At 67.9% G+C, this 57,186-nt stretch carries 56 protein-coding genes and 1 pseudogene (1 of these 57 only partly in view); 34 read left to right on the plus strand and 23 right to left on the minus strand.

What is annotated here, in order from left to right; genetic code table 11:
• From LOZ83_RS40615 to LOZ83_RS34370, 3 genes and pseudogenes are all read left to right on the plus strand, one after another.
• Nucleotides 1-133, plus strand: a pseudogene (locus LOZ83_RS40615) (alcohol dehydrogenase); the annotation flags it as partial.
• A gap of 41 nt (nt 134-174) precedes the next feature.
• The gene (locus LOZ83_RS34365) at nt 175-654 is read left to right on the plus strand and encodes a cupin domain-containing protein (RefSeq protein ID WP_236796026.1); all 480 of its coding nucleotides are present in this window, start codon (nt 175-177) and stop codon (nt 652-654) included.
• Nucleotides 655-666: 12 nt separating this feature from the next.
• Nucleotides 667-1,518 carry a fumarylacetoacetate hydrolase family protein gene (locus LOZ83_RS34370; RefSeq protein ID WP_236796027.1) on the plus strand — a complete coding sequence of 284 codons (852 nt, stop codon included), beginning with the start codon at nt 667-669 and terminating at the stop codon, nt 1,516-1,518.
• A 9-nt stretch (nt 1,519-1,527) separates the two neighbouring features.
• Here LOZ83_RS34370 and LOZ83_RS34375 read toward each other — a convergent pair whose 3' ends face one another.
• From LOZ83_RS34375 to LOZ83_RS34410, 8 genes are all read right to left on the minus strand, one after another.
• Nucleotides 1,528-3,075 (minus strand): AMP-binding protein, encoded by a 1,548-nt coding sequence (locus tag LOZ83_RS34375; protein WP_236796028.1) that lies wholly within the window; start codon nt 3,073-3,075, stop codon nt 1,528-1,530.
• Between the two features lie 22 nt (nt 3,076-3,097).
• Complete coding sequence (locus tag LOZ83_RS34380; protein ID WP_236796029.1) at nt 3,098-4,333, minus strand: CaiB/BaiF CoA-transferase family protein; 1,236 nt, start codon at nt 4,331-4,333, stop codon at nt 3,098-3,100.
• A complete protein-coding gene (locus LOZ83_RS34385) occupies nt 4,330-4,773 on the minus strand; it encodes a Zn-ribbon domain-containing OB-fold protein (RefSeq protein WP_236796030.1) in 444 nt (147 codons plus the stop codon). Before LOZ83_RS34385 ends, LOZ83_RS34380 begins: the two co-directional genes overlap by 4 nt.
• A 2-nt stretch (nt 4,774-4,775) precedes the next feature.
• Nucleotides 4,776-5,975, minus strand: a complete 1,200-nt coding sequence (locus LOZ83_RS34390; protein ID WP_374202754.1) for a lipid-transfer protein — start codon at nt 5,973-5,975, stop codon at nt 4,776-4,778.
• Between the two features lie 6 nt (nt 5,976-5,981).
• Complete coding sequence (locus tag LOZ83_RS34395) at nt 5,982-7,004, minus strand: MaoC family dehydratase N-terminal domain-containing protein (RefSeq protein ID WP_236796032.1); 1,023 nt, start codon at nt 7,002-7,004, stop codon at nt 5,982-5,984.
• Nucleotides 7,001-7,402, minus strand: coding sequence for a nuclear transport factor 2 family protein (locus tag LOZ83_RS34400; RefSeq protein WP_236796033.1), 402 nt, complete (start codon nt 7,400-7,402; stop codon nt 7,001-7,003). The genes LOZ83_RS34395 and LOZ83_RS34400 overlap by 4 nt, the downstream gene beginning before the upstream one ends.
• A complete protein-coding gene (locus tag LOZ83_RS34405; RefSeq protein ID WP_236796034.1) occupies nt 7,399-8,406 on the minus strand; it encodes an LLM class flavin-dependent oxidoreductase in 1,008 nt (335 codons plus the stop codon). The genes LOZ83_RS34400 and LOZ83_RS34405 overlap by 4 nt, the downstream gene beginning before the upstream one ends.
• Nucleotides 8,407-8,521: 115 nt before the next feature.
• A complete protein-coding gene (locus LOZ83_RS34410; RefSeq protein WP_236796035.1) occupies nt 8,522-10,285 on the minus strand; it encodes an NAD(P)/FAD-dependent oxidoreductase in 1,764 nt (587 codons plus the stop codon).
• A 166-nt stretch (nt 10,286-10,451) separates the two neighbouring features.
• Between LOZ83_RS34410 and LOZ83_RS34415 the strand changes: the two genes are divergently transcribed.
• Both LOZ83_RS34415 and LOZ83_RS34420 read left to right on the plus strand, forming a co-directional pair.
• Nucleotides 10,452-11,357: an alpha/beta fold hydrolase gene (locus LOZ83_RS34415; protein WP_236796036.1), complete on the plus strand. Its 906-nt coding sequence runs from the start codon at nt 10,452-10,454 to the stop codon at nt 11,355-11,357.
• Between the two features lie 24 nt (nt 11,358-11,381).
• Nucleotides 11,382-12,215, plus strand: a complete 834-nt coding sequence (locus LOZ83_RS34420; protein WP_236796037.1) for a mycofactocin-coupled SDR family oxidoreductase — start codon at nt 11,382-11,384, stop codon at nt 12,213-12,215.
• Nucleotides 12,216-12,278: 63 nt separating this feature from the next.
• Here the strand turns inward: LOZ83_RS34420 and LOZ83_RS34425 are convergent, their stop codons facing one another.
• From LOZ83_RS34425 to LOZ83_RS34440, 4 genes are all read right to left on the minus strand, one after another.
• Nucleotides 12,279-13,391 carry a hypothetical protein gene (locus tag LOZ83_RS34425; RefSeq protein WP_236796038.1) on the minus strand — a complete coding sequence of 371 codons (1,113 nt, stop codon included), beginning with the start codon at nt 13,389-13,391 and terminating at the stop codon, nt 12,279-12,281.
• A gap of 75 nt (nt 13,392-13,466) precedes the next feature.
• The gene (locus LOZ83_RS34430; RefSeq protein ID WP_236796039.1) at nt 13,467-14,507 is read right to left on the minus strand and encodes an ABC transporter permease; all 1,041 of its coding nucleotides are present in this window, start codon (nt 14,505-14,507) and stop codon (nt 13,467-13,469) included.
• Complete coding sequence (locus LOZ83_RS34435; RefSeq protein ID WP_236796040.1) at nt 14,497-16,056, minus strand: sugar ABC transporter ATP-binding protein; 1,560 nt, start codon at nt 16,054-16,056, stop codon at nt 14,497-14,499. The genes LOZ83_RS34430 and LOZ83_RS34435 overlap by 11 nt, the downstream gene beginning before the upstream one ends.
• 193 nt (nt 16,057-16,249) lie before the next feature.
• Nucleotides 16,250-18,199 carry an NAD(P)/FAD-dependent oxidoreductase gene (locus tag LOZ83_RS34440; RefSeq protein WP_236796041.1) on the minus strand — a complete coding sequence of 650 codons (1,950 nt, stop codon included), beginning with the start codon at nt 18,197-18,199 and terminating at the stop codon, nt 16,250-16,252.
• A 373-nt stretch (nt 18,200-18,572) separates the two neighbouring features.
• Between LOZ83_RS34440 and LOZ83_RS34445 the strand changes: the two genes are divergently transcribed.
• Both LOZ83_RS34445 and LOZ83_RS34450 read left to right on the plus strand, forming a co-directional pair.
• Nucleotides 18,573-21,137 carry a CaiB/BaiF CoA-transferase family protein gene (locus LOZ83_RS34445; RefSeq protein WP_236796042.1) on the plus strand — a complete coding sequence of 855 codons (2,565 nt, stop codon included), beginning with the start codon at nt 18,573-18,575 and terminating at the stop codon, nt 21,135-21,137.
• A 143-nt stretch (nt 21,138-21,280) separates the two neighbouring features.
• Complete coding sequence (locus LOZ83_RS34450; protein WP_236796043.1) at nt 21,281-21,976, plus strand: TetR/AcrR family transcriptional regulator; 696 nt, start codon at nt 21,281-21,283, stop codon at nt 21,974-21,976.
• Here LOZ83_RS34450 and LOZ83_RS34455 read toward each other — a convergent pair.
• The 4 genes from LOZ83_RS34455 to LOZ83_RS34470 all read right to left on the minus strand — a co-directional run bounded on the left by LOZ83_RS34455 (nt 21,968) and on the right by LOZ83_RS34470 (nt 26,510).
• Entirely contained in the window at nt 21,968-22,753 is a 786-nt protein-coding gene (locus tag LOZ83_RS34455) for an enoyl-CoA hydratase-related protein (protein WP_236796044.1), read from the minus strand. The genes LOZ83_RS34450 and LOZ83_RS34455 overlap by 9 nt on opposite strands.
• Nucleotides 22,750-23,517 carry an alpha/beta hydrolase gene (locus tag LOZ83_RS34460; protein WP_236796045.1) on the minus strand — a complete coding sequence of 256 codons (768 nt, stop codon included), beginning with the start codon at nt 23,515-23,517 and terminating at the stop codon, nt 22,750-22,752. The genes LOZ83_RS34455 and LOZ83_RS34460 overlap by 4 nt, the downstream gene beginning before the upstream one ends.
• Nucleotides 23,518-23,663: 146 nt before the next feature.
• A complete protein-coding gene (locus LOZ83_RS34465; RefSeq protein WP_236796046.1) occupies nt 23,664-25,217 on the minus strand; it encodes an acyl-CoA synthetase in 1,554 nt (517 codons plus the stop codon).
• A gap of 147 nt (nt 25,218-25,364) precedes the next feature.
• The gene (locus LOZ83_RS34470; protein WP_236796047.1) at nt 25,365-26,510 is read right to left on the minus strand and encodes an acyl-CoA dehydrogenase family protein; all 1,146 of its coding nucleotides are present in this window, start codon (nt 26,508-26,510) and stop codon (nt 25,365-25,367) included.
• A gap of 119 nt (nt 26,511-26,629) precedes the next feature.
• On the opposite strand from LOZ83_RS34470, the gene LOZ83_RS34475 reads away from it, so the two are divergent.
• The 9 genes from LOZ83_RS34475 (at nt 26,630) to LOZ83_RS34515 (ending at nt 33,548) form a co-directional block, all read left to right on the plus strand.
• Nucleotides 26,630-27,100, plus strand: a complete 471-nt coding sequence (locus LOZ83_RS34475; protein WP_236796048.1) for a VOC family protein — start codon at nt 26,630-26,632, stop codon at nt 27,098-27,100.
• 272 nt (nt 27,101-27,372) lie between these two features.
• Nucleotides 27,373-27,714, plus strand: coding sequence for a helix-turn-helix transcriptional regulator (locus LOZ83_RS34480; RefSeq protein ID WP_236796049.1), 342 nt, complete (start codon nt 27,373-27,375; stop codon nt 27,712-27,714).
• Nucleotides 27,715-27,730: 16 nt separating this feature from the next.
• Nucleotides 27,731-29,143, plus strand: coding sequence for a substrate-binding protein (locus tag LOZ83_RS34485; protein WP_236796050.1), 1,413 nt, complete (start codon nt 27,731-27,733; stop codon nt 29,141-29,143).
• Between the two features lie 116 nt (nt 29,144-29,259).
• A complete protein-coding gene (locus tag LOZ83_RS34490; RefSeq protein ID WP_374202755.1) occupies nt 29,260-29,472 on the plus strand; it encodes a CbtB-domain containing protein in 213 nt (70 codons plus the stop codon).
• A 17-nt stretch (nt 29,473-29,489) separates the two neighbouring features.
• Entirely contained in the window at nt 29,490-30,311 is an 822-nt protein-coding gene (locus LOZ83_RS34495) for a CbtA family protein (protein ID WP_236796051.1), read from the plus strand.
• Nucleotides 30,289-31,842 carry an amidase gene (locus LOZ83_RS34500; protein ID WP_236796052.1) on the plus strand — a complete coding sequence of 518 codons (1,554 nt, stop codon included), beginning with the start codon at nt 30,289-30,291 and terminating at the stop codon, nt 31,840-31,842. The genes LOZ83_RS34495 and LOZ83_RS34500 overlap by 23 nt, the downstream gene beginning before the upstream one ends.
• Nucleotides 31,839-32,537: a nitrile hydratase subunit beta gene (nthB, locus tag LOZ83_RS34505; RefSeq protein ID WP_236796053.1), complete on the plus strand. Its 699-nt coding sequence runs from the start codon at nt 31,839-31,841 to the stop codon at nt 32,535-32,537. Before LOZ83_RS34500 ends, nthB begins: the two co-directional genes overlap by 4 nt.
• A 1-nt stretch (nt 32,538) precedes the next feature.
• Nucleotides 32,539-33,141, plus strand: coding sequence for a nitrile hydratase subunit alpha (nthA, locus tag LOZ83_RS34510; protein ID WP_236796054.1), 603 nt, complete (start codon nt 32,539-32,541; stop codon nt 33,139-33,141).
• A complete protein-coding gene (locus LOZ83_RS34515) occupies nt 33,138-33,548 on the plus strand; it encodes a nitrile hydratase accessory protein (RefSeq protein WP_236796055.1) in 411 nt (136 codons plus the stop codon). Before nthA ends, LOZ83_RS34515 begins: the two co-directional genes overlap by 4 nt.
• On the opposite strand, the gene LOZ83_RS34520 is transcribed toward LOZ83_RS34515, so the two are convergent.
• Nucleotides 33,549-35,147: a tannase/feruloyl esterase family alpha/beta hydrolase gene (locus LOZ83_RS34520; RefSeq protein ID WP_255826664.1), complete on the minus strand. Its 1,599-nt coding sequence runs from the start codon at nt 35,145-35,147 to the stop codon at nt 33,549-33,551. It abuts the gene before it with no gap.
• 43 nt (nt 35,148-35,190) lie between these two features.
• Entirely contained in the window at nt 35,191-36,579 is a 1,389-nt protein-coding gene (locus LOZ83_RS34525; protein WP_236796057.1) for an MFS transporter, read from the minus strand.
• A gap of 145 nt (nt 36,580-36,724) precedes the next feature.
• Between LOZ83_RS34525 and LOZ83_RS34530 the strand changes: the two genes are divergently transcribed.
• A complete protein-coding gene (locus LOZ83_RS34530; protein ID WP_236796058.1) occupies nt 36,725-38,488 on the plus strand; it encodes a helix-turn-helix domain-containing protein in 1,764 nt (587 codons plus the stop codon).
• Here the strand turns inward: LOZ83_RS34530 and LOZ83_RS34535 are convergent.
• Nucleotides 38,463-39,674 carry a cytochrome P450 gene (locus LOZ83_RS34535; protein WP_236796059.1) on the minus strand — a complete coding sequence of 404 codons (1,212 nt, stop codon included), beginning with the start codon at nt 39,672-39,674 and terminating at the stop codon, nt 38,463-38,465. The genes LOZ83_RS34530 and LOZ83_RS34535 overlap by 26 nt on opposite strands.
• Nucleotides 39,675-39,865: 191 nt before the next feature.
• Between LOZ83_RS34535 and LOZ83_RS34540 the strand changes: the two genes are divergently transcribed.
• The 16 genes from LOZ83_RS34540 to LOZ83_RS34615 all read left to right on the plus strand — a co-directional run bounded on the left by LOZ83_RS34540 (nt 39,866) and on the right by LOZ83_RS34615 (nt 53,161).
• Nucleotides 39,866-40,927 (plus strand): sugar ABC transporter substrate-binding protein, encoded by a 1,062-nt coding sequence (locus tag LOZ83_RS34540; RefSeq protein ID WP_236796060.1) that lies wholly within the window; start codon nt 39,866-39,868, stop codon nt 40,925-40,927.
• The gene (locus LOZ83_RS34545) at nt 40,924-42,468 is read left to right on the plus strand and encodes a sugar ABC transporter ATP-binding protein (protein WP_236796061.1); all 1,545 of its coding nucleotides are present in this window, start codon (nt 40,924-40,926) and stop codon (nt 42,466-42,468) included. The genes LOZ83_RS34540 and LOZ83_RS34545 overlap by 4 nt, the downstream gene beginning before the upstream one ends.
• Nucleotides 42,465-43,505, plus strand: a complete 1,041-nt coding sequence (locus tag LOZ83_RS34550; protein WP_236796062.1) for an ABC transporter permease — start codon at nt 42,465-42,467, stop codon at nt 43,503-43,505. Before LOZ83_RS34545 ends, LOZ83_RS34550 begins: the two co-directional genes overlap by 4 nt.
• Entirely contained in the window at nt 43,502-44,260 is a 759-nt protein-coding gene (locus tag LOZ83_RS34555; protein ID WP_236796063.1) for an SDR family NAD(P)-dependent oxidoreductase, read from the plus strand. Before LOZ83_RS34550 ends, LOZ83_RS34555 begins: the two co-directional genes overlap by 4 nt.
• A gap of 37 nt (nt 44,261-44,297) precedes the next feature.
• The gene (locus tag LOZ83_RS34560) at nt 44,298-45,116 is read left to right on the plus strand and encodes a GntR family transcriptional regulator (RefSeq protein WP_236796064.1); all 819 of its coding nucleotides are present in this window, start codon (nt 44,298-44,300) and stop codon (nt 45,114-45,116) included.
• 130 nt (nt 45,117-45,246) lie between these two features.
• On the plus strand, nt 45,247-46,155 hold the full coding sequence (locus LOZ83_RS34565; protein ID WP_236796065.1) for a VOC family protein: 909 nt from the start codon (nt 45,247-45,249) through the stop codon (nt 46,153-46,155).
• A 13-nt stretch (nt 46,156-46,168) separates the two neighbouring features.
• Entirely contained in the window at nt 46,169-47,071 is a 903-nt protein-coding gene (locus LOZ83_RS34570; protein WP_236796066.1) for a fumarylacetoacetate hydrolase family protein, read from the plus strand.
• Between the two features lie 5 nt (nt 47,072-47,076).
• Complete coding sequence (locus LOZ83_RS34575) at nt 47,077-48,213, plus strand: NADH:flavin oxidoreductase (RefSeq protein WP_236796067.1); 1,137 nt, start codon at nt 47,077-47,079, stop codon at nt 48,211-48,213.
• 13 nt (nt 48,214-48,226) lie between these two features.
• On the plus strand, nt 48,227-49,117 hold the full coding sequence (locus tag LOZ83_RS34580) for a VOC family protein (RefSeq protein WP_236796068.1): 891 nt from the start codon (nt 48,227-48,229) through the stop codon (nt 49,115-49,117).
• Between the two features lie 9 nt (nt 49,118-49,126).
• Complete coding sequence (locus LOZ83_RS34585) at nt 49,127-49,591, plus strand: SRPBCC family protein (protein WP_236796069.1); 465 nt, start codon at nt 49,127-49,129, stop codon at nt 49,589-49,591.
• A 23-nt stretch (nt 49,592-49,614) separates the two neighbouring features.
• Nucleotides 49,615-50,010, plus strand: a complete 396-nt coding sequence (locus LOZ83_RS34590) for a nuclear transport factor 2 family protein (RefSeq protein ID WP_236796070.1) — start codon at nt 49,615-49,617, stop codon at nt 50,008-50,010.
• Nucleotides 50,007-50,738 (plus strand): SDR family NAD(P)-dependent oxidoreductase, encoded by a 732-nt coding sequence (locus LOZ83_RS34595; RefSeq protein WP_236796071.1) that lies wholly within the window; start codon nt 50,007-50,009, stop codon nt 50,736-50,738. The genes LOZ83_RS34590 and LOZ83_RS34595 overlap by 4 nt, the downstream gene beginning before the upstream one ends.
• Nucleotides 50,735-51,382, plus strand: coding sequence for a class II aldolase/adducin family protein (locus LOZ83_RS34600; RefSeq protein ID WP_236796072.1), 648 nt, complete (start codon nt 50,735-50,737; stop codon nt 51,380-51,382). Before LOZ83_RS34595 ends, LOZ83_RS34600 begins: the two co-directional genes overlap by 4 nt.
• A complete protein-coding gene (locus tag LOZ83_RS34605; protein WP_236796073.1) occupies nt 51,379-52,197 on the plus strand; it encodes an alpha/beta fold hydrolase in 819 nt (272 codons plus the stop codon). Before LOZ83_RS34600 ends, LOZ83_RS34605 begins: the two co-directional genes overlap by 4 nt.
• On the plus strand, nt 52,194-52,970 hold the full coding sequence (locus tag LOZ83_RS34610) for a 2-keto-4-pentenoate hydratase (protein ID WP_374202756.1): 777 nt from the start codon (nt 52,194-52,196) through the stop codon (nt 52,968-52,970). The genes LOZ83_RS34605 and LOZ83_RS34610 overlap by 4 nt, the downstream gene beginning before the upstream one ends.
• The gene (locus LOZ83_RS34615; RefSeq protein WP_236796074.1) at nt 52,967-53,161 is read left to right on the plus strand and encodes a tautomerase family protein; all 195 of its coding nucleotides are present in this window, start codon (nt 52,967-52,969) and stop codon (nt 53,159-53,161) included. The genes LOZ83_RS34610 and LOZ83_RS34615 overlap by 4 nt, the downstream gene beginning before the upstream one ends.
• Nucleotides 53,162-53,175: 14 nt before the next feature.
• On the opposite strand, the gene LOZ83_RS34620 is transcribed toward LOZ83_RS34615, so the two are convergent.
• The 4 genes from LOZ83_RS34620 to LOZ83_RS34635 form a co-directional block, all read right to left on the minus strand.
• A complete protein-coding gene (locus LOZ83_RS34620) occupies nt 53,176-54,042 on the minus strand; it encodes a nuclear transport factor 2 family protein (protein ID WP_236796075.1) in 867 nt (288 codons plus the stop codon).
• Complete coding sequence (locus LOZ83_RS34625; protein WP_236796076.1) at nt 54,039-54,494, minus strand: cupin domain-containing protein; 456 nt, start codon at nt 54,492-54,494, stop codon at nt 54,039-54,041. Before LOZ83_RS34625 ends, LOZ83_RS34620 begins: the two co-directional genes overlap by 4 nt.
• A 12-nt stretch (nt 54,495-54,506) precedes the next feature.
• Nucleotides 54,507-56,036, minus strand: coding sequence for an NAD(P)/FAD-dependent oxidoreductase (locus tag LOZ83_RS34630; protein ID WP_236796077.1), 1,530 nt, complete (start codon nt 56,034-56,036; stop codon nt 54,507-54,509).
• A gap of 82 nt (nt 56,037-56,118) precedes the next feature.
• Nucleotides 56,119-56,916, minus strand: a complete 798-nt coding sequence (locus LOZ83_RS34635; protein WP_236796078.1) for an IclR family transcriptional regulator — start codon at nt 56,914-56,916, stop codon at nt 56,119-56,121.
• 41 nt (nt 56,917-56,957) lie between these two features.
• Between LOZ83_RS34635 and LOZ83_RS34640 the strand changes: the two genes are divergently transcribed.
• Nucleotides 56,958-57,186, plus strand: the 5' end (the start) of a protein-coding gene (locus tag LOZ83_RS34640) for an SDR family oxidoreductase (protein ID WP_236796079.1). It continues 563 nt past the right edge of the window; 229 of the gene's 792 nt are visible here — the first part of the coding sequence; the start codon lies at nt 56,958-56,960; its stop codon lies beyond the right edge, outside the window.

The raw sequence follows: 57,186 nt of genomic DNA on the forward strand, positions 1-57,186 counted from the left end.
CGTCACGCTGGCGGAGGCCGGCAAGGTCACCATGCGCACCAAGCGGTACCCGTTGCCGGCCGCGGCGGAAGCGCTGGACGATCTCGCGCTGAACCGGGTGCGGGGCCGGGCGGTCCTGGTACCCGAAGCATGAACTCCACTCTTGGGAAACGAAAAAACAGAAAGGTGGCCGAAATGTGCGGCACTACCGCATCGTGGATTCCCCTCGCCGAGGCAGGGAAATGGGAGCGAGTTGTCACGGCCGTTCGTGTGAAGGACGCGGACCGCATCAAGCAGAACATCGACGCTTATCAGGGCGTCAACGAAAACACCGTTGCCACGCGGCACATCTGCATGCTCGTGACGGTCTGCGGGCCCGGTGTCGAGGGCGCCACCACCACCCACTATCACCTCGACCACGAGTCGGCTCTCTACTGCACCGAGGGCAACGCCGTGATGTTCTGGGGCGACGAACTCGAAGTCATGCTCGAGGTCGAGGCCGGCGATTTCGTGTACATTCCGCCGTTCACCCCGCACAAGACGTTCAGCCGCAGCCACACCGAGAGCGCGACCTTCGTCGTCTCGCGGACCGACCCTTTGGAGCAGGAGCGTGTCGCCCTCACCCCGGAACTCGACGACGGCCGGTGCGAGTCCCGCATCGACTGGATCGACTGAAACCGCGGAACAATGCGTTTGATCAATCTCAGCGGTCGCGCCCACCTGCTTTCCCGGAACGGCGCGGTCGACATCGCCAAGGTCAGCGCGGGCCGGTTCGGTCCGGACCCGATGGACCTCTTTCCACAATGGACGGAGTTCCGGTCCTGGGCCGCCACCGCCCCCTGGGACGGCGCGGTGCCGTATCGGACCGCTGATCTGCACGCGCCGGTTCCCCGGCCGCGCCAGGTTTTCGCGATCGGGCTGAACTACGGGGAGCACGCCAGTGAAACCGGCTTGTCCGCGGCGGCGCACACCCCTTCGGTGTTCACGAAGTTCGCCAGCTCACTGACCGGCCCCGCCGGCCGGATCGCGCTGAGCGGGCCGTCGGTCGACTGGGAGGTCGAACTGGTCGTCGTGATGGCCAAGACCACCAGCCGGATCGCCGCCGCCGATGCGGGCGAGCACATCGCGGGCTTCACCGCCGGGCAGGATTTCAGCGATCGCGACGTCCAGATGCGCGGGCAACCGCCGCAGTTCTCACTGGGCAAGAGCTTCCCGGGCTTCGGCCCGACCGGTCCGGCCCTGGTCACCCCCGACGAACTCGATCCCGATTCGCCGTTGCGCCTACGGTGCTGGCTCAACGACGAGCTCGTCCAAGATGGACACACCGGTCAGATGATTCTCCCTGTCCCCGTACTCATCGAGCGGATCTCGGCCGTGTGCACACTCCACCCGGGCGACCTGATCTTCACCGGCACACCGGCCGGGGTGGGCATGGGACGCGTTCCCGCCCGCTACCTCGCCGACGGTGACGTGGTCCGCACCCAGATCGAGGGAATCGGCGAGATGGAACACGTCTTCTTCGCGCCTGCGGCACCGTAGCCCGTGGGATCATCGAGTGCCGTTCCGCAGGTCAGCCGCCCGCCGCCGGAGCAGGTTCTTCTGGATCTTCCCGGTGGACGTGCGTGGCAGCACGTCACGCACCACCTGCCGGGGCGCCTTGAACCGGGCCAGCCGTTGTCTGACGTATTCGGTGAGTTCGTCGTCGGTCACGGAGAACTCGGGCCGCACCGTAACGAACGCCACCGGGACCTCGCCCCACTTGTCGTCCGGCGCGCCGACCACGGCCGATTCCAGCACCGCCGGATGCGCGTCCAGGACTCGCTCGATCTCGACCGAGGCGATGTTCTCCCCGCCCGAGATGATGACGTCCTTCCTGCGGTCACGGAGTTCCACATAGCCGTCGGGATGCATGACCGCGAGGTCGCCGGTCAAAAAACAACCGCTGCGCGTGGCCTCGGCAGTCGCGGCGTCGTCGCGGTAGTAGCCGAGCATGGTGTTGTTGCCGGCGACGGCGATCTCGCCCAAGGTCGTCCCGTTCGCGGGCACGTCCTTGCCCTCCGCGTCGAGCACGCGCAGCGGGCGCGAGATCAGGTTTCCCACGCCCTGCCTGGCCCGGATCGACGCGATGGTTTCGGCGGTCTCGTCGTTCCACTCGGGCTGCCATTCGTTGATCGCCAGCGGTCCGAACGTCTCGGTCAGCCCGTACAGGTGCGTCACGTCGAAGCCCAGCGGTTCCAGTCGTCGCAACAACGCCGGGGAGGGTGGGGCGCCACCCGTGTCGACGTGGACGCGCGCGGGCAGGGGACCGGCTGCGGGGTCCTCGGAGATCATCGTGAGCACCGTGGGCGCGGCACTCAGGTGCGTGATCGACTCCTGCCGCAGCGACCGCCAGATCTCGGGCGTGGCCACCGCGCGGAGACACACATGGGTGGCTCCCGCGCCGGTCGCCGCCCAGGTGAAACACCAGCCGTTGCAGTGGAACATCGGCAGCGTCCAGAGGTACCGCGCGCCCGGCCGCAGCTGGGAATGCGACGCCATCGCGACCGCTTGCAGATAGGCGCCCCGGTGGTGGTACATCACGCCCTTGGGCCGGCCCGTCGTGCCGGACGTGTAGTTGATCGCGAGCAGGTCGGTCTCGTCGATCCGCGCACGATCAGCTGGGTCCGGCGCCACACTCGCCAGCCACGACCCGTAATCCCGGACAAGTGGGATACCGGCGTTACGCGCGAGTTCGGCGGCGACCTCCTCGAATTCGTGGGTGGCCACGAGTATTTCCGCGCCCGAATGTTCGAGAATATAGGCTATTTCGCCCGGCGAGAGGCGGACATTGAGCGGGACGAGGACCGCTCCGCGTGCCGGCACGCCGTGGTGCAGTTCGAGCATGACGTGACTGTTCGAACACAGCGCGGCGACCCGGTCACCACGGCCGATACCACTCCCGGCCAGCGCGGAAGAGACCCTGGCACACCGGTCGGCGAACTCGGCGTAGCTGAGCCGGAGCGGGCCGTCGACGACCGCGAGCCGATCCGCGAACGCCGCCGCCGCGCGATCCAGCAGGGCGACCGGCGTCAGCGGTGCGAAAGTGAACTCTGCCATGAGACCCGTCCAGCCCGGTCCTTCATTTGACCACTTTGTTCGATCGCAATCGGGCGACCTCATCCGGACTCCGGCCGAGTTCCGCGAGGATTTCGTCGGTGTGCTCACCGAGTCGCGGAGCGGGGTCGAACCTCCCCGCCCCGTACTCACTGAAGTGGACCGGGAAGCCGGGTACGCGAAGCGATCCGAGGTCCCGGTGCTCCATGTCGACGATGTAGCCGTTGGCCAGCGCCTGCTCGTCGTCCAGGACATCGATCGTGTGCTTGACCGGCGTGAACAGCAGGCCGTGCGCTTCGAAAATGCGCAGCCATTCGTCGCGAGGTCGCCGCAGCAACTCGGCGTCCACGATTTCGAACAGTGCCGTGTTGTTCTTGATCCTCAGCTCACGAGTCGCGAACCTGGGCATTTCGAGCAGGTCGCGCCGGTCGATGGCTTCGCAGAACTGAGTCCAGAATTTGACCTCGGGATGGTTCGTGCCCATGATCCATTCGCCGTCGCCACATTGGTACGTCGTCCGCAGTGGCGGCTGTGTGGTGCGCACCCAGTTGTTGTCCAGCTCGACCCCCGAGATGCTCGCCGACAGCAGATTCATGTGGGTCAACCAGATCGCCGAGCCGTACAGCGAAACGTGCACCTCCTGGCCGATTCCGTCACGTTCGCGGCAGTGCAGGGCAGTGACGGCGGCGAAGGCGGCCGAGATCGCCGTGAGCTGATCCAGGATGATCCGCTGGGGAAGGCGTGGCTCCTGGTCCTTGCCCGAGAGATACAGCATGCCGGACAGTGCCTGTCCCAGCGGATCGAAACCGCCTGCCTCCGCCATCGGCCCGGCCGGACCGAACCCCGAGACATTCAGGTAGATGATTTGCTCGTTGAGGGATCTGATCGAGGCGTAGTCGATGGCCAGCTTGTTCTTGCTCGGCTCCCGCAGGTTGCTGAGGAACACGTCGGCGCCGGCGACGAGCTCGGCGAGGATCTCCTGCCCCTCCGGGGTGGCGATGTCCAGGCACATGCCCCGCTTGTTCCGGTTCGACAGCTCGTACAGCGGCGTCCAGTCGTCGATATCCGGGGTGAAGTTGTCGAAGTTGCCGAAATTGCCCTGGTACCGCTCCGGTTCGCCGGCGAGGGCCTCCACCTTGACCACCTCGGCGCCCAGATCGGCCAGGATCGCGCCGGCGCCGGGGCCCGCATGCCACACGCCCACTTCGACGACCTGGACCCCGTCCAGTGGCCGGCGGCCGATTCGCTGTTCCGTGCTCATGACGTCGCTCCCGCCGGCGCGATCACCGTGAATTGAGGGACGCTCCACCCTTCCTCCTGATCGAGGAAGAAGACCTTCACCCGGTCGCCAATGTGCAGACTCCCGGGGTCGCTACCGACGATGTTGGACACCATCCGTACCCCCTCGTCGAGCTCGACCAGGCCGACGACGGCGGGGCCGTCGAAGCCCTGGACGGGCGGGTAGTGGTGCACGGCGAAGCTGTAGAGCGTGCCACGTCCCGTGGCCTCGACGTGGTCGGATTCGAGGCTGTGACAGACAGGGCAGGCCGGGCCAGGCGGGTGGCGTAGCACGCCACAATCGGCACATCGCTGGATGAGCAGCCGATGATCGTCGCAACCGGACCAGAAGAACGCTGTGTCCGGGCTCTGCCCGGGCCGCAGCCGATCACGGGTCGGGGCGTAGCTCCAGTCGGTCGTCATGGTCAGGACACCTCCTCGCTGGTGAGCAGCAGGCCACTGGTGGGAACGTGCGAGCCGGACGTCACCACGGCGACATGCGTGTCCGCCACCTGGTTGACCGCGGATCCCCGCAGCTGCCGGACGGCCTCGGCGATTCCGTTGAATCCGTGGATGTAGGCCTCGCCCACCTGCCCGCCGTTGGTGTTGACCGGCAACGATCCGCTCGCCGCCGTCTGTCCACTTGCGACGAAAGCCGCGGCTTCGCCCGGCTTGCAGAACCCCAGTGCCTCCAGCTGCATGAGCACCGCGAAGCTGAAGTGGTCGTAGATCACGCCCATGTCGACGTCACTGGGCTTCAGGCCGGACTGTGCCCAGAGCTGGTCGCCGACGATCGCCGTCTCCGGCGCGGTGGTGAGGTCTTCGCGGAAGGCGCTCGCCATGCCCACTTGGTCCGGACCACAGCCTTGCGCCGCGGCCGCGATGACGGCCGGGGATTGACGCAGATCTCGCGCCCGCTCCAGCGAGGTCACGACCAGGGCCACGGCACCGTCGCTCTCCTGACAGCAATCGAGGAGCCGCAAGGGATCGGTCACCAGGCGGGACGCCTGATGATCCTCCAGAGTGACCGGCCGCTGGTGGAACCACGCGGCGGGATTCGTTGCCGCGTAAGCCCTCGACTGGACCGTGACCCGGCCGAAGTCCTCCGATGTGAGCCCGTACTCGGACATGTAGCGACGGGCCACCAGCGCCATCCACCCCGCGGCCGTGGCGAGCCCGAAGGGCAGCACCCACGACTGGTCGAGCTCGTGGCTGGTCGCCGGACCACCGCTCCAGCTGGCGCGCTTCGGTTGCCCGAACCTTTGCTGGGAGCGCTCGTTCATCGCCCGGTAGCACACCACCACCTCGGCCAGTCCCGTCGCGACCGCCGCGGCGGCCATGGCGACCGTCGCGCAGCCTCCGCCGCCCCCGGCCGGGGTGAGCGGCAGGAAACTCAGGCGCGGGATTCCCAGGCTGCGGGCGACCGCCGTCTGCGAGTTGTTGTCCATCGCGAAGGCGGCGAGCCCGTCGACCTCGTGCGGCGCCAGACCGGCGTCATCGAGGGCGGCTTTCACCGCCTCGACGGCCAGCCGGAGCTCGCTGCGGCCCGAGTTCTTCGAGAACTCGGTGGCGCCGATGCCGACGATCGCGGCCTCGTTGCTGATCGATCTCACCGTTCGGGGCATCCTCTCTCAGCTCTGTGACTGGAACTGCAACAGATTCATGGTCGACCGGCCCACGGGCTCGTCCCGCTGGTTGACGAACGTGTCCCGGACCGTGAGGAAATGCCCTGGCCCCAGCTTGGTGCGTTTCGTCTCGGTGCAGTTGACGAGTTCGTTCACCGAGGTCACCCGGTCACCGGGGCGCAGCGGCGGCCCGAATTCGAGCAGGACCTCTTGGACGACGACGTCGGTCATCCCGGGCAGCAGCCGCAGCGCGGCCCGCTTGTGTGCGGGATACGGCCACGGCGGGTGGCCGGGCAGCTCGACGTCGGGGTGGTCGAGGTCGATGCCGACCTGGCTCCCGCGATCCATGACCCAGACGATCAGCGACGGTGGCGGCGCGATCACACCCCTTGCCGGCGAAGCAGTCGCGTAGTCCTCGTCGGTGTAGAGCGGATTGGCGTCGCGGACCATTTCGGCGAGGTAACCGATCTGTGCCTCGCTGACCGGATAGGGGCCGGGACGCAGCGACTGAACTCCGACCTGCTCGCGTGCCTCGGCCGGCATTTCACTGGATAGCCGGGGTGGCTCAGGCTCGTCCAATTCCCGGAATTCCGCATGGTCACCGGCAACCGTGGGAAGCGCGAGAACCGTTGTGGACAGGCCGGTGATCCCGAGCGCGTTCGAGATCGACAAATCGAGGCGAACCAGACCGTCGCCACTCTCGCTCTTCCATTTGTCGGTGACTTTCCCGCGCACAATGGCCTCGTCGCCCAGTACGAGCTGATTGGTCATCTTCACCGAAGCCGAGCGGAATCTCGCCGTCGGGCCCGCCCAGTCGGTGGCGAACCGGCCGAAAAGCGCCTGGTTGAACATGGTGTTGACGAACGCCCCACGCATTCCGAGCGATCGGGTGAATTGATCGTTGTGGTGGTACGGCATGAGATCGCGGGTCCCCATCGCACCCATGACCAAGGTCTTCAGCGTGATCGGGAACGGCAACTCCGGAAGCTCGGCGCCCACTTCAGCGTCATTCCACGACAGTGAATTCACCTCGACTCCGTCCCCTCGTGGAGTTCGACGATCGCGTGGGTGTCGAAGTAAAAGGCGTCGGCACCGAAGACCTGGCCGTTCTCGACCCGGTACAGTTCGAGCACTCTCATCGCGATCTCACGGCCGGTCGGCCGCGCCGTGAAGGTGGCGTCGACCTCGACCAGTACGCCCGCGCTGTGCGGGCTCAACCGGGTCGAGACGACCGTGAGGGCAAGGGATTCGTCGATCTTCTTCAGCATCGCGGCGAACCCGTCGAGCCCCCGCCATTCGCCGGCCCAGGGCAGCGATGCGGCCTGACGCCAGACCGCATCCGGGCTGGTCAGCCCGGCGAGTGCCGTCCAGTCCCGGTTTCGATAATGCGAATAGAACCGCGCGAGGGTGTTTTCGTTGTCGGTCATGACCGTCCGTTCCGCCGCGTCGATCGCAGCCGCGGCTGTACTCGCTCCGCGAAGAGGCGCAGGCCGGCCCAGCCGACCTCCGGGTCGAGGCCGCCCATGAGCGGATGAAACTCCAGCACATCGTTGTCGCCCAAGGACGAGGCGTAGTCGACGCACTGATCCGGATCGACGACCAGATAGGTGCCGGAGGCGCGGACGTCCTCAATGGACGCGCGGTGTTGATAGGCGGCCACCGTGCGCCGGGACTTGTCCACCCACTGGGCGTACGAATTGGACTCGCGCATGGCGTGCGGCCCGATCAGGTGCCACGCCTTCTCGACGTCCTCGGCGACGTGGAGGAATCGCACTCCGCTGGTCGCGACGGGCCTGGCCGGCTCGGTCTCGTTCTCCCGTCCGAGCCGGCGCCGTTCGCGCTCGTAGACCTCCACCGCCTGCTCGGTTGTGGGCTCGAAACCGTCGGCGAGGCGGGCGGCCCGGCGCGCACCGGCATTTGTCGTGCCACCCAACAGGATCTTCATCGCGTCCTGGGCGGGCCGGGGAGTGACCCTGGCCTGGCGGCCGGCGTACTCGAACGGCTCTCCCGTCCAGGCCTTGCGGAGCACTTCGATGCCGGACTCGAGGTCGCCGGCCCGGTCCTCCAGTCGCTTGCCGAACATCTCGAACTCGGCGGGGGAGTAGCCGGCACCGAGCACGACCTCCAGGCGGCCGCCGCTGATCAGATCCGCCACGGCGACGTCCTCGGCGACACGCAGGGGATCGTGCAGGGGCAGGAGAAGCACGGTCACCCGGACGGCCAGGCGCCGCGTTCTCGCCCCGACGGCACCTGCCATCACCAGTGGCGACGGCAGGTAGCTGTCGGCGGACGCGTGATGCTCGTTGAGCCGGACGTAGTCGAAACCGTGGTCGTCGGCCCACTCGGCCATGTCGAGCGCCGCGCGGTAGCGATCGGCGTTCGATCCTTCACCAGTCCACCGCATATCGAAACGCAGACCGATTCGAGGCACTTCATTGTCCTTTCTCGCCGGCGGGGTGGCATTCATGAGGAGGAGATCCCGGAGCCAGGGGCCGCCTCAGGTTCCGCTTCCCGCACCGCCACGCAAGCCACTTTCACAACAATCTCTAATCCGCCACGAGGCCGAGGTGTCGTGCCTTGATCTGGAGCGCGAGGATGCGCGAGAAGTAGCGCGCCATCAGGATGTTGCCGAGCATGATCCACAGGCCCGGCACGCCCGTGGGGCGCCAGACCGAAGTCAGCTCGCCCTCGTCGTCCAGGCGGTGAATCGACTCGATGCCGTCGGCGGCGTCTCCGACGACAGCCCGCACGGCCTCCTCCATCGGTCCGTAGCCGGTGGCGAAGACGATCAGGTCGGCGGAGATTTTCTCGCCGTCCGCGAAACTCATGAACTCCTGGCTCACGGACTCGATCTGCACGCCCTGCTTCACCCGGATCTTGCCGTCCGCGATCAACCGGAGCGCGCCCACGTCGAGGTAGTAGCCGTTCACGCCGGACAGGTAGCGGGCCATCACACCGCCGCCGTATTCGACCTTGTACTCCGTGCGTTCGAGATCCGCGATGAGGTCGGCATGGGCGTCGCGCCAGGCACGGTCGTCGGACTGCATCTCGACGAGCAGGTTCCACGGCACCGAGAACATCATCATGTCGGCGTCCGAGATCGGCGGGCCCGCTTCGTCGTACATTTCGGCGTACCCCCGTGCGGCAACGTCGCGCCGCACGGGGAGCGTTGTCGACCGTTGCACCAGCGTCACCTCCGCGCCCTGCTCGCACAGGTCCTGCGCGATGTCGTGCGCACTCGTGCCCGCGCCGACCACGATGGCCCGCTTGCCTCGCCAATCCCGCGCGCCGGCGAACGCCGACGAGTGCGAGACGACTCCCTCGAACTCGGCCAGGCCGGGAATATCCGGGATGTGGGCCGCCCCGTTCAGGCCGGTGGCGACCACCACGTCACGCGGGTGCAGGACGCGCCTGGCGCCGTCGCGGGTGACCTCGACCGTCCATTGCCCGGTGTCGCCGCGGGAGATCCGGGTGTCCGCACACCCGGTCCACACGTTGAGATCCATGGAGTCCACATAGGACTCTAGCCAGCCGGCGAACTTGGTCCGTGGCATGAAGACCGGCCACGTCGCCGGGTAGTCGAGGTAGGGCAGCCGGTTCACCCAGATCGGGTCGTGCAACGTCAGGCTCGGGTACCGCTTGCGCCAGTTGTCGCCCACTCGCTGGTTGGACTCCAGTACCAGTGTGGGGACGCCGAGCACCTTCAACCGTGCGGCCAGCGACAGCCCTGCCTGGCCCGCGCCGATGATCACGACATCCGGGTTCCCGTCCGCGAAATCCACCTCGGCGCGCCGGGCGGCGTCCCACCAGCTGTCCCGCCCTTCGACGGCGACCGGCTCCAGTCCGAGCGGCCGGTGGACTCCGACGGGCTCGGGCACGCCGGTGAAACCGTCGACCTGTGTGAGCAGTGTCCAGGCCCGCCACCTGCCCTCGCTTTCGAATAGGCGCACGAAACCACGGCCCTTGACGTCGTGCGTGACGAAGGTGAAGAACCCGGAAATGGTAGTCGGCCCGTCGCCCTCGGCAACGGTCACACCGGCGCCGAGATCGACGGCGAACGATCCCCAATGGCCGGTCTGGTGGCCTTCGAGCGCCCTGGTGATCTCCGTGGCGCCGGCGAAAGTCCGGATATCCCAGCTCAGCGTCAACAGATCCCGCCACCAGGCGTCCTCGACGAACAGTGAGTCCACCGGGTCGCCACCATCGGAGCTCACACTATCGGCGAAGCGTTGCAGCCAGCTCTCGAGCTTCGCGGCCGCGGTGCGCTCGTCCAGGGCTTCCCCCAACCCGGCAGGCATCTCCAACGCCATCACGTTTCCTCTCACCATCTCGCGGCACTGCGACGTGATGCAGACTATATCGAACTAAAAGCGTACGCAATATGCGACCGACGCCGCTGGCCGAGCTATTGCGTACGGTTCGCGTCTGGTATAGGTTTCGCCGAAGTGCCGCAGGTCACAGTGGACAGGAGAGCAAGTGAGCGTTCAGGTCGAGCATCACCAGGCGGTCGTCAACGGCCTGCGTATCCATTACGTCACGGCGGGATCCGGATATCCACTGGTCCTCACGCACGGCTGGCCACAGAGCTGGTATGCGTGGCGGAAGGTGATCCCGGCACTCGCCGAGAAGTACCAGATCATCGCCCCCGACCTGCGAGGGCTGGGGGACTCGGAGAAGCCCGCCAGCGGCTACGCCAAGCGCACCATCGCCACTGACGTGAGCGCGTTGGTCCGCCACCTCGGCCTCACCGAGGTCGGCGCGGTCGGCCACGACTGGGGCGGGGCCGTCGCATTCTACTTCGCCTACGACAATCCGGATCTCGTGCGACGGCTGATGGTGCTGGACATGGTTCCGAACGGTTTCCGCGCCGGAGAGCCCGTCCCGCTCGAATACGCGGTCGGGCTCAACCACATGTTCTTTCTCGGCGGGCAGCCGGACGTCGCGACGATGCTGATCTCGCAGAACGTGGACGGATATCTCCGCCGGTTCCTGTCGTCGCTCGACCTCAACTACAGCCCGAACGTGTTCGACGAGAGTGAAATCGCCGAGTACGTGCGCGTGCATTCACTTCCCGGTTCGATTCGCGCGGGATGCCAGTGGTATGCCGCGGGTCTGCGGGAAGATGCCGAGAACATCGTCAACCTGGACCACAAGCTCGCGATCCCCGTGAGCGCCTGGGGTGCGTCGCATTGTCTCGGTGACGTCCGGAGCGCCTGGGAGCGAGTTGCCGATCACGTCGAAGGCGGAGTGATCGAGCAGTGTGGTCATTTCATCGCCGAGGAGAAACCGCGGGTTCTCCTGGAGAAAATCACCCAATTCTTCGCGCGGCTGGCCGACGCTTCCCCGAACTCACATGTTCCGGCAGAGATTTCGGCCCGGTAAGCACAATTCCCGAACGGAGACCTCATGAACAGATTCGCCGGACAGGTGGCATTGATCACCGGAGCGGCCCGTGGCCAGGGTCACGAACACGCCATTCAGCTGGCGACCGAAGGCGCGGATGTCATCGCGATCGACGTACCGCGAGAGACGGTGGGGCTGTCGTATCCGACGGGAACGGCCGAGGAACTGGCAGAAACGGTGAGCGCCGTCGAGAAACTCGGACGACGAGCGATCGGCATCGAGGCGGATGTGCGAGACCTCGGTCGGCTCGAAACCGAGGTCACGAAGGCGGTGTCGGAACTCGGGCACCTCGACGTCATCTGTGCGAATGCCGGGATCTCCACCGGCCCAGCTCCCGCTCACGAGATTTCCACGGCGTCCTGGACCCAGATGATCGACATCAACCTCACCGGCGTGTGGCACACCATCAAAGCCGGCCTGCCGCACATGCTGGCGGGCGGTCGCGGCGGGTCGATCGTCATCATCAGCTCGGCCGCCGGGCTCAAGGGATATCCGGGTATCGCCCACTACGTCTCGGCGAAACACGGTCTGGTCGGCCTCATGCGGTCACTGGCCAACGAACTCGGGCCCTCAGGGGTACGGGTCAATTCGATCCACCCGACCCAGGTCGACACGCCGATGATCCAGAACGAAGGGACTTACCGGTTCTTCCGTCCCGACCTCGAACAGCCGACCCGGGAGGACTTCGAACCCGCGTCGGCGGCCCTCAATCTGCTCCCGGTGCCCTGGGTCGAGCCGGTCGACGTTTCCAAGGCCGTGCTCTTCCTCGCCAGTTCGGACGCGCGGTACATCACCGGCGCCACCCTGCCGGTCGACGCGGGTAGCACGATCAAGTAGGTCACAAAGAGAGAGCCCGTATCGCGCGGTTGGCGCGATACGGGCTCTTGCGCGTTCCGGATCTCAGTTGACAAGCCATAGCTTCTTGAACTCTGCCTCGTAGTCTTGTGGGTAGACGGGAATGGGATCGGTAGAGGTGATGTTCTCCGGCGTGAACACGGGGACCGGGTAGTGGTCGCCCACATAGGGCTTACCGCTCTCGAGGGCTCGCAGCGAGGTGTCGACGAGGATCGACGCGGTCATTCCCTGCGGGACACCGAGCCAGAAAGCGTTTTCGCCCTTCTTCAGCTCAGAGAGGTTGGAGGGAATCGGGATCGCGCCACCGATCTGGACGTCGACACCGGCCACCTTGAGGGCGGGCTCGATCCCGATCGCCAGGTCGCCCAACGTGAAATAGACGAAGTTGCGCGACCGGTCCGACTGCAGGTTCGAGACAACGGCGTTGGTGACCGACGGCGAACCGACGTCGGTGAACGGGACTTCCATGTAGGAGACGCTGCAGTCCACGCATTTCTGCGACACGACGCTCTTCATGGTGTCGGCCTCGACCCGCAGGGCTTCGGCGTCGGCGAGTCCGACCACCAGCGTTTTGCCTTGACACTTCGTCGTCTGCATGAAGGTGTAGGCGGCCAGTTCACCGATCTTCTTGTAGAGGTCTCCGCCGGCGGCCGTGGCACCGAACCCTGGAACCGATTCCGGGGTTTCGGTTTCCGAGCCCAGAATGAACAGTACCCCGCGATCTTTCGCCGCCTTGATGGGCGCCAGCACAGCCGCTTCCGGGACGCCGTCCACGGCGACGACATCGGAATGGTTGACCGCGTCCAGTGCCTTGCGGTTGAGGTCCTCGATGCTGCCGTCGTACACGACACTCTTTCCGGTCCAGCCGACGGTCGCCGCGATCTCCTCGAGCCGCTTTCCCAGCGCGACCGAGGATGGGCTCTGCTGGCCGACCCGGGTGATCGTCAGCCCTTTGGCAGGGGGCTTGCTGAGCGGGGTGAGCTCGGGCGGGAGCGCGTTGGGCAACAGGCCGGTTTTGCCCAGGTACGCGGTCGCCGCGGCCATGCATTGCTGTTGTGCCGCCGACAGTTCCCCGCCGGACGCGGAATTGTGCCGGTCGCCGGTCGTGCTGCACCCGGCCGCCGTGACAGCCGTGAGTGCGACGGTCAGTCCGGTCAAGAGGAGTTTCCGTAATGGGCCGGAAGAGCGATGTGAGGGCATGGGAAAACCTTTCTCTGTTCAGCGCGGTCGAGATCACCGGGTCCCGCGCTGGCGAATGGCTCGTGCCGTGATACCCACGGCGACGATCAGAACCAGTCCTTCCACCAGATCCTTGATCCAGGGCAGGTCGGGGAGCTGGAGCTCGAGGCCCTTGACGGCGATCGCCAGCAGGTAGAGGGCGACGATGGTGCCGCGGACATTGAACCGGCCTGGGATGACCTGGGTGCTGCCGAGGAACGTCGCCGCGAAGGCGGGGAGCAGATAGGCGGCACCGGCGCCGAAGGACGCCGATCCCAGCTGCATGGTGAGCACCACGCCGGCCACTGCCGCCAATGTGCCGGCGATCATGAGTGAGATCGCCTGCACCCGCACCACCTTGACGCCGGCGAGCTTCGCGGCCTGGGCGTTCGACCCGACGGCATAGAGATAGCGGCCGAACGGGGTGTGCTCCAGAACGAACCACAGCACCAGAGCCACCGCCGCGAGGTAGTAGACGGTGATGGGAATGGTGGCGATCGTCGCCGTTCCGGCGTCGGTGAAACTCGCGGGCACCTTGTCGAGGAGAGCGGATTTGCCGTCGGCGACCCAGAACACCCCGGCTGCGAGGACCGAAGACATGCCGAGCGTCGCGACGATCGGCTGGACGCCCAGGCGGATGATGATCGCGGCGTTCACCATCCCGATCAGCGCGCCCGCCGCCACGGTCAGGAGGACGGCAACCGGCCACGGCAGGTCCGTCTTGGTCAGGAGCGCCCCGAGGAGACCGATCGAGAAGGTCATGTTGGCGGCCAGGGAGATGTCGAACATGCCGGCAGCCATCGATACCGCGACGCCGAGGGTGAGGATCCCGGAGATGCTGGCACTGCTCGCGATCACTCGCGCGTTGCTGGCGGTTCCGAACGTGTCGGGCAACAGCACCGTGAAGACGAGCACGAGAATGACGGCCAGATAGAGACCGGAATACGTGTCCAGGCGCAAGGACGTCAGCAATCCGGCGGACTTCGTTCTCGGCGGACTGGGGGTCGGTGTGGCGTTGCCGGTCGGCAGTTTCGAAGTTCGGCTGCTAGAGGTCATTGCCCGCTGCTCCTTCGGTGTCCTTTTCGGAATCGAGCCCCAGACTCGACCGGACCAGGCGCCGGCTCTGGATCCCGGCGCCGCGGAACTCGGTCACGACCCGCCCGTACCGGAGCACGATCACCCGATCACAAAGACGTTCGAGTTCGGTCTCGTCGGAGGAACACACCAGTACCGCCGCCCCCTGGCTCGCCGCCGTATCGATCAGGTGGTGGATCTCCGCCTTCGCGACCACGTCGACACCCTGGGTGGGCTCGTCGAGCAACAGGACACCGGGATCGGTTTGGAGGCATTTGCCCAAGACGACCTTCTGCTGATTGCCACCGGAAAGGGTCTCGATCGGGGCTTCCAGCGAAGGTGCTTTGAGCGAAACTCTCGTGCCGATCTTCGCGGCCTGACGCCGGTCTTCCCCCGGGTGGATACGGCCGTGCCGGACCAGCCACCTGACGGTGGTGAGATTCATGTTTTCGCGTACGTTGAGGCCGGCCACAAGGCCGTCACGCAGCCGGTTCGCGGGGACCAATGCCAAGCCGAGGGCGAAGGCTTTGTCCGGGCGCGCGCCAGGGAGTTCGCGGCCCCGAACGGTCACGCGACCTTCGCGGGGCCGGGTTCCGAAGATCAGGGAGCACAGCTCTTCGCGACCGGAGCCGGCGATACCCGCGACGCCCACAATCTCGCCCGACCCGACGTGCAGGTCCAAGCCGGCGATTTCGGCGCCGTTGAGCTTTTCCAGCGACAGCAGCCGTTCTCCGGGCGCGGACTTCGGCTCCAGCTTGGGCCTTTCGGGCGCGTCGACCACACCGCCGGTCATCAAGTCCACCAGTGAGCGCAGGTCGAGATCCGAGCAGCGCTCGGTGGCCACCCGATGTCCGTCGACCAATACGGACACCCGGTCCGCGATCTCGAAGATTTCCTCCAGGTGGTGCGAAACGTAGAGCACGCCGACGCCTTGTCGGCGTACGGCATTGATGATCGAGAGCAGACGTCGGACGTCGCTCTTCGACATGGTCGCCGTCGGCTCATCCAGCACCAGCACCGACATCTCGCCGCGAGCGCTCTGCAGCGCCCGGGCGATCGCTACCGCGGTCCGTTCGACCGGGTGCAACTCGTCCACCGTCCGGCGGACGTCAAGCTCATGACCCACCGCGCTGAGCGCGGCCGCGGCCGCCTCCCGTTGCCGGCGCCAGGCGATCCGGGCGCCGAAACCGGTGGTGTATCCGTGACCCAGCGCGAGGTTGTCCACAACGGAAAGAGCAGGCACCAGGCCGAGATCCTGGTGTACGAACCGGACGCCCGCCTGATGGATGTCTTCGGGGTCGCCCAATGTCCGCGGCCGGCCGTCGACGACCACGCCGGCGCCGGGGTCCGCTTTGTAGAAGCCCGCCAGAATCTTGATCAGCGTGGACTTGCCGGATCCGTTCTGGCCCATGAGTGCGTGCACCTCGCCCGGCGCGATGCGCATCGAGACGTCATGAAGGACACGGGTGCCTTCGAATGTCTTGGACACGGCGCTGAGCTCGAGCCGCGGCTTTCCTGCTGGTGCATTCACCATTGCCTCCTGCCGGCATCGATTCCTGCTCATGAAGCAGGAGTCAGCAGCACTGATCGCCAACTGCCCGGAGGACCACAGGTGAGCACGTTCGCGGCGCTGCGACGTCGGTACACATTATAACGAACGATGTGCGTACGCAATAGGTGGTGGTGTCTGCCAATGACTTTTCTCGGCCTGAAAAGAAAAACCCTCAGGTGCGATCCGGCGCCGGCTCGACCAGATAGTCGTCCAGGTCCGGTTCCTGGGTCATCGCCCAGAAATCGACGCCGCGCCACGGGATGATGCCGGTGACCCGCCCGGTCGTGTTCTTGTACCAGGTGCGCACCTGCTCGTGGGTCCAGATCAGCTTGTCGTGCTCGGCGTCGAGCTGAGCGTTATAGGCGTCTGAGACCTCCTCGCGCACTTCCAGTGACGCGTAGCCGTTGCCGGCCATGCTCACGAGCAACCGGCCGATATAGGCGATGGCGCATTCGATGTTGTAGAGAATGCTTCCCCCGTGGCCGAGCCCGGAGTTCGGTCCACCGACGAGGAAGAGATTCGGGAACTTCGGGACCGCGACGCTCAGGTACGCGCGCGGATCGTCCACCCCCCACGCCTCCCGGATCGACCTGCCGTCCTTGCCGACGATGTCCATCGGCCACAGCATCCGGCTCGTGTGGAACCCGGTCGCCAGCACGACGACGTCCGCCTCGTGATGTTCGCCGGAGTTCGTGACGACACCGGTGCGGTCGAAGCCGGTGACGGCGTCTTCGACCAGGTGGACGTTGGGCTTGCGCAGCGCCCGCATCCACCCGTTGTCCATCAGCGGCCGCTTGCCGTATGGCGGGTAGGTCGGCAGGACGCCCGCCCGCAGGTCCTGGCGGTCTCCCAGTTCGGAATCGACGTACTGGGTCAGACTTTCCCGGTGCCGGTCGTTTCGCTTGCTGACGGCCCGCTCGGGGTGCTCCCACGCGGCGTCCTTGCGCAGGGAGTCGAGCAGCTTGTCCTGAAAGAGCCACATCAGCCTGGCGCGATAGAAACCGGCGTAGTACGGCACCAGCCGCATCAGGATTCTTGCGCTCTCTGGGAGGAACTTGAGGTAGTTCTCGTTCGGTATCACCCACTGAGGAGAGCGCTGGAACACCGTCACGCTCGCGACCGAATCCGCGATCGTCGGCACGATCTGCATCGCCGACGCACCGGTTCCGACGACGGCGACACGCTTTTCCCGGATGTCCACATCGTGATTCCACCGGGCCGAGTGGAACATCGGGCCTTCGAAGGTGTCCATCCCGGGAAACGACGGTACGACAGGCTGATTGAGAAATCCCACCGCCGTGATGATCACGTCGTAGGCGGCGCCGACCTCCTGACCTTGCTCGTCGAGTGTGACCCGCCAGCATTTCGCGGCCTCGTCCCAGCTCGCCCGTACGAGTTCCGTACGGAGTTTCACCCGCTGCCCGACGCCCAGTTCGTCGGCTACTTCGGCGATGTAGCTCAGGATCTCGGGCTGCTTGGCGTAGTAACGGCTCCATTCTCGCGACGGCGCGAACGAGTAGCTGTAGAGGTGCGACGGTGTGTCGACCCCGGCACCCGGGTAGTGGTTGTCGCGCCACACTCCGCCGATTTCCGCACCGCGTTCGATGATGTCGTGCCGCAGGCCCAGCGAGGTGAGCATCGCGGAGGTGGCGATGCCCGCGAGTCCGGCGCCCACCACCAGGATCCGGAGCCTGCTCGCTTCGGGGGGCGCCTCGCCGCTCGGCCACGGGATGTCGAAGGCGCGTTTGAAACCGATCTGTTCGGCCAGTGTCGCGCCGTACTCGGCCGGCACCTCCTCGCCCAGCGAGAGTCCCATCCAGGTGACGAGCGTCTTGTCGTCCGGGGGTTCGGGCAGGTCACGCTCTCCGTCGCGCCATTCGCGAAGAATGGTGAACGCGCGATCCAGCAACGGTGCGCGAACGGTCGCGGCGAGCCCGGACTGATCGTGGTCGCCGGCGCCCCGGCTGCGAGTGGGCGCGTAGTCCCCGGAAAGCCAGGTCACGTCGCCCTCGAAGAGCGTCATCACGAGCTGCAGGGTCGGCAGGTTGGCTCCGGCCAGTGCGCGCCGAAGCTGGTGGTCGTCCAGTCGCAAACGGACGTCGGACGGATCGAAGCTGTGCATAGGCGACGGCAACCTCTGTCTGATAGCGGAAGCCGGGTAGGGGACCGCCCGGCCCGAAAGGACAAGCCCACTGAGACCATATATCGAACGCTAGCCGTACGCAATATTGTCACCGGTCAGGCGAAGCCCCGCATCAGCTTCCGCCTGAGCGGGACCAGCGTGGCGAACAGGCCTCGGCCGGGCGCCGAGAAGAAGGCGGCGCCGAAGACGATCGAGTGGGTCGATCGGCCGGCCGGGCGCCGATGATCGACGAGAAGTAGACCGCTCCCGGGTCTCGGCCGAGACGAGGTTGGTCAATGCGAAAGTGCCGGTTGACTCGATCCACGTTAAATCCTACGCTTGTCGTACGTAAATACGAAGGGGTATTGCAGCGATGAGCCGAGGCCACTTCGCGGGAACCTACCTCAACGGGCTCCGGGTACTGGAGATCGGCAACGAGCTCGGGGAGTACGCCGGAAAGGTCCTTGCCGGGCTCGGGGCCGATGTGGTGAAGATCGAGCCGCCACACGGTGAAGAAACGCGGTGGTACGGCCCGTTCCTCGACGATGAGCCCGGCCCGGAGCGGAGTCTCCACTTCTGGCATTACAACCACGGCAAGCGTGGGGTGTCGCTGGATCTCGACTCGGCGGCCGGGCAGCAGGCGTTCAAGAAGCTGGCCGCGGTGGCCGACGTGGTCCTCGACGCACGACCGGACGGCTACCTGGCGGCGCGGCAGGTCGGTTATGAAGACCTGCGGCGATCGGCCCCGGGATTGGTCTACGCACACATTTCCCCATTCGGCGAAGAAGGCCCCTGGGCCGGGTATGCCGGGAGTGATCTCGTTCATCTCGCCCTCGGCGGTATGGTGATGAACTCGGGCTACGATCCGGATCCGTTCTTCCATTACGACACGCCGCCGGTCGCGCCGCAAATGTGGCAGGCATACCACGTGGCTGGTGAATGCACGGTTTTCTCGCTGCTCGCGGCTGTGCGTTTCCGGCTCGCCACCGGTCGCGGCCAGTACCTGTCGACCTCGGTGCACCAGGCCAACGCCGCCAATACCGAGATGGACATACCCAACTGGGTCGTTCTCCGCCGCCCGCAATACCGCCAGACCGGCCGCCACTCGAACCACGACCTCTCGGTCCGTGCGATCGCGCCGACCAAGGACGGCCGTTACCTGCTGCCCTATGCGACGTATGTCCAGAACTTCCCGAGCAGCTGGGACACCGATATCGCCACCCTGCGAAAGTACGGAATGCAGGCAGAGCTGGACGATCCCAGCTGGGAGGACCCCGCCTACCGTGCGGAACATCGCCAGCAATTGGCCGACGTGATGGACCGGCTCATCGCCCGGTTCACCTGGGACAGGGAACTCTGGCGCGAAATGCTGGCTGCCGGCCTGTCGTGGGCACCGGTTCGGCGACCCGAAGAGAACCTGGAAGACGAACACTGGAAAGTGCGTGCGACCTTCACGAGCGTCGAGCATCCCGAATTGGGCAAGAGTTTCAGGTATATGGGCGCCCGCTGGGTTTCCGCCCAAGCGATGTGGAAGCTCGACCGCCGAGCACCGCGGCTGGGTGAGCACAACGACGAGGTGAGAAAAGACTGGGGCACAGAACGGCTGGGCCCTACGCTGGTTTACCGCCGGGCTCCGAAATCGACTGCGTCGGAGCCCAGCGCCGCGTTGTCGGGCATTCGTGTCATCGACCTGTCCTGGATGCTGGCGTCGGCGGGTGCCGGCCGGTTCCTCGCAGCGTTCGGGGCTGAAGTCATCAAGGTCGAGCACCTGTCCCGTCTCGACGGAATGCGCTTCACTCCGGTTGTCTACCCGCCCGGCGGACGTGCGGAGCGCCACGCGGCCACGGGCCCACTTCAGATCCCGGTGCAGAACACGGTCAACCAGTCAGCCAACTACATGGAAATAAACGCGGGAAAACTCGGGATCTCGCTGAATCTCAAGGATCCGCGTGGCAAGAAGATCCTGGAGGATCTCGTCGCCGATGCGGACGTCGTGATCGAAGGATACTCACCGGGCACGATGGATCGGATGGGCCTCGGATACGAACGCCTCAAGGAACTCAACCCCGAGATCATCTACGTGCAGCAGTCGGGCCTCGGCCAACTCGGGACCTACGGCGCGGCGAAGGCGTTCGGCCCCACCGCCCAAGCCTTCGCGGGCCTGACGGACATGTCCGGCTTCGCGAAACCCTGGCCGCCGGCCGGGATCGGCTACTCCTATTTGGACTGGTTCGGCGCGTACAACGTGACCACGGCAGTGCTGTCGGCTCTTTATCGGCGGGACACTTCGGGCGAAGGAATGTATATCGATGCCTCTCAGGTCGAGGTGGGCCTTTACCTGACGGGGACCGCGATCCTCGACTTCACCGTCAATGGAAGGACCTGGAGTAGGTACGGGAATCGCTCGCCCGCCAAGCCCGCTGCGCCGAACGGAATCTACCCGGCGGCGGGCGAGGATCGCTGGATAGCGATCTCGTGCTTCACCGAGGACCATTGGCGAGCGGTGATCGACGTGCTCGGCAGCCCGAACTGGGCGAAAGACCTACGATTCGAAACACTGGCCGACCGCCTCGGGAACCAAACGGACTTGGACCGGCTGATCGGGCAGGAGACCGCCAACTGGGACCGCTACGAGCTCATGCATGCGCTGCAGGAGAGGAACGTCCCCGCCGGGGCAGCCCAGGATGCGGAGGACCGCGTCGACCACGACCCGCAGCTCAGTGCACTGGGCTGGCAGGTAGAGCTTCCCCAGAGCGAGAACGGGACCTGGCCCGTGCGGACGCACCCGGTCACGTTCAGTGAAACGCCGGCATGCATGGGCGGAGCCCGGCGGCGTAACGGCCCGAACTACGGCGAGGACACGAGCGAAGTACTCAGCCGGATTCTGAACCTCTCCCAGGAGGAAATGGCGGACCTTCGGAACCAGGGTGTCATCTAGGCGGGACGAGCTCTCCGCGATCTTATATCGGCCGCTGGTCGTACGCAATCTGGCCCGGCCGGCCGGGCCATACTGTGAACGTCTACCCTGATTGCTGTCGTGTCGACACCGACTGGGGCAATACTTCGACGAGAGCAGGGATTGTGAGTACCAACAGTCGCGACGAGGAGACCTCGCCCGCGCGCCGCCCTGGGCGCAAGCGTGACGCCAGCATCGACAACCGCCTGATGCGGGCCGCGTTGGAGTGCTACGCGCGCGACGGCTGGGTGGGCTTCAGCTTCGAGTCCGTTGCCAGACAGGCGAAGGTCGGCAAGCCGGCCGTCTACTTGCGATGGAATTCGAAGGAAGAGTTGCTCGGCGGTTCGATCGAGCAGTTGAGCCGGGAGTTCGTCGCCACCGACTACGGCAGTTTCCGCGAGGACCTGGTCTCCTGGGCGAGGACCCTGTTCGCCTGGTGGGAGTCCGTCGTGGGCGTTACGTACGCCCGCCTGCAGGTGGAGATGAAGTTCTATCCCGAACTCGACCCTATCTACCGCGAGCGCGTCTCCGTTCCCCTGTCGGAGGCCGCACGGCAGATCGTCCGGCGTGCCGTGAAGCGCGGCGAGGTCGAGAAGTCCGCCAACGGGAACCTGCTGCTCGAAGTGATCAACGGCGCCGTCTACACCCGCGTCATGTCCAACCCCGAACTGCTGCTGGACGAACCGGCGCGGGAGGCGTTCATCCGCCCGCTCGTCGCACTGGCGGTCGAGGGCGCGGGAATGGATCTCAGCGAGCGGCAGCGGCCGCCCCGGACGCGGCGTGGGCGGCAACCGCTCACCGACGGGCAAGGTTCACGGTAGCGCCAGGGTGTTCGAATAGTTCGGCTCGCGACGTTCGAAGAACGCGTTGACGGCTTCCTTGGCGTCCGGGTGATCGGCGATCTCCCCGGACAGGCCCTGCTCGAAGATGTATCCGCTCTTCGTGTCCATGAATTCGATTCCGTTGAGGCTGCGTTTGACGTACCGGAGGGCGATCGCGCTGTGCCGGCTCATCCGCCGGGCCAGCCGGTAGGCCGCGGGCATCAGGTCCTCGTTCGACGTCACTTCGTGGACTCCGCCGTACCGCGCCAGGGCCTCGGCGGTCAGGGCGTCTCCCGTCAGGTGCAGGTACCGGACCACGTTCTGCGGCACCAGCCGGGTGGCGTGCTTCGCGCCGCCCAGCACCCCGACGCCGACCTCGGGCAGCGAGAACGTGGCGTCGCGACTCGCGAGGACGACGTCACACGAGGCGGCGATCGCCAGTCCGGTGCCGACGGCGACACCATGGACGGCGCCGATGACCGGCAGGACGCAGTCACGGATCGCGAAGAAGGCGTTGCGCACGGTCTCCATCCGGGCAGCGGCGTTCTCCGACGTCATGGTCTGGAATTCGGTTAGGTCGTTTCCGCTGCAGAAATGCTTTCCGGCACCGGTCAGCACCACCACCCGGGCATCGGGCAGATAGGTGTTCTCGTCGGAGAAAACCGCCCTGATTTCGCGGTACATCTCCTGGGTCACGGCGTTCACCGGTGGCCGATTCAGGGTCACCGTGGCGATCGCGTCACTGATCGAGATGTCGATGTTCTTCAGCTCTGTCATGAGAAAACTCCTCTTACGAATTCGGCGACCCGGCTGAGGGACGGTGCGGTGCTCGGCAACTGCGGAAGTTGCACGCATGAGTGCGGTGCGCCTTCGACGACGTCGAGGCGGTGGGGGACGCCGGCGCGGGCCAGTTCATCGGCGAGTGCCAGTGACTGCGGGAGCAACGGGTCTTCACTGCCGCACAGGATGTACGTGGCCGGCAGCTGTGCTGCCGCTTTCAAGACATTGAGCAGCGGATCGTCTCGCAACCGTTCGAGACTTCCGTTCGCCACCAATGGCTGCGTCATCCCGGCCGGTAACCCATGGCCCACAACGGATCCGATCACCGGCAAGCTGGCCCAATAGTCGAAGATGCCGCACATCGGGACGAACGCATGGACCGGACTGCGCTCCCGGTCCATCGACTCGGCGACGCACACGCCGCCGGCGATGTGGGCGCCGGCGGAGTCGCCACTGAGCGCCAGTCGCGAGCTGTCGCCACCAAACCGGTGGATCTCCTTTTCGATCCACGTGATCGCGGCCCGCCCGTCTTCGATCTGGGCGGGAAAGCGGAAGCGGGGAGCCAGCCGATAGTTGAGCATCACGACCAGCAGACCCCGGGCGGCGAACTCTCGCGCGAGCCGGCGATGGGATCCCGCACTCCCGTATCGCCAGCTGCCACCGTGGAAGTGCAGCAGTACCGGGTGCGGGCCGTCGCCGGCAGGAGCGACGACCTCCGCCGTCAACGTGTCGGCGTCATCCCATGCCGGCTCGATGACCACGTCACGCCAGCTCGTGCCCGCCGCGGGCCAGGGCCGGGCGTTCATGACGGGGTCGAAGGTCAGCATGAGTTCGTCGAGCCCGCCCTCAACCGGTACTTTGAGCGCCCGTAGGAATTCGAGCATGGCCGCCGGTACGACGTCGACCGTCACGGCAGCCGCGCCGAACCGGCAGCGAGGTAGGCGTCGCGGAGAATGCGTTTGTACAGTTTTCCGGTGTCCTGTCGTGGCATCGCGTCGATGTAGTCGATCGACCTCGGGCATTTGTACGCGGCGAGCCGCGTCCGGGCCAGCTCCATGAGTTCCCGGCTCAGCGAATCGCCGCCGGCGATTCCCGGCGCTGTCTGCACCACGGCCTTGACCTCCTCGCCCATTTCCTCGTTGGGGACGCCGAAAACGGCGACGTCGGCCACGGCGGGATGACCGATGAGAACGTCCTCGATCTCTCGAGGGTAGATGTTGACGCCACCGGAGATGATCATGAACGAGGCGCGGTCCACCAGATAGATGTAGCCGTCGGTGTCGAGGTACCCCATGTCGCCGACCTGTGTCCACGTGCGGTGGACCGGGTGGATGGTCTCCTCGGTCCGCCCCGGATTCTTGTGGTAGGCAAAGGGAATCTCGTCGCGCTCGAAGTAGATCAAGCCGGTCTCGCCCACCGCCAATTCGCGCCCGGACTCGTCGCACACGTGCGGTGTGCCGAGGATCGCGCGCCCGACCGTGCCGGGATGCGCGAGCCACTCCTGGCTGTCGCACCGGGTCAGGCCGGTGAACTCGGTACTTCCGAAGTACTCCACCAAGATCGGGCCCCACCAGTCGATCATCGCCTGCTTCGTGTCCCTGGAGCAGGGTCCGGCACCGTGTACGGCCAGCCGTTGTGAGCTCACGTCGAGCTTGTCACGCACCTCGCGCGGAAGTTTGAGCATGCGCACGAACATCGACGGAACCCATTGCCCCGTCGTGACCCGGTAGCGCTCGATCAGTTCCAGCGACCGCCGGGCGTCGAACTTGGCGGAGATCACGACGGTTCCGCCCAGCGACAGGGTTGCGGACGTGTAGCACAGCGGGGCCGAGTGATAGAGCGGTGCGGGCGTGTAGAAGACGCTCTGGTCATCGAGCCCGTAGAGCTGGGCGCCCGACTCGTCCACCTGAAGGGGGCCATCGAACGGCTCGTGCCGCAACGGCCGGCGGATCCCCAATGGGCGGCCGGTCGTGCCAGAGGAGTAGAGCATCCAGTCACCGAGTATCTCGACCTCGGCGGTGGGTTCCGCGGGGAGTCCGGCAACGGCGTTCTCGTAGCCGTCATAGCCGTCGACCGGGCCCTCGACCGACAGCAGGACCGTCCCAGCAGGACACTGCGCGCGCAACTGCTCGGCGATGTCGCGAAGCCGCGCCGAGACGACCACACATTTCGCGTCGCAGTCCTGGACCAGATACGCCGCCTCTTCCGCGGTCGCGTATTTGCTGATCGGCACGACATACAGATTGCTTCGCAGCGCGCCGAAAAGGATCTCGTGGAAGCGCAGGCCCGAATCCATGAACAGGGCCACCGTGTCGCCCGGCGAGAGGCCGCGAACGCGGAGCAGTTGCGAGAACCGCAAGGACCGGTCGTTCAGCTCGCCGTAGGTGATCGAGTCTCCGGTGTCACCCAGGATGACTGCGGTCTTCCCAGGATGCTTGCGCGCGTTGGCCACGAACGACACTCGCGGCTCCCTTCACCTTCTCAGCGGACCGGCTCAGGGCTGCGCGGCACCCTCGCCGGACCCGACGTGATCGTGCAACGTACGGGTTTAGTACGTAATAGTCTGGTTGGCGGACCGGGCCTTGTCAAGGCGGCGGTTCACCGGTGACTACAGCCCCAGGCCGCGCCCGATGATCTCCTTCATGATCTCGTTCGAACCGGCCCAAATGGAGGTCACCCGCGCGTCCCGCCAGGCCCGGCTGATCGGGTACTCGTCCATGTACCCGTACCCGCCGTACATCTGCAGGCATCGATCGATCACCTCGTTCTGCACCGACGCCGTCCACCACTTGGCCTTGGCGGCGTCGGTGGGATCGAGGCCCGGTCCGTTGCAGCTGACGATCAGGTGATCGACGAAGGCCTGGCTGACATCGAGTTGCGTGAACATCTCCGCGAACGCGAACTTGTTCGCCTGGAACGATCCGATGTTCGATCCGAAGGCGCGTCGCTGCTTCGCGTACTCGAGCGTGTCGGCAAGGTGACGGCGCGTGTGACTGAGGTTGGCGCACGCCGCGTTGAGCCGCTCCCAGGGCAGCAGCGACATCATGTGCACGAACCCGCGGCCGACCTCCCCGAGGACGCGGTCGTGGCCCACTTCGACGTCGTCGAAAAAGAGTTCGGCGGTGTCGGCCTCCGACTGGCCGACCTTGTCCAGCTTGCGCCCCCGGGAGAAGCCGGCATCCGTGGCCTCGATCGCGAAGAGCGTGATGCTGTCGGTTGCCTTCGTCCCGCCGGTGCGCGCCGCCGTGATGATCAGGTCCGCGGAACCGCCGTTCGTGATGAACGTCTTGGATCCGCTGATACGCCACCCTTTTTCGGTCTCGACCGCGGTCGTCCGCAGCGCGGCGAGGTCAGAACCGCCACTCGGTTCGGTCATCGCGATGGCCAGGATGATCTCTCCCGAGCAGGCGCCGGGCAGCCACCGGCGTTTCTGCTCCTCGGTGGCGACCTTGGTCAGGTAGGGCATGGCCATGGCGTACTGCAGCCCGACCACGGACGCGAGCCCGGCGCTGACCCTCGCCAATTCCTCGACGAGTATCGCGTTGAAGCGATAGTCGGCCGAACCGCCGCCCCCGTACTCGGCCGGGGCTTCGAGTCCCAGCAGACCCGCGTCGCCGGCGGCTCGCCAGAAGGAGCGCGGGATCTGCCGGTCGGCGATGAAGGAGGGCAACCGATCGATCACCTCACGATCGAGGAATGAGGTGACCGAGTCACGAAACGCGTGGTGTTCCGCCTCGAAGATCTGCCTCTGCACAACTGATCAACTCCCACGAGCCTGTCAGCGCCCGGCGCCGGGCGTGCCGGGCGGTCCGGCTCGACTATATCGAACTAACCCCGTACGTTATAGTGAGCGCCACGGGAAAGGGGTTGGCCATGCCGGTGACTGCCAGTCACATGATTCATGTCTGCGTCGTGTGCTCGGACTTCGACGAGTCGCTCGATTTCTACACGCGGGTGCTGGGCGCCAGCGTGATCGGCGAAGGCAGCTCGGACGAAGGGCCCACCTTCGGCGCGTCGATGGGCTCGCCCGGCGCCCGGAAGTGGCGGGGCTGTTTCCTGGCGTGGGGTGACCGGAACCGGACCTCCTACATCGACCTGATCCAGTACCTCGGAGCCGAGGCGGGCGAACGCGTCCACCGCAACGGCAACGATGCCGGCCTCTCGCGCATCGCGCTGCGGGTCCCCGACCTGGCGAAGACCCTGCGGGAACTCGAGGATCTGGGCGTGCCCCTCGCGGGCCCGCCGACCGAGTTCGTCGCCGCCGGCCTCGGTCGGCGGATCGCGTTCATCCGCGACCCCGACGGCACCCTCATCGAATTCGTCGAACGGTTCCGCCTCGGGTAGGCCTCGCACGGTTCCGCGCTGGGTGGTGCTCGCGGTGGAGCCGCTGCGGCCACGACGCGACCTCTGCCTTGTCGCCCACGGCTCGTCGCCGATCGCGATGATGCGGCCGCCACGGCACGACCTCGGCGGAGACCAGGGCGTTCGGCGCCGCCGCGCCTGCTTCCGCGACACCGACTTCGGCGACGCTGAGACATCCTTGGGGCCCAGCCGTGGTTTGCTGGGTTACCCTTGATATGTCAATCTTCGCTGACCTATGGAGGGGACGATGACCGGTGGGTACAGAGCTGGCGTTCGACGCGCTCGCTGACCCGGTGCGCCGGCAGATCCTGGGGGTGCTGGCCGAGCGTGCGGAGTGCAGCGTGGGGGAACTGGTCGAGAACATCGACAGCGTCGGCCGGACCGGCGTGTCGAGCCACCTGCGGGTGCTGCGTGCCGCGGGACTGGTGACCGAGCGCAAGGCCGGCCGGTTCCGCTACTACTCGATCGACCCGACCGGCCCGGCGCGCGACGTCATCGACATGTTGCACTCGCTGTTCCAGGGCGCGCTGGCCGATGCCGGGCGCGCGGCGGACGCCAGGGGAAAGACGACCGATCGCGATATCCGTTCTGCCTGATCCGGATGGTGCCCCCATGCCTGCACTCCTGCTGCACGCGGAGCAGTGGACCGCCGCCCCGCGGGGTGTGACGTTCGGCCTCTTCGGCGCCGGTGCGGGCGCGGGCTGGGTGTTCGACGCGGTCTGCGACCGGGTCGAGACCGGGTCGGCGGTGAGCCTGCGGGCACCGCTGGGCGGTGCCGACGTGGTCGAGATCATCGGCCGGATCGGGGCACTGCGGCCGGAGGAGTATCTCGAGATCGTGCACGACCAGCCGTGGCGCGGGCGGATCAAACTCCGCTTCCGGCCCGACCGCGGCGGCACGACCGTCCGGCTGGTGGCCGAACTGGACGAGTCCGGGCTGGAATGGTTGTTGCGGCGGCGGGGTTTCCCGGCCGGACGCCGCGAATCCCCGAACCCGAGACTCGGGTTGCTGACCAGCAAGTCCGGACCGGGCAACCTCTTCGCGGCGGCCACCGACAATCTCGCGGCGCTCGCGCTGGAGGAGGTCAACGCCGAGGGCGGGATCCACGGGCGGCCGGTGGAGCTGGTCGTCGGTGACGACGCGACGGACCCGGCGGTCGGGGTCGCGGAGGCGCGGCGGCTGGTCCGGGCGGGCTGCCGCACGCTGCTGGTCGCCACCACGTCGGCCACGTTCGTCGCGGTTTCGCGCGCACTGACCGGGACCGACGTCCTGGTGGTGCAGACGCTGATGAACGAGGGCGGCGAATCCGGGCGGCTGCGCCTGCAGTACGGCGAACGGCCCGAGGACCAGCTCGCGACGGCCGCGGCGCGGATGATGCGCGCGGCCGGCGGGCGGCGGTGGTTCCTCGCCGGCAACGACTACTGCTGGCCGCGCAGCACCCATGCGGCAGCCCGTCAGGTGCTGCCGCGGTTCGGCGCCCGGCTGGTCGGGGAGCGGTTCGCCGCGCTGGGGACGCAGGACTTCTCGCCCGTCATCGAGGCGATTCTGGCTTCCGGCGCGGAGATCGTGCTGTCGACGTTCGTCGGCGCCGACGCGGCCGAGTTCCAGCGGCAGGGTCACCGGGCGGGGCTGGGGAAGCGGTGTCTCACCCTGGCCCCCGCCATGGACGAGTCCACTCTGCAACGGGTCGGGCCCGACGCGGCGCGCGGCCTCTACGCGGTGTCCGGCTACTTCGAACAGTTGCCCACCGCGGGCAATGACGCGCTGCTCACCCGCTACCGCAGCGAATTCGGCCGCTGGGCCCCGCCGTTGTCGACGCTGACCGAGTCGGTGTTCGAAGCCGTCCACATGTGGTGGTCGGTCGCGCGCCGGGTCGGCGCGGAGGAACCGAAGCTGATCGCGGACGAGATGCGGCGTGGCCGGTTCGAACTGCCGCGCGGCACGGTCACGTTGTCCGGTGGGGACAGTGCGGTCCAGCCGCTGCATCTGTTCGAGGCCAAGGGCACGGCGTTCGCGCTTACCTGACCGTAACACGTCAATAGGTCAGTTCTTATTGACATGTCAGCGCGGCGGCTTCTAGCTTGAGATGTCCACTTCGTTCGAGCCGGGCCGCTTTCCCCGCCCCGGTGAGGAGGTCTCTGGTGACTGCTTCCGCTGAAGCCCTTTCCCCGACCCCGGTCGTGCTCTCCGCGTCGAAAGCCGCGTTGTGGCTGACCGGCGCGGTGTTCCTGGCGCTGGCGTTGTACTACTTCGTCGGCATCGACCAGGGTGCGACATCGGTGTTCGGCAGCGACTCGCACGTGCACGAGTTCGTGCACGACGCCCGCCACTTCCTCGGTTTCCCCTGTCACTGAACGGAAATGGGTGAACCATGGGCCGGAACCTGGTCTTTCGCGGCATGCTGGCCGGTGCGCTGGCGGGTCTGCTGACGTTCGTGTTCTCCCGGATCTTCGCCGAGCCGTCCATCGAGGCGGCGATCGGTTACGAAAGTGGTCGTGACGCGGCATTGTCCACTGTGGATTCCGTCGGGATGCACGACGAGGGTGTGGAACTGTTCAGCCGCACCGTGCAGGGCACGTTCGGGCTGGGCGTGGGCGTGATCCTGTTCGGACTGGCCATGGGCACGCTCGCCGGTGTGGTGTTCACGGTGGCGCTCGGCCGGGTCGGCCGGATCCGGCCGCGGGTGCTGGCCCTGCTCGTCGCGAGTGCCGGCCTGCTCGTCTTCTTCCTGGTGCCGTTCGTGAAGTATCCCGCCAACCCGCCGTCGGTCGGGCATCCGGACACGATCGGTTCGCGCACCACGTGCTACCTGCTCGCGATCGTCATCACCGGGATCGCGCTCGGCGGTGCGGTGTGGCTCGGCCGCCGGCTCGCGCCGCGCCTGGGGAACTGGAACGCGTCGCTGGTCGCCGGTGCCGCGTTCGTCGTGGTGACCGGTGTCGTGCTGGCGCTGCTGCCGTCGTTCGCCGAGGTGCCCGGACCGGCGCGGTCGGCCGACGGCGCCATCGTGTACCCGGCATTCCCGGCCGACGTGCTCGCCGCGTTCCGGCTGTCCACTGTGGCCGGACAGCTCGTGCTGTGGGCGAGTTTCGGCCTGGTGTTCGGACCGCTCGCGGAACGGGTCCTGGCGCGCGGCCGGGCCGCTGAACTCATTCGAGAGGAATCAGTCGATGGGCGCTTTGCCTCCTCCTGACGCCGCCAGGCTCGCGGCGCTCGACGAGCATTACGGTTTCGGCCTGTCACCGGCGGAACTGGACGAGTACGTGCCCGCGGTGGCGGGCACGCTCGGGGCCTCGGACGCCGTCGAGAGGCTCTACGCGAAGACCCGGCCCGAACCACCGGAGCGGTCCTGGGCCACGCCCGCGCCGGAGCGGAACCGGCTCGGCGCCTGGTATGTCACGACCTCGATCGAGGGCGCGGAGCAGGGCCCGCTGGCGGGGCGCACGGTCGCGGTGAAGGACAACGTCGCGGTCGCGGGCGTGCCGATGATGAACGGCTCCCGCACGGTCGAAGGGTTCGTGCCGCTGCGCGACGCCACGGTGGTCCGCCGGCTGCTCGAAGCCGGGGCGACGATCAAGGGCAAGTCGGTGTGCGAGGACCTGTGTTTTTCGGGTGGCAGCTTCACCTCCTGGCCGGGACCGGTGCGCAATCCCTGGGACGAGAGCCGCAACGCCGGTGGTTCCTCCAGCGGCAGCGCGGCGCTGGTCGCCACCGGTGAGGTCGACCTGGCGCTCGGCGGCGATCAGGGCGGCTCGATCCGCATCCCGAGCGCGTTCTGTGGCCTCGTCGGCCACAAGCCGACATATGGGCTGGTGCCCTACACCGGCGCGTTCCCGATCGAACGGACCATCGACCACCTGGGCCCGATCACCCGGAGCGTCACCGATGCCGCGGCCGCGCTGACGGTGCTGGCCGGCGTTGACGGGATGGATTCGCGGCAGCCCAGCACGATCGAGCCGGCCGACTACCTCGCCGCGCTCGCGGAACCCGCGACGGGGCTGCGGGTCGGGATCGTCACCGAGGGCTTCGGCACTCCGGTGTCCGAGGCGCGTGTCGACGAGGCCGTCCGGGCCGCCGCCGGATCGCTTCGCGACGCCGGGCTCGTGGTGGGCGAGGTGTCGATCCCGTGGCATCTGGACGCGATGCACGTGTGGAACGTGATCGCGACCGAAGGCGCCGCGTACCAGATGATCGACGGTAACGCGTTCGGGATGAACGTCGACGAGTTCTACGATCCCGAGTTGATCGAGCATTTCGCCCGCGGGCGGCGCGAGCACGGCGCGGACCTGTCGAAGACGGTCAAGCTCGTCGGGCTTTCCGGGCGCTACACCTACGAAGTCGCGGGCGGCCGGTACTACGCGATGGCGCGTCAGCTCGCCTTTGAACTGCGGGCCGCCTACGACGCGGCGCTGGCCGAGTACGACGTGCTCGTAATGCCCACTCTTCCTTACACCGCAAGGGAAATTCCGCCCGCGGACGTCTCGCTGCCGGACTATCTCGACACCGCCCTGTCGATGATCGGCAACACCGCGCCGTTCGACGTGACCGGGCATCCCGCGTGCTCGGTGCCCGCCGGGCTGGTGGCCGGGCTGCCGGCCGGACTCATGATCATCGGAAAACGCTTCGACGACGCCACCGTCCTGCGTGTGGCGCACACCTACGAACAGGCGGCCGGCGGGTTTCCGATGCCACCGGTCGCCGCGACCACGGGGAGCAGCGCATGAACGGAGTCTTCGATCTCGGCGGCACGGACGGGCTCGGCCCCGTCCTCCCGCCCGAACAGGAACCGGTTTTCCGTGCCGAGTGGGAGAAGGCCGCGTTCGCCTTGTTCGCCACGTGTTTCCGCGCCGGACTGTTCAATGTGGACATGTTCCGGCACGGGATCGAGCAGATGGACCCGGCCGAGTACCTGCTGTCCAACTACTACGAGCACTGGGCGCACACCGCCGAGTTCTACGCCGAGCGGGCGGGCATGATCACACCCGAAGAACTCGCCGAGCGGACGCGTTTCTACCTGGAGAACCCGGACGCGCCACTGCCCGAACGCGACGACCCCGAGTTGCTCGCGTTCGTCGACGCGGCCGTCAAGGGCGGCGCCCCGGCCGCCCGGGAGTCGGACAAGCCACCCGCGTTCAAGGTCGGCGACACCGTCACGGTCAAGACCGACAGCCCGGCGGGCCACACGCGCCGCGCCCGCTACATCCGCGGGCGCACCGGGGAGATCACCGGCGCGCACGGCACGTTCATCTACCCCGACAGCGCCGGCAACGGCGGGGAGGACGCGCCCGAACACGTCTACACCGTGCGGTTCACGGCCGCCGAGCTGTGGGGCGCCGGGAGCGCCGACCCCAAGGGCGTCGTCTACTTCGACGTCTGGGAGCCGTATCTGACCCTCGCCACGACCGAAGGAGCCGCCTGAGATGGGACCGACCGACACCCGCCTGCGCACGCAGGAAGAGATCACCGCACGGGTCAAGGCGCTCGAAGCCCTGCTGATCGAGAAGGGCGTGATGACCGCCGCCGCGGTCGACCGGCTCGCCGAGATCTACGAGAACGAGGTCGGCCCCCAGCTCGGCGCCAAGGTCGTGGCGAAGGCGTGGACCGACCCGGAGTTCAAGGCGCGCCTGCTGGACAACGCGACGGCCGCCTGCGCCGAGCTCGGGATCGGCGGGTTGCAGGGCGAGGACATGGTGGTCGTCGAGAACTCGCCGACCGTCCACAATGTCATCGTCTGCACGCTGTGCTCGTGCTACCCGTGGCCCGTCCTCGGGTTGCCGCCCAACTGGTACAAGATGCCGGCCTACCGGTCCCGGATCGTCCGCGAGCCGCGGAAGGTACTCGCCGAGGACTTCGGCTTCGGTGTCCCGGACGACGTCGAGATCCGGGTCTGGGACTCCAGTTCCGAACTGCGCTACTGGGTGCTGCCCGAGCGCCCGCCGGGCACGGAAGGCCTGAGCGAAAAAGAACTCGAAGCGCTCGTGACGCGCGATTCGATGATCGGCGTCGGGGCGGTGGCGTCGTGACCGCGCGGCAGGACGCCACCGAACTCGGCGACGCCCGCCGGCGGGTGGAAGCACTCGTGTGCGATCTGCCCGGAGGGAGTGAGCAGGCTTTCGACCAGCCGTGGGAGCTGCGCGCGTTCGCGATGGCCGTGGCCGCCTACCACAACGGTCACTACGAGTGGAGCGAGTTCCAGCTCTCGCTCGTCGACGCGATCCGCCGCTGGGAACAGGGCGACGGCGGCGAACCGTGGCGCTACTACGAACACTGGGTCACCGCACTGGAGACCGTGCTGTCGAGCCGGGGCCTGTTGTCCGAAGCCTTGCTGGACGACGAAACCCGGGTCGTGCTGGCCACACCGCGTAATGCCAACCACCACAAGGCACACCGTGAGCCGGTCGCGGTTTCACCCGCGATCAGCCGTACGTGATCACCGCGTGCAGGTGAAGCTCGGGGCGCTGTTGGGATCACCGGCGCGATACCTTGGCCAGTAAGGATATTCACACAGTGGGCGAGTCCGGTTGTGGTTCACGTCGGCCACGACCGGGCTCGCCGGTGACTGTCCACTTTCGACCCAGTGCTCGAGCGCGGAGAGCGAGTCCCAGCCGGCGGCGAACGCCGGGGTGCCAAAGTTCGCGTGGTTGGCCCCGGGCACCACGTAGTACCGCATGAACGCGTGCGTTGCCCCGGGGCCCATCGTGTCGAGCACTCGCCGGTAGTAGTCGCTCGTCGAGAGGGGCGAGACCAGTTCGTCCGCGGCGCCGTGGAGCAGGATCAGTTTGCCACCCGCGCGGGCGAACGGGCGGAGATCCGCATTGTTGCGGTCCTCTATTGTGGACAGATAGCTGATCCGGTCGAGCCATTTCCCGGGATGCCGTGGATCCAGGTCGAGGGAGTTGTAGGCAGGGTCCCGGGTCAGGAAGTACTTGACCCATTGATCCCAGTACTGCATGCCGTAGCCGCTCGTCACCGGCATGGGATTGGCCGGCGGGGTGGTGCCGAACCCGAGGAACGGCGTCCTCATGTCCGACCCGGAAAGGAACGGGAAGCCTGGATATCCGGTCTCGCCGCTGGCGATCCGGTACGGCCACGTGAACGGGGAGGACATGGCGATCACGGCCGCGATCTGAGGATCCGACAGGCAGCCCGGACCGGTATCGGCACCGGCCGGGCAGCGAAGCGTGTGAGGATCGAAATGACAGCCACCTGGATTCGAGATGACGTTGTCCTTCACGCCGTCGAGGCCGTCACATGCGGCAATGACGCTGTTGTAGAGCAGTGTTTGCTTATCCGGTCCGGGGAAAGCGCCGGGCCGGGACAGGACTTGCGCCAGGTAGCCCAGATCCAGGATTTCGGCGAGGTTGTTCCAGGCGGGATAGGCGGAGATCACGCCGTCGAACGCCGTTGGCCATCGTTGCGCGACAGTGAGGGCTTCGCGGCCGCCCGTCGAACCTCCGGCGAAATAGACCTCGGCGGGATTCGTGCCATAGGCGTGCCGGATGAGGAACAGACTGGCGTCACGCGTCTTCTTGAGCGCGTCACCGGCGGCGAAGTTCTTCAAGGCCTCGTCGTTCACGCCGAACGACCCGTCCAGTGACGGCGGGGCCGCCGGGTTCTGTTCGTGGCCGGAGTCGCTGGCGAACGTCGCATAGCGCCGGGCCAACGGCACCGGCTGGTCCGCGGGGCCGAACGGCACGTTCTGGGTCAGATCGGGAATGCTGCCGTTGTAGCCGCCGCCCCCGAACATCATCGCCTTGCGATTCCAGTCATCGGGAAGATCGAGGCGCATTTTGATGTTGGGCGCGGCCGGATCGACGGGAAAGAGGTCGGCCTCGACCTGGCAGTACTGAATCGTCTGGCCACTGACGACGCTGGTCATGACCGAAGCCGACTCGACGCGACCACCCGTTGTCGGCAGGCTCATCACCGACGCCGGGATCTTCAGGTGGTCCAGTCCAGTACATCCCGGCACTGTCGTCGTCGCGGTGGCGGGCCCGGCGCTGAAGATGGTTCCTGCCACCAGAACCATGGTCGCCAGGATGGCGAGCCGGCGAGTGCTCACGCTGGTCCTCTCAGCGGTAGAGTTGCGTGCCCGGGATGACGTCGGGCTGGTCGCGGATCTCGGCGGGGTTCGTCTCGGGCAGGAACCACGCGCTGGCAAAGGTGATCAGCCCCATGAGCATGATGTAGACGGCGACCGGCACGGTGCTCCCGGTCTCGGCGATGAGTGCGGTCATGAGGAACGGCGTGCCGCCGCTGACGATGATCGCGGAGAGCTGGTAGGCCAGCGAGGCGCCCGAATAGCGAATGCCGGGCGCGAAGAGTTCGCCGAGGAAACTCGCGATCGGGCCGTAGGTGAGGCATTGGAACACGAAACCCACCACCACCGCGACGAAGATCAGCGGCAGCGACGCGGTGTCGACGAGCCCGAAGTACGGGAAGGCCCAGACGGCAACGCCCAGACCACCGATCAGGATCAGCGGCCGGCGACCCACCTTGTCCGAAATGTGGCCGGACCAGGGGATGATCACGAGCATCGCCACGGAACTGCCCAGCACCACGGCGAGTAGCGGATTGCGCGCCAGCCCGAGCGACGCGGTGCCATAGCTCAGGAGCCCGGAAATACTGACGTAGAAAAGGCTGTTGGTGGCCGAAAGGAGCCCGCACCCCAGCAGGATGGTTCCCCATTTGCTTCGGACGACCTGTGCCAGCGGAGCCCGGACCACCGCCTTCTCCGACTGTGCCGCCTCCCGTTGCAGCTCGCGGAATTCCGGCGTGTCCTCCACCTTGGTCTGGATGTAGAGAACCACCGAGAACATCACGATGCTGAACAGGAACGGGATCCGCCAGCCCCAGCTGAGGAAGGCGTCGTTCGGCATCAGTCCGCTGGCCGCCACGAAGATCAGGTTCGAGATGATCACGGCGACGGGGACGCTGGTCTGCCCGAAGGTGCCGGCGAAGCCGCGCCGCTTGGGGCTGGCGGACTCGGTGAGCAGCAGCACGATGCCGCCCCATTGGCCGCCGGTCGCGAGTCCCTGGATGAAGCGCAGGATGACCAGCAGCGTCGGGGCCAGCGCGCCCGCGGCCGACGCGCTGGGCAGGCAGCCGATCAGGAACGTCGCGGCCCCCATGAGTGCCAGGCAGGTGACGACGACCGGTTTGCGCCCGTACTTGTCCCCGAAGTGCCCGGCGAGCACCCCGCCGATCGGACGGGCCACGAAGCCGGCCCAGAACGTGCTGAAGGCGAGCAGCGTTCCCATCAGCGGTGAGGAGTGCGGGAAGAACACATGGGGGAACACCAGCGCGGCCGCGGTGCCGTAAAGGAAGAAGTCGTACCACTCGATCGAACTCCCGATGAGCCCCGCGGCGAGGAGTTTGCGGAAGGACCGGCGGGGGAGTGCGGACGAGCCGGCGTCGACCTGGCCGGACTGTCCTTCGGGCTGGGCGAGCGGGGTTGCCATAAATGCCGCCTTCGTCGATCGCGCAGGCAAAGTGATGGCGGTCATATTAGGGCGCCATTACCCTGTCGTTGAGGTGTGGACCACCCACACCTCGCGCCGATCCGGTGGGGGTTTCTCCCACCCGACGCTGCGGAAGGATGGCACTGTGGCCAGCGATTCCGGGGACGAGCCGCGCTCGCTCCTGCGCCGGCAGCGCGAACTGGCGTCGTTGTACGCGACCGCCAAGTCGCTCACCGCGCTCGGCGAGCTCGATGCGGTACTGCAGTCGATCGTGCACCACGCCCACGATCTGATGGGCACGGACTTCACCTATCTGTCGCTGGTCGGCGCGGACGGCAGACTGTCGGCGAAAGCGTCGGAGGGAACGATTTCCGCCTCGTTCCGCGCCGCGTGCATCCCGGCCGATGTCGGGCTCGGCGGCAAGGTGCTGGCCTCCCGCAGCCCGCATTGGGTGCGCAACTACGCCGCCACGACGCTCATCGACCACGATCCGAACTTCGACCGCCTCGTCGATGTCGAGGCCCTTGTCGCGCTTCTCGGTGTGCCACTGGTCATCCGGGGCGAAGCGGTGGGCGCCCTGTTCGCCGCGGACCGCTCCGAGCGCTCCTTCCAGGCCGACGAAATCGCGCTGCTGAGCGCTTTCGCCGATCATGCGGCGGTCGCCCTCGACAATGCCCGGCTGTACGACGCGAGCCGGACCGCCCTAGCGGAACTGCGGATCGCGTACCGGAAGATCGAGCGCGCGCAAGCGATCCACGAAGCCCTGACCGGTGTCGTGCTGGGGGGCGGGACATCGGGCGAAGTCGCGCAGCTGCTGGCCGATCAACTGGGCGGCAGCGTCACCCTCCTCGACCGGACCGGTGCCGCGCTCGTCCGCCGGGGCTCGGCGTCGAGCCCGTGCCGGACGCCCTCGGAGCCCGACCTCGCCGATGCCGCCGAGGACGCACGCCGCTCGGGCCGCTGCACGACTTCGGTCGACACCGCGGGAATCGCACGCAGTGTGGCTTCGATCCAGGCAGGCGACAGTTACCTCGGCGCACTGGTATGGACCAGAGAGGCCGCCGGCCACGGTGTGCCGGACGGGATGGACCTGCGCACCCTCGAGCGGGCCACCCACATCCTCGGCCTGTTCATCCTCAAGGAGCGGGCGATCGCCGAGGCCAGCGAGCGATTGAGCGGCGAGCTGCTGACCGAGCTCATGGTCGGCGGCCCCGGGATCAGCCCCGCCCAGCGCGCCCGCACTCGGGCCCGCAACATCGACGCCGACGGCCTGGATCTCGTCGTCGTGGCGGAGTCCCCGGCGGTGTCGTCCACCGATCTTTCCCACCACCTGCACGACATCGCCCGGGACTGTTCCGGGCTGGCCGGCGAACATCTGGGCAGGGCGACCTTGATCCTGCCCAGCGCCGACGACGACCGGACCGTCGAGGCGGTGCACCGCCGGCTTCGCGGCGCATTGGGTGTGCCCGTTGTCGTCGCCGGAGAACGGGCGGTCAACCACGATTGGGCACGCGCTTTCTCACTGGCCAGCCGCTGCGGCGCCGTGATGCGGGCGATCGGGAACACCGACCTGGGCGCCACAACCGGCCGGTACGCCCTCTACGCGCTGATCTTCGACACCGAACGGGTCCGCGAGCTCGACCGCTTCATCGCCGGCACGATCGGCCCGCTCCTGGACTACGACCAGCGACGTGGCGCCGATCTCGTCGGCACTCTCAGCGCCTATTACGCCCACCACGCCAACGTCGCGGCGACAGCCCGGGCGTTGCACGTGCACGTCAACACGCTGCTCAAGCGCCTCGACCGGGCCAGCGATGTGCTCGGCGTCGACTGGCGTCAGGAGAACGACCTGGAACTGCGGCTGGGCCTCCGGTTGCACCAGCTCAGGGCAACCGTGTCCCAGGAGTGAAGGACACCGGCAGGGCGGGGAGGAACGCGTAGTCGCCGCCGCCGAACTCGTAGACCGGCTCGGCCAGTTCGATCCGCAGGTCCGGGGTCCGCCGCAGCAGTTCTTCGAGTGCGACGCGCAGTTCCATCCGGGCCAGTGGCGCACCCGGGCAGACGTGCACGCCGTGCCCGAACGACAGGTGCCGGTTGCGGTCGCGGTCCAACCGGAACTCGCCGGGGTCGGCGAACATCGCGGGATCGCGGTTCGCGGCGGCCCAGCCGAGATAGACGTCGTCGCCGGTGCCGACCGCCACCTCGGCGACGGTGACCGGTTTCGCGGCACGCCGGAAGAATCCGTAGAACGGCGGCCGCAGCCGGAGCGCCTCCTCCACCGCGGCCGGGATCTTCGCCGGATCACGGCGGACGCCGGCGAGGATGTCCGGCGCGGAGAACACCTCGCGGATGAGGCTCGACATCGCCGAGGTGGTGCTGTGGTGGCCCGCGCCGAGGAAGGCCGCGAGCAGCACCACGAGATCGTCGTCGTCCAGCCTGCGGCCCTCGACGTCGGCCTGCCCCAGTTCGGTCAGGTAGTCGTCCCTCGGCTCGGCCCGCCGCTTGTGCACCTCCCGCACGGTCACCGCGCCGAACTGTGCCTGGCGGCGGCCGAACTCCTCCGGATCGCCCTGCGCGGCGAACATCGCCAGCGCCAGCTCCCGGATTTCCGGCACCAGCTCGTCGTCGATGCCGACCAGCCGGCAGATCGCCTCCGCGGGCACGGGTTCGGCCAGTGACGTGACCAGATCGGTGTGCCCGTCCTCGATGAACGAGTCGATGTGCCGGCCGATGTCCGCGCGCACCAGCGGTTCCAGTTCCCGGATGGTGCGCGGTTTGACCGCGTTGTTGAACAGCGCCCGCCACGTCCGGTGCCGGGGCGGGTCCATCTCGAGGGCGGGAATCGGCTTGCGTGGCAACATCGGGCGGAGCACCTGCGGTTCCGACGAGTAGGTCTCGTGATCCGCCGTGGCTTCCTTGACGTCGTCGTAGCGGACGAGGACGTGGAAGCCGTCGTGCTCATCGCTGTGCGCCACCGGGCGCCGTGCTCGGGTCTCCTCGAACAACGCCATCGATCGTGCGGGTGTCGCGGTGTAACAACTCCAGCCTTCGATGCCCGTTTCCGGGCCCGGCCGGTCGCTCTGGTCCACGCTCATGTTCGCCTCCACCACATTGTGAGTGCCGCGTAGCGGTAAAAACTGTATGTACTAGTGGAGGGCGGGTCAACAGTGATTTGGTTGGCGCGCACCGAACTCGCCAGCAAGGTTGACCGGCTCCGGTTGCCCAGGTTACTGTCCCCGCAAAACTGTATGTACTTTCTCGGTGGTCGTGACAAGGAGGTCCCGACGTGAAGAGAACATGGCTGGTGCTATTGGCCGTGGTCACAACGGCGGCGGTCAGCGCGTGCGGCAACGGCTCGAGCGGTACCGGCGACCAGATTGCCGCCGACGCGAAAGACGGAAGTTCTCCGGCGGCGGCGGTCTACGACGGCCCGGAAGCCACCCTGCCGCAGTCCTATGGCGACTTGACCAAAACCGCCGGTACGCGCTGTGTCATCGGATACCAGAACCTGTCCGCGCAGCAGCACTCGCTCAGCGCCGAGGCGGCCGGCGCGCAGGCCGAGGCCGCGCGGCTCGGCTGCCAGATCATCGTGCTCGACGACCAGCTTTCCCCGACCATCCAGGTCAACAACTTCAACCAGTTGCTGAGCCAGGACGTCAGCGCGATCGTGGTCTACCCGCTCGTGCCGTCGGCGCTGCAACCGAACATCGATCGCGCGGCGGCCCGCAACGTGCCGGTGATCGCGATCCAGACACCGGTCGGAGCCGATCAGCCGAGTCCGGCCGGGTATGCGACGTCGGTGTTGCAGGGCTTCGACACCGCGGCCTACACCCGGGCCAAGGCGGTGGCCGCCAAGAAACCCGGCGCCAAGTTCGTGGTGCAGGGACTGGCCCAGCCAGTGGCCGCGCTGCAGTACTTCGCGCAACGCCAGAAGTACTGGGGCGAGCGGTTCGGACTGCACTTCCTGGGTGAGGTCGACAACCAGGACGACACCTCGGCCGCGGCCACCACGTCGATGGCGGGCGCGCTGGCCCGGTACCCGTCGATCGACGCGGTGTTCACCTACAACGACGACAGTGCCGCCGCCGACGCGACAGCCATCCGGGCCGGGGGCCGTCGCGACATCCTGGTCGCGGGATTCGTCGGGCAGTCCTCGGCGTACGAGGGCATCAAGAACGGGCGCATTTTCCTGACCTACCAACCGGATTGGCAAGCCATCGGAGCGCTCACGGTCGACGCCGCGTACGCACTGGCCACCAAGCAGCACCTTCCGCTGCCGCGCCTGACCGTGGTGCCCGGCGCTCTCGTCACCAGCGACAACGTCAATGCGCAGAGGCCGGTCGGATGACCCGCTCGGTTGTGTCGGGGACGGACCAGGCGCGGCCTCTCGCGGCGCCGCTGCTGGCGATCACCGACGTGCACAAGAGCTACGGCGGCGTGCACGCGCTGCGTGGCGCCCGGCTCGTCGTCGAGCGCGGCGGAGTGGTCCACGGCGTGCTCGGTCAGAACGGGTCCGGGAAATCCACCCTGCTCGGCGTGCTGTCCGGGCAGGTGCGCGCGGACCGCGGCGCGGTGGTTCTCGACGGGCGAACGTTGAACCTGTCCTCGCCCAGCGTCGCGCTGCGGCACGGCATCGCCATGGTGTCGCAGGAAAATGCCGTCGCGCCCGAGCTGTCGATCGCGGAGAACATGCTCATGGGCGGGCGGCTCGGCGGATCGCCGTGGCGGGTCAGCCGGCGGGCCACGGAGCGCCGCGCCCGAGCCGCGCTCGACGCGCTCGGGCTCGACTACGACCCGGGCTGGCCGGTTTCGCGGCTGCGCCCCGACCAGCGGCAAATGGTCGAGATCGCGCGGGCGATGTCCCTCGAATCCCGGGTGCTGATCCTGGACGAGCCGACGAGTTCGCTCAGCGACTACGAGGTCGAGCGGTTGTTCGCCGCCGTACGGCGACTGAGCACCAACGAGGTCTCGACGATTTTCGTGTCACACCGGTTGAAAGAGGTGTTCGACATCGTCGACCAATTGACCGTCCTGCGCGACGGGCGCACCGTCGCCGAGGGGCCGATCGGCGAGTTCACACCAGAGTCGCTTGTGGACGCGATGGTGGGCGAGACCAATGTTCCGGCCGACCACACGACGCGACGTGACAGTGATGTCGGCCCGACGCGCCTGACGGTCCGCGGACTGCGTAGCGCGCCGCAGGTGACCGGCGTCGAGCTCGGCGTCGCGTCCGGTGAGGTCGTCGGCATGGCCGGGCTGAGCGGCTGCGGGCGCAGCGAGCTGCTCGAATGCCTCTTCGGCATCCGCCGGCCGGATGCCGGTGTGGTCGAGGTCGACGGGAAGCGGCAACGGTTGCTCAACCCCGGCGGTGCTATCCGCGCCGGAGTGGGCTTCCTGCCGCCCGATCGAAAAACGCAGGGCCTCGTGCTCGACATGAGTGTGGAGGACAACCTGCGCATGGTCTCGACGCACCGCCGGCCCCGGCTGGGTCGCCCCGGCCGGCACGGCGGGGATCGGACGACGGTCGAGCGGATCATCCGCGACCTGCAAGTGCGGACGCCGTCGCCGGCCACCCCGGTGGTCGCCCTGAGCGGCGGCAACCAGCAGAAGGTCGCGCTCGGCAAGTGGCTGGCCGCCGGATCGCGGCTGTTGCTGCTCGACGAGCCGACCCGCGGCGTCGACGCCGCGGCGCGCGCCGACATCCACCGGCTGCTCAGGGAGTTCGCCGCCGACGGAGGCGCCGTGCTCGTCAGCTCGTCCGAGAACGACGAACTGCTTGAGGTTTGCGACCGGATCGTCGTGTTCTTCCGTGGCCGGGTCACCGCCGTGCTCGACGCGCGGCGGGCCGACGAGGCTCAGATCGCTCACTACGCCGGAGGACTTGAATGACCACGTTCCTGACCGGAGTGCCCACCGCGCTGTGGTCGCGGTCGCGCCGCTTCCTGCCCGTGCTCGGGCTGTCGATCGTGCTGTATGCCGTCCTCGCGCTGACGCAGCCCGGATTCGACTCGACCGCCAACCTCAAGAACCTGCTCACCGCCGTGTCCGTCCTGTTCATCACCGCGATCGGGATGACGTTCGTCGTGGTCACCGCCGGCGCCGACCTGTCGGTGGCCGCGATCGGCTCGCTGGCCGGCATCTTCTTCGCGAAGATCGTGGCGGCCGGTGTCCCCGGCTGGCCGGCGGTCCTGGTCACGTTGTTGTTCGGCACGCTCGTCGGTGCCGTCGTGAACGGCGTGTTCGTCGGCCTGTTCGGCCTGTCGTTCTTCGTGGTCACGCTCGCGTCGATGACGGCGCTGACCGGGGTGGTGAACCTCTGGTCGGGCACCCAGTCGTTCGTCGTCGACACCCCGGTCGCGACCCAGATCGGCGTCGACGAGTACGCCGGGTTGCCCGCGCCGATCTGGATCATGATCGGCATCTTCCTGGTCGCGCTGTACGTGCAGCGGTCCACGTTCTTCGGCCGTGATGTCTACGCGGTCGGCGGCAGCCTGACGGCGGCGCGGCTGTCGGGCATCCGCACCACACGCACCTACGTCGTGGTGTACGGACTGTCCGCGCTGTGCGCCACGATCGGCGGCCTCGTGACGATCGGCCGGGTCGGCGTCGCCGCGCCGAACGTCGACGCCACCCTGCCCCTGTCGGCGATCGCCGCCGTGCTGCTCGGCGGCACGGCGCTGTCGGGTGGGTCCGGCGGCGTCGGCGGCACCGTCATCGGCGTGCTGTTCATCGGCATCCTGCAGAACGGACTGAGCATCGCCGGCGTACCGAGCTTCTGGCAGCAGGTCGTCACCGGCGCCATCCTCATGCTCGCCGTCCTGGGCGACCGGGCGTCGGTCGCCCGGCTGTGCCGCGCGCTCTCGTCGTTTTCACGCCAAACCGAAACCCATCCGACAGCGACACCAACGGAACGGAGCAACGCATGAGACTGGCCGGCAAGAGGGTTCTGATCACGGGTACCGCGGGCGGGCAGGGCGAGGCGGCGCAGGAGGCGTTCGCCCGCGAAGGTGCCCGCGTCATCGGCTGCGACATCCAGCCGGGCGCGGCCGAGCGGACCGCGAAAGTGTTGCGGGACAAGGGTTTCGACGTCACCGGGGACACGGTGGACCTGGGTGACGCGGACGCCGCGGGGAACTGGATCGAGGAGTCCGCGGAGCGTCTCGGCGGGCTCGACGTGCTGTACAACAACGCGGCCGGGTTCGGCTTCGCGCCGTTCGAGGACATGACCCTGGACCTGTGGCGGCACGTGCTGCACGTGGAACTCGACATCGTCTTCCACACCACACAGCCGGCGTGGAAGCACCTGGCCCGGTCGGGGCACGGGTCGATCATCAACACGGCGTCCATGTCGGGCATCCGCGGTATCGCCCCGCTCGGCCAGGCCGCGCACGCCGCGGCCAAGGGCGGCGTGATCGCGCTGACGAAGACGCTGGCCGCGGAAGGCGCCGAAGCCGGGATCCGGGCGAACGCGATCTCGCCCGGTTTCGTGAAGACCCCGGCCACCGACGCCGCCGTGGGGGACGAACTGCGCGCCTTCCAGCTCGGCATGCACCTGATCCGGCGGCCGGGCCTGGGCAGCGACATCGCTCCGCTGGCGGTGTACCTGGCCTCGGACGAGTCGTCCTGGGTGACCGGCCAGAACTTCTCCGTGGACGGCGGCGTGTCCGCCGGGTTCCGCTGACGATTCTGGATACACCCTCCGGGTAAACTGGCTCGGAATGACACCGGGAGGGACCGTGGAGAAGGAGACACCGGCGCCGCGCCGCGGCCGCAAGCCGGCCCCCGCGCCTCCCGAGATCAAGGCGCTGACCATCCCGAACCGCCGGGAGTCCTCCCTCGCCGTGCACGCCTACCTGCGGGATCTGATCCTGGGCGGCGCGCTGCGGCCGGGGGTCGTGCTGGCGCAGAGCTCACTGGCCGAAGCACTCGGGGTGAGCCGGACGCCGGTGCGCGAGGCGATGCGGATGCTGATGGAGGAGGGCCTGCTGGAGGGGCAGGTCAACCACCAGGCGCGGGTCAGCGGGTTCGACGCGACCGATCTGGACAGCCTGTTCGCCAACCGGATCATGATCGAGACCCTCGCCATCCGGGTCACCGCGCGGGTGCTCGGCCCCGAGGACGCGGACGCGATGGACAAGGCGCTGGTGCGGATGGCGGAGGCGCCGGACCGGCCGGCCTGGCACACGGCGCACCGGGCGCTGCACGACCAGGCCGTCCGGGCCGCGGCCCCGCACCTGCGCGAGTCGCTGCGGTCGCTGGGGGACCGCTGCGAGCAGTACATCGAGCTGCTGCGCTCCAGCATCGACCGCGAGCAGCTCGACAACGCCCGGTACCGCGAGCACCAGGCGCTGGTCGACACGGTGCGGGCCGGCCGGTTCGGCGATCTCGAGATCGAGACGGCCCGGCACCGGGCCCGCACGGCGACGATGCTGCTGGCCGAGATCGCGCCCGAGTTCGACCCGGTCTCGATCCGCGCCGCGCTGGCCGTGGTCATGGGGCGGTCCGGGCCCGCCGAGGGCGGCTCCTTCACCCTCTAAAGGTGTATGCACTAATTGTCTGATGGCCCTGGTGGGTCGCACATTTGATCCTTGCTGTATCCAGTCTCTGGACAACCACCGAATTAGTGTGCACACTTTAGGAAACGTCAACGAGGATCAGGAGGGTGCCGTGAGCAACCCGGATGCCCAGCCGGCGGTACGCGTGTCGAAGCTCAGCTACGTGGGGTTCGAGACGCCGGACGTCGCCCGGATGACCGAGTACTACCACGGCGTGCTCGACTTCGAACTGGTGGATTCCGCGCCGGACGGCGCTTTCCTGACCACCGGCGCCGACCATCACTGCGTCGTGCTGACCCAGGGCGAGGCCAAGGCGAGGGTGGCCGTCGGCTACGAGATCTGGGAAGACCTCGGCACCGCGCAGCAACGGCTCTCCGACGCCGGGTACGAAGTGGAGCGGCGCACCGACATCGGGCCCGGCACGCCGGACGTCCTGGTGCTCGACGAACCCGGCACGGACGTGCCGCTGCACCTGATCACGTCGCAGGATCCCAGCGGTGTGCGCGACACCCCGCCGCTGCGCCCCACGAAACTCGGCCACGTCGCGTCGTTCACCCCGGCGCTGGCCCCGATGCAGGACTTCTACCAGGATCTGCTGGGCTTCCGCTGGTCGGACACCGTGGGCGACTTCTTCGTGTTCCTGCGCTGCAACGCCGACCACCACGCCGCGAACTTCATGGCCAGCGGCAAGTACCAGGGCATGCACCACATCGCCTACGAGATGCGCGATCCGGCCCATCTGATCACCATGCTCGACCGGCTGGCCGCGAACGACTACCGGCTGCACTGGGGCCCGGGCCGGCACGGTCCGGGGCACAACCTGTTCACCTATCACAAGGATCCCGACGGCAACACGATCGAACTGTTCACCCAGCTCGACGTCATCCACGACGAGGCGAAGGGGTATTGGGAGCCCCGCCCGTGGCACGAGACCACGCCGATGGGGCCGCGGACGTGGGAGGTCGACCTGGCCACGGTCAACGCCTGGGGCCCGGTCAACCACGAGATGCTCGATCACTGACGGGAGAAAACCCATGTGGAGCCTGGTGAACGCACTGTCCGACGAGGACGGTGAGGTGCGGGTCGCCACGCTGACCGAGTCCGGTCCGCGCACGATCCCGCCGCTGGCGGGCTATGGCGAAGTGGACGACGTGCTGCGGGATTGGGAAGCCGTCGCGCCGCTGCTCGCTCGCTGGGCACCCGCCGACGGTGCGCCGCTCGGTCCGGCCCGCCTGCTCGCCCCGGTCCGGTCGCCACGGAAGCTGCTGTGTGCCGGGGCGAACTATCGCGGGCACGCCAGGGAAATGGGCATCACCGAACTGCCCGCCGACCTCGAACCGTACTTCTTCATGCTGCCGCCGACCTCGATCACCGGTCCCGGCGCGGACATCGTCATCCCCGGCGACACCGCGGCGAGGGTGGACTGGGAGGCAGAACTGGCGGTCGTCATCGGCACCGGCGGGCGCGACATCGCGGTCACCGACGCCCTGGCCCACATCGCGGGCTACACGATCATGAACGACGTGTCCGCGCGAGGCATGCACGCCCGTCCCGCCCCACTGGCTCCACCGTTCGTCTACGACTGGCTGGCCTCGAAGGGACGGGACACCTTCTCGCCCACGGGCCCGGGGATCACCCCGGCCTGGTTCGTGCCGGACCCGCAGGATCTGCCCATCCGCTTGTGGCGCAACGGAAAGCTCGAACAGGACGGCAACACGGCGGACATGATCTTCACGGTGGCCGAGCTGATCGCCGCCGCCAGCGGGCTGATGACCCTGGAGCCCGGCGACGTGATCGCGACGGGCACCCCGTCGGGCGTGGGCGTGGCGCAGGGCGTGTCGCTCGCCGACGGCGACGTCGTCCGGGTCGAGATCGGGCCGCTCGGTGTCCTGGAAAACCCGGTGCGCGCCGTGTCCACCGTGCCGTTGGGCGGGTGACACCGGTGTACGAACCCCTTTTCGCACCGCTGCGACTGGGCTCCCGCACCGCGCGGAACCGCATCGTGCACGCGCCCATGTCGGTCTGTTACGGCGATACCGACGGCTTCGTCACCAGGCCGCAGATCGAGCACTACGCCCGCCGTGCCCAGGGCGGGGCGGGCACGATCATCACCGAGAACTTCGCGGTGAACGTCGCGGGCCGCCAGATGCCGCGCCAGACCTTGGTTGCCGGGCCCGAGCACCTGCCCGGGCTGACCGAACTGGCCGCCGAGATCAAACGGCACGGCGCGCTCGCGCTGGTCCAATTGGTCCACGCGGGCCGCTACGCCGGGCCGTGGGATGTGTACGAGCAGGCGCGCCGGCTCGCGCCGTCGCCGGTCTCGTTCGAGCTGACGCCCGGGCGGGTGGTGACCCCCGCCGAGATCACCACAACGGAGATCGAGGAAAGCATCGAGGCGTTCGGCCGAGCGGCCGAACTGTGCCAGCAGGCCGGGTTCGACGGTGTGGACATCCATGCGGCACAAGGGTTCCTGCTCTCGGAGTTCCTGTCCCCGGCGATGAACCGCCGCACCGACGACTGGGGCGGCTCGTTCGACGGCCGTGTCCGGCTGACGCTCGAAGTGTTGCGGGAAGTCCGCCGCCGCACCGGCCCGGAGTTCGTCGTCGGCGTGCACCTGATGAGCGACGAGCTGACCGCCGACGGCTGGACCATCAAGGACGGGGTCCGGTTCGTGCCGTCGATCGCCGAAGAGGGCGCCGACTTCGTGTTCCCGATCCCGGCGACGTTCGAGTCGTTGCGGCTGCCACCGAACGTGGGCCTGTACGGGCGCCCGGGCTACGGGCTGGCCGACGTCGCGGCGTTCCGCCAGGCCACCGGCATGACGATCATCGCCAATGGCGGTCTCGGCGATCCCGCGGCGGCGGCCGCGGTGCTCGAGCGCGGGGACGCGGACGCGATCGGCCTCGCCCGCCCGCTGTTGACCGACCCGGACTGGACCGCGAAAGCCGCCGCGGGAACGCCCGAGGAGATCCGCACCTGCCCATGCGATCCGCCGCAATGCCTGCGCACCCAGCTCACCGGTGCGGTGTGCGCGCACTGGCCCGCCGAGGCCGTCGCCCAGGGTTATCTCGGCTACTGAAGGGATTTCGAGCATGATCGAACTCACCGACATCGCCTACGTCCGCTCGGGCGCCGCCGATCTCGCGGCCGCCGTCGAGTTCGCCACCGACATCGTGGGCCTGGAACTGATCGACGGCGGCGAACCCGGGGTCGCGCACCTGCGCGCCGACTCCTATCACCACTGTCTCGCGCTCGTCGAGGGCGAATCCGGGGTCATCGCGTCCGGGTTCACCGTCGCCGATTCCGATGCCCTCGCGCTGGCGGAGTCCGAATTGGACCGTCGAGGCTTCCACGTCACGCGCGGCGGGCCGGAGGAGTGCCGGTCCCGGCGGGTCAGCGAGTTCATCGGTTTCGACGACCCGTTCGGCAACCGGATCGAACTCGTCCACGGCAAGCAGACGCTCTCCCGCCCGGTGCGGCTTTCGCGGAGTGCGGGCATCACCGAGTTCGGGCACCTGTGCCTGGACGCGCCGGATGTGCACGAGGCGTACCGCTTCTGGTCCTCGACGTTCAACGCGCGGGTGTCGGACTGGATCGGCGACGGGGCCTGCCTGATGCGGATCGACCCGGTGCACCACAAGCTCGCGGTGTTCAAGGGCGACGAACCCGGTCTGTGCCACATGAACTTCCAGGTCGCCGAGCTCGACGACGTCTTCCGCAACTGGCATTTTCTGCTCGACCACGGTGTCGAGATCGAGATGGGCCCCGGCCGGCATCCGCAGTCCGGCGCGGTCTTCCTCTACTTCCAGGGACCGGAGGGCTTCACCTACGAGTACTCGTTCGGCGTCCGCCGGATCACCGACGAGGCGGCGTGGCGGCCACGGTTCTTCGACCCGGCCGAGCCAGGCGCGATCGACATGTGGCTGGGCCCCACCCAGCGCACCACGAGCCAGCCCCAGCTGAGGCTTTCCGTTACCACGTAAGGAGATGTCATGATCTTCGTGACGCACAGCCTGCCGGTGAACGAGCCCGGCGAACCCGTCGTCACCCGCGACGCGCTGTGGGACGGGCTGGTCGCCAAGGCCGGCAACGCCCTGCCGTTCGTGGCCGTGATGTCGCACTGCGAAGTGATCGAACGGTATAGCGACACGGTTTTCGACCGCGAGATCAAGCTGCACGGCCAGGCGTTCACCGAACGGATCACCCTGGAGAAACCGCATCGCGTGGTGTTCACGCGGCTGTCGGGCCCGGTGCTCGGCACGATCACCAACGAGATCGAAGGCAGCGGCGACGAGGATCTGTCGCTGCGGTTCAGCTTCGCGCTCGCCGTCGCCGGCGCCCCGGCCGGTTCGGCCGCGGAGAAGGAACACGCGGACACCACGACGCAGGACTACCTGAACGCGGTCGCGTCCACACTCACCGCGGTGCGCCGGATCGCCCGCGGGGAAACCCAGTAAGAGAAGCTCGACGAGGAGCCGAAATGTCAGACTGGATCACCGACTACTTCACCGATGTCGACGCCATGCGCCTGGATGAGTACGTCGCCCGGCACACCGACGACGCGACCGTCATCTTCGCCAACAACCCGCCCGCCGTCGGCAAAGCCGCTATCGGGGAGGCGATCGGCGGGTTCTGGTCGATGATCGGCGGGTTGCGCCACGAGCGCCGGAACGTGTGGTACGTGAACGATGGGGACACCGCCGTGCTGGAGACGCTGGTGCACTACACCACCAAGGGCGGTACGGAAGTCAACCTGCCGTGTGTGTCCCTTCTGGACCGGCGCGACGGGCTGGTCAGCTCGCTGCGGGTGCACATCGACCTCGCCCCGCTGTTCACCGAGATCACCGCGGAATCCACCGCCGAGGCCGCCCGGTGAGCGGGCGGATCGCGGTCGTCACCGGCGCCGCCAACGGGATCGGCCGCGCCTACGCCCGGCGCCTGGCCGCGGATGGCGCGACGGTCGCCGTGCTCGATCGGGCTGCCGCGGACGTGACCATCGCGGAGATCGAGGACGCGGGCGGCAAGGGCATCGGCGTCCTGACCGACCTGACCGACCCGGACTCGCTCGACGCCGCGGCGGAAGAGATCACCGAGCGGCTGGGTACCCCGCAGATCCTGGTGAACAACGTCGGGATCTACCCGAACAAGCCGTTCGAGAAGCTCACGTTCACCGACTGGCGGACCATGTTCGAGGTCAACGTGGACACGCTTTTCCGCGTGACACAAGCTTTCCTGCCCGGGATGAAGGACTCGGGCTGGGGCCGGATCGTGAACATGAGCTCGAACTCCATCGGTCTCGTCATCCCCGGGTTCACGCACTACCTGTCGAGCAAGATGGCGGTCATCGGGTTCACCCGCGGGCTCGCCACGGAGGTCGCCGAACACGGCATCACGGTCAACGCCATCGCGCCGAGTCTCGTGCGGACGCCCGGCACCGAGGCCGGGCCGGCCGAGTTCTTCGACATCGTCCCACAGTTGCAGGCGATCAAACGGCTGCAGCAACCGGGCGATCTCGTCGGCACACTGTCCTTTCTGGTCTCCGACGACGCGGCTTTCACCACCGGTCAGACGTTGTACGTCGACGGTGGGCTGGTTCGCACGTGACGGGAGTCGCCGAGGCCGCGCGCGTGCTCGCCGGGCTGGGACTGGTCACCGCGTTCGGCCATGTCTCCGCCCGGCGGCACGACACGGTCCTGGTGACCCCGCCGGTGGATCTCGCGACCGTCGACGAGGCCGACCTGGTGACGGTGTCACTCGACGCGGCCGAGCTACCACCGGGCGCACCACCGGAAACGTGGCTGCATCTGGCGATCTACCGGCGCAGGCCGGATGTCGCCGCGATCGCCCGCGCACAACCGGAATCGCTGTTCACGGCCGCCGCCGTGACCGACGAGCTACGCCCGCTGCACGGGCAGGCGTGCTGGCTCGGTGCCCGCGTGCCGGTGCACCCGGTGCCGCGGCTGGTGCGCACGCCGGAGCTGGCGGCCGCGGTCCCGGTCGGTGACGGCGAAGCGATCCTGTTGCGGGGTAACGGAGGAGCGACCTTCGGTGCGACACCGGGGCTGGCCGTCGCGCGGATGTGGTTGCTGGACATGGCTTGTCGCGTGTGGACGGACGCGCACGCGAGCGGCAAACCCGAGCCGCTCGGCGACGAGGACGTCCGCGCCTGGCGCGCGGCGGAAGGACCGCTGCTGGAACGGTTGTGGCAGCACCTCAAACATCGTACGGGGAAAGGGGAAACAGCGTGACCAAGCCGGAGATCGGCCGGAGTGTCCAGGCGGGCGGCATCACCACGAACTACCTCGAGGCCGGTGACGGACCGGAAACGGTGGTGCTGATCCACGGTTCCGGTCCCGGTGTGACCGCGTACGCCAACTGGCGGCTGGTGCTGCCGGAGCTGGCGAAGCGGTTCCGGGTGCTCGCGCCGGACATGGCCGGCTTCGGCTACACCGACCGTCCCGAAGGGATCGAGTACGGCCTGGAAACCTGGGTACGGCAGACGATCGGCTTCCTCGACGCGCTCGGCATCGAGAAGGCACACCTGGTGGGCAACAGCTTCGGCGGCGCGATCGCGTTGCGGCTCGCGGCCCGGCATCCGGAGCGGGTCGGGCGGCTGGTGCTGATGGGCAGCATGGGCGTGGACTTCCCGATCACCGAAGGCCTGGAACGGGTGTGGGGTTACGAGCCGTCGTTCGAGAACATGCGCAAGGTGCTCGACGTGTTCGCGTACTCGCGCGAGATCGTCAACGACGAACTCGCCCAGGTGCGGTACGAAGGCAGTATCCAGCCCGGCTTCCAGGAAGCGTTTTCCGCGATGTTCCCGGCGCCGAGGCAGCGCTGGGTGGCGGCGATGACGACCCCGGAGGATGAGCTGAAACGGTTGCCGCACCGGACACTCGTCGTGCACGGCCGCGAGGACCAGGTGATCCCGCTCGCCAATTCCTACCGGCTCGCGGAGCTGCTCGACAACGCGGACCTGGCCGTGTTCTCCCACTGCGGGCACTGGTCGATGATCGAGCGGACCGCCGATTTCACCCGGCTCGTGCGAGACTTCCTGTCGTGACGGAGTGGACGCCCGAGCGGGTCGCGGACGAACTGCTGGCCCGCGAGCGTGACCGGCGGGACGGCGGGCGGCTCGTCGACGAATGGCCACAACTGGATCTCGCGACCGCGTATGCGGCGCAAGACGCGCTGGTACGCAAGAAGGTCGACGCGGGGGAGCGGGTCGTCGGGGTGAAGCTCGGGCTGACCTCGCGGGCGAAACAGGAACGGATGGGTATCCGGTCCCCGCTGACCGGGTGGCTCACCGATGGGATGGTGCTGGCAGCGGGTGAGCCCGTGCCGCCGCTGATCCATCCACGGGTCGAGCCGGAGATCGTGTTCGTGCTCGGGAAACCCTTGCGGGGCCCGGGAATCACGGCAGCGGTCGCACTCGGCGCCGTCGCCTCGGTGCACGCCGGGTTCGAGGTCATCGACAGCCGTTACACAGACTTCCGGTTCACCCTGCCCGACGTGGTCGCCGACAACGCCTCGGCCGCGCGGTTCGTCGTGGGCGCCACCGGTGTCCCGCCGTCGGCGCTCGACCTGCGGCTCGAGGCGTGCGTGCTGAGCGTGCGGGGCGAGCCGGTCGATTCGGCCACGGGTGCCGCGGTCCAGGGCCATCCGGCCGAAGCGCTGGCACTGGCGGCGAACGACCTCGGGCGGCGCGGTATCGGGCTGGAAGCGGGCTGGCTCGTGCTGACCGGCGGGCTCACCGACGCCATTCCGTTGCGGCAGAAGGAAATCGTGACCGCGGAGTTCAGTCACCTGGGCACCGTGCACATCGAGGGAGGATGACCGTGCCGATCGTGGAGATCAACCTGCTCGAAGGGCGCCCGCCGGAGCAGATCCGGGAGCTGATCCGCCGCGTGCACGAGGCGGTCGAAGGCGCGCTCGACGCCCCGGCCAGCTCGATCCGGATCCTGGTGCGGGAAATCCCGCCCGCCCACTGGGCGGCCGGTGGCGTGACGAAGGACGAGTCCGGCTGACCCCGCGGGCCGATTCAGCCGTTCGCCGGGATGAGGGTCGCTGTCCAGGCCTCGCGGGCGAAGGTGGGATCGCCCCAGCCGCTGGTGGGTGACTTGGCCGTCCAGGCGGCGTATTCGTACATCGAGGCGATCAACCCGTCGCGGGCTTCGAACGCGAACACGAAGTGGTTGGCCGCTTGTTCACCGTCGAGCGATCCCTCCACCCTCGCCTCGATCACCACCAGCGGACCGTTGGCCGCGACGCGTTTGCCTTCGAGGCGGACGCTGGACACCACTTCGCCGTGGTGGCTCGCGAAGATCGCGCGGGCAGTGTCCTTGCCGGTGAGCAGGCCTTCCGGCGGGTTCTGCTCGGTGGCGGGGACCGGGATCATGATCCGCACGTCGTCCGCCAGCAGCGCGACGAAGCCGTCCCAGTCGCCGGTGGCCGCGCCGCGCTGCAGCGCTCGGAACGCCGTGAGTGCGACGTCAACGGCGCCGGGGTCCGCCGAGCGGAGGTCGAGCGGGGCGGGGCCCGGTCCGAACGCCGGGGTGATGTCCATGTGGACCCGGTAGTCGGTGATCCGGTCGCCGGCCAGCCAGATGACCGTGACGCACGGCAGCGCGAGCGCGGTCCCGTCCGGGGCTTCGGTTTCGATGGTGAACCGGCAGAACAGCTGATCACCGATCTCGGCGACCTGGTCGACGACATGGCGGGTCCACGGCAGCGCGCCGGCGGCACCGGCCGTGGCCGCCACGATGGCGTCCCGGCCGGTGAGCGTCTCGCCGTTGCCGAAGGTGTAGGTCGCGTCGCCGGCGAACCAGTCGCCGAACGACTCGGCGTCACCGGCGTCGACGGCGGCGCACATGGCGTGCACCATCTTCTCGCGGTCGACGGCGGTCATGACTTCTTCTGCAAGGAGAGCCCGTGACGGGTCATCACCTGCGCCACGAGCGTCATGTCCCGCGGCCCGGGCGGCAGTTCGCTGAGTTCGCGGTAGTAGTTCTCCAGGCCGGGCGGTGAGACGACGGCGACGACCCGGGTTTCCTCGTCGAACGGGTTGTAGAACATGTGCGGCACGCCGCGCGGCATGAGCAGCGAGTCGCCTTGGCCGAGCACGTGTTCCTGGCCGTCGAGTTCGATGGTGACCTTGCCCTGGACGCAGATGAACAGTTCGTCCTCGCGGCTGTGGATGTGCGTCGGCGGTCCGCCGAGCTCCGGCGGCACGACGTACTCGAACAGCGAGTACGCCCCCTTGGTGTCGGCGCCGGTCAGCCGGGTGTAGATGCCCAGGCCGATCGCGCCGACGTTGGTGCCCTCGCCGGAGCGGACGACTCGGTGTTCGCGGGTGGTCATGATGGTTCCTCCTCAGAGCGCGATACTGGTGGGCGCGGAGTCGAGTGGTGTCACCGCCGGCGGGCTGGGCCGCTCGGCGAGCCGGTCGAGCAGCGCGGGCGTGACCTTGCGGTACGCCGCGGGGGAGATCGGGCCGAGCCAGTGCGCGGCGCGGGTGCGGCGGCCGATCTGCAGGCCGAGATCGCCGAGCACCTCGTCCACGTTGTGCATCGAGAACGGGAGGATCTTGGTGCCGCGGCAGTGGTGGGTGTCGGTCGCCTCGTCCATGAACGCGAGCTGGCCGACGACGTCGGCGCGGCGGGTCTCCTCCTCGGGCAGGGTGAGCGCGCCGGCGAGGTCGGCCGCGATCCAGACCGCGGCCATCTCGGCGTTGAGCGGGCTGAAGAACGACGAGTTGTAGCCGTTGAAGTACAAGCCGGGGACGCCGAGCGGCTGGATCTGCCGGTACAGCATGAAGTTGCCGCGCTCGTCGAACAGTTGCCGCTGCACTCCTCCGTCCAGGAACGGCACGCCCTGGGTGAAACCGGTGGCGCAGACCACCAGGTCCGCGGGCAGCACCGTGCCGTCGGCGAGTTCGGCGCTGGGCCGGCCGCCGTCCGTGCCGAGCCGCGTGATCGTCGTGTCCCGGTGGACGTGGATCGAGCCGCCGGCCACGCCTTCGAAGAAGCCTTCGGTGGCCAGGCCGATCGCGCCCTTGACGATGTCCTCCATCCGGCCGCGCGGCAGCAGCCCGTGCCGGTTGAGTCCGAACTGCCGCACCGACACCGAACCGACGGAGTTCAGCATCGCGCGGCGCAGCCGGTTTCCGGGCCCGTGCAAGAACTTCTCGAAACCGCGCAGCCGCCGGTACCGGAACAACGCCTCGCCGAGGCGGGTCAGCATCAGCATCTTGAAGTTCAGCAGCCCGCCGATCTTGCGGGGCAGCTTCCACACCATCTGCCGGGCGATCACGTCGGTGCGGGCCGCGACTTCGCTGATCGCGACCGCCACATCGCACGCCGACTTGCCATAGCCGACAACGAGTACGTGCTTGTCCCGGGCGTCCTCGACGTCGTGGAACTCGCAGCCCGCCAGCAATCGCCCGCCCGCGGCCACGAACTCCTCGCGGCCGGCGAAGCCGGGGATCGACGGCTCGCAGAAGACCCCGTTGGCGACCACGACCCGGTCGTAGGTGGCGGTGCTCGCCTTGCCGTTGGCGCGGGAGGTCACCGCCCAGCCATCGCCGTCGCGGACGACGGACTCGACGGTCGTCTCCAACCGCAGGCATGCCGACAACCCGAACTCGGTGACGTAGGACTCCAGGTATCGCTGCACCTGAGCGCCGGTCGGCCATTCGGGAAGGTCGCGCGGCATCGGGTGATCGGAGAACGAGTACTGCGTCTTGGGGCTCTGGGTGGTGAGGCCGGGATAGCGCCGGGTCCGGCTCCACACCCCGCCGACGTCCGGTGTCCGGTCGAACACTTCGACGTCATGACCGGCTTGGGTCAGCACCTTGGCCGTGGTGAGCCCGGCAACCCCGGCCCCGATGATCGCGACGCGCATGGCTGCTCCTCGTGTCCGGCGCCGTTGCGGTAGGAACCACAGCGTGCGGCCGGGACGGCGGATCGCCAATCGATGGTCCCGCTCACTGGGACGGCGGGTCCGGGCGGGCCACCCATCGCCGGCTCGAGTAGGCGCGACTGGCGGCCGCGGCGGCCATCCGGACCGCGGGCCCGATCAGGTCGGGACGCACGGCGTGACTGGGGCCGGTGACCGACAGCGCCGCGACCACGGTGCCGGTCGCGTCGAAGATCGGGCCCGCGACGCAGCTCACGCCGACGTTGCCCTCCTCGCGGTCGTAGGCCCAGCCGCGATCCGGGATGGCGGCGAGTTCGCGCCGCAGCGCGGTCGGGCTGGTGATCGTGCGCGGGGTGCGCCGGTGCAGCCCGGCGGCGATCACGGACTCCAGCGAGTCCTCGCCGGACCAGGCCAGGATGGCCCGTCCGAGACCGGAGCAGTGCGCCGGGATCGTGCCGCCCACCTGGGACAGCATCGGCATCGGCCGGTGCCCGGTGATCTTCTCCACGACCAGCACCTCGGTGCCCTCGAGCACCCCGAGCTGCACCGTGGTCTTGGCCGCCGCGTACAGGTCCTGCAGGAACGGCAGCACCGCCTCGCGAAGTTCGTGCCGGACCGGCACCAGGCCGGACAGCTCGAACAGCCGGTTGCCGATCCGGTACCGGTCGTGTGGCTTGTCCAGCCAGCCCAGTTCGATCATCCGCGCCGCCGTGCGGTGCACGGTCGAGCGCGGCAGCCCGGAGCGCCGGACCAGTTCGGACAGCCCCAGCTCACGATGCGTGACGTCGAACGCGTCGAGCAGGGCGGCCGCGCGCGCCAGCGATCCGTCCGCTGCGGCGTGCAAGTCCCGGTGAGCGGGACTCATGCTTGGTCCGCTCCGCTCATGCGTCCACTGTAGAACCCACCATGGATACCAGTCACCCCAACGCCCGCACCGCCCTCGTCGGCGGTGGCGCCGGCGGGATCGGCGCGGCCATCGCTGCGGCGCTGCTCGCCACCGGACACCGTGTCGTGCTCGCCGGGCGGACGCCGGCGACGCTGGCCGAAACCGCCTCCGCCCTGAAAGGCTCCGCGAACCAGGTCGACCACATCGTGGCGGACCTGTCCGATCCGGCCGACGCGGCCGGGATCGTGG

The organism is Amycolatopsis sp. GM8 (assembly GCF_021653975.1).
Lineage (GTDB): Bacteria > Actinomycetota > Actinomycetes > Mycobacteriales > Pseudonocardiaceae > Amycolatopsis_E.

Coding starts and splice junctions, on each gene's coding strand:
- LOZ83_RS34550 (WP_236796062.1), top strand. CDS start 42,465: ATGACCACGTTCCTGACCGGAGTGCCCACCGCGCTGTGGTCGCGGTCG.
- LOZ83_RS34520 (WP_255826664.1), bottom strand. CDS start 35,147: ATGGTTCTGGTGGCAGGAACCATCTTCAGCGCCGGGCCCGCCACCGCG.
- LOZ83_RS34410 (WP_236796035.1), bottom strand. CDS start 10,285: ATGGCGTTGGAGATGCCTGCCGGGTTGGGGGAAGCCCTGGACGAGCGC.
- LOZ83_RS34580 (WP_236796068.1), top strand. CDS start 48,227: ATGATCGAACTCACCGACATCGCCTACGTCCGCTCGGGCGCCGCCGAT.
- LOZ83_RS34615 (WP_236796074.1), top strand. CDS start 52,967: ATGACCGTGCCGATCGTGGAGATCAACCTGCTCGAAGGGCGCCCGCCG.
- LOZ83_RS34475 (WP_236796048.1), top strand. CDS start 26,630: ATGCCGGTGACTGCCAGTCACATGATTCATGTCTGCGTCGTGTGCTCG.
- LOZ83_RS34495 (WP_236796051.1), top strand. CDS start 29,490: ATGGGCCGGAACCTGGTCTTTCGCGGCATGCTGGCCGGTGCGCTGGCG.
- LOZ83_RS34430 (WP_236796039.1), bottom strand. CDS start 14,507: ATGACCTCTAGCAGCCGAACTTCGAAACTGCCGACCGGCAACGCCACA.
- LOZ83_RS34630 (WP_236796077.1), bottom strand. CDS start 56,036: ATGCGCGTCGCGATCATCGGGGCCGGGGTTGCCGGGCTCACCACGGCC.
- LOZ83_RS34370 (WP_236796027.1), top strand. CDS start 667: ATGCGTTTGATCAATCTCAGCGGTCGCGCCCACCTGCTTTCCCGGAAC.
- LOZ83_RS34390 (WP_374202754.1), bottom strand. CDS start 5,975: ATGCCCCGAACGGTGAGATCGATCAGCAACGAGGCCGCGATCGTCGGC.
- LOZ83_RS34375 (WP_236796028.1), bottom strand. CDS start 3,075: ATGGCAGAGTTCACTTTCGCACCGCTGACGCCGGTCGCCCTGCTGGAT.
- LOZ83_RS34380 (WP_236796029.1), bottom strand. CDS start 4,333: ATGAGCACGGAACAGCGAATCGGCCGCCGGCCACTGGACGGGGTCCAG.
- LOZ83_RS34500 (WP_236796052.1), top strand. CDS start 30,289: ATGGGCGCTTTGCCTCCTCCTGACGCCGCCAGGCTCGCGGCGCTCGAC.
- LOZ83_RS34445 (WP_236796042.1), top strand. CDS start 18,573: ATGAGCCGAGGCCACTTCGCGGGAACCTACCTCAACGGGCTCCGGGTA.
- LOZ83_RS34570 (WP_236796066.1), top strand. CDS start 46,169: ATGTGGAGCCTGGTGAACGCACTGTCCGACGAGGACGGTGAGGTGCGG.
- LOZ83_RS34535 (WP_236796059.1), bottom strand. CDS start 39,674: ATGAGCGTGGACCAGAGCGACCGGCCGGGCCCGGAAACGGGCATCGAA.
- LOZ83_RS34620 (WP_236796075.1), bottom strand. CDS start 54,042: ATGACCGCCGTCGACCGCGAGAAGATGGTGCACGCCATGTGCGCCGCC.
- nthA (WP_236796054.1), top strand. CDS start 32,539: ATGGGACCGACCGACACCCGCCTGCGCACGCAGGAAGAGATCACCGCA.
- LOZ83_RS34440 (WP_236796041.1), bottom strand. CDS start 18,199: ATGCACAGCTTCGATCCGTCCGACGTCCGTTTGCGACTGGACGACCAC.
- LOZ83_RS34420 (WP_236796037.1), top strand. CDS start 11,382: ATGAACAGATTCGCCGGACAGGTGGCATTGATCACCGGAGCGGCCCGT.
- nthB (WP_236796053.1), top strand. CDS start 31,839: ATGAACGGAGTCTTCGATCTCGGCGGCACGGACGGGCTCGGCCCCGTC.
- LOZ83_RS34555 (WP_236796063.1), top strand. CDS start 43,502: ATGAGACTGGCCGGCAAGAGGGTTCTGATCACGGGTACCGCGGGCGGG.
- LOZ83_RS34365 (WP_236796026.1), top strand. CDS start 175: ATGTGCGGCACTACCGCATCGTGGATTCCCCTCGCCGAGGCAGGGAAA.
- LOZ83_RS34400 (WP_236796033.1), bottom strand. CDS start 7,402: ATGACCGACAACGAAAACACCCTCGCGCGGTTCTATTCGCATTATCGA.
- LOZ83_RS34485 (WP_236796050.1), top strand. CDS start 27,731: ATGCCTGCACTCCTGCTGCACGCGGAGCAGTGGACCGCCGCCCCGCGG.
- LOZ83_RS34585 (WP_236796069.1), top strand. CDS start 49,127: ATGATCTTCGTGACGCACAGCCTGCCGGTGAACGAGCCCGGCGAACCC.
- LOZ83_RS34625 (WP_236796076.1), bottom strand. CDS start 54,494: ATGACCACCCGCGAACACCGAGTCGTCCGCTCCGGCGAGGGCACCAAC.
- LOZ83_RS34635 (WP_236796078.1), bottom strand. CDS start 56,916: ATGAGTCCCGCTCACCGGGACTTGCACGCCGCAGCGGACGGATCGCTG.
- LOZ83_RS34385 (WP_236796030.1), bottom strand. CDS start 4,773: ATGACGACCGACTGGAGCTACGCCCCGACCCGTGATCGGCTGCGGCCC.
- LOZ83_RS34545 (WP_236796061.1), top strand. CDS start 40,924: ATGACCCGCTCGGTTGTGTCGGGGACGGACCAGGCGCGGCCTCTCGCG.
- LOZ83_RS34455 (WP_236796044.1), bottom strand. CDS start 22,753: ATGACAGAGCTGAAGAACATCGACATCTCGATCAGTGACGCGATCGCC.
- LOZ83_RS34560 (WP_236796064.1), top strand. CDS start 44,298: ATGACACCGGGAGGGACCGTGGAGAAGGAGACACCGGCGCCGCGCCGC.
- LOZ83_RS34525 (WP_236796057.1), bottom strand. CDS start 36,579: ATGGCAACCCCGCTCGCCCAGCCCGAAGGACAGTCCGGCCAGGTCGAC.
- LOZ83_RS34590 (WP_236796070.1), top strand. CDS start 49,615: ATGTCAGACTGGATCACCGACTACTTCACCGATGTCGACGCCATGCGC.